Origin of the sequence: Variovorax monticola (assembly GCF_051216855.1) — a bacterium.
Classification (GTDB): Bacteria; Pseudomonadota; Gammaproteobacteria; order Burkholderiales; family Burkholderiaceae_C; genus Variovorax.
On the sequence record NZ_JBPJZP010000004.1, the window covers coordinates 167,286 to 223,294 of the forward strand.

Here is a 56,009-nt window from a genome sequence, read left to right on the forward strand (position 1 = left end):
CGTCCGACGGCCGGACGCCGGCGGCCCGCGTGAAGCCCGGCGGCAGCGCACGCCACACCTGGCCACCCGCGTCCGGGTTCTCGTCGACCAGCAGCACGTCGAGGCCGCAGGCTTGCGCGCGCAAGGCAGCGCGCGCACCGGCCGGACCTGCACCGATCACCAGCAGGTCGACGGGCGAAGGGAGCGCTTCAGCCAAGGCGCTGCTCCCGGAAGCCGAGGGATTCGATGGCCAGGCCCGCCGCCACCGGCACCTGGCAGGCCGGCAGCTTGCGTTCGCCGACCCACACCAGGCATTCCTGGCAGGAGCCCATGAGGCAGAACATGCCGCGCGGCGCACCGTTGCGCGGGCTGCGCCGCAGTTCGCGCCGCCCCGCAGCCAGCAGCGCCGCCGCGACGCTTTCGCCTTCGAAGGCGTCGACCAAGCAGCCGTCGGCCATGAAGTGCACCGCGGGCCCGCGCCGCACCGCCCGCTCGTCGCGCAGCGAGGGCATTGCAGAAGTTGAGCTTTTCGTCATGAAAGGAAGTGGCCGGATGAACAGGCGAACCCGAAGCGAAAACCCGGACTGGACCGATGGAATTTTATTGTATACATTCAATATATAAATCTTATATTTTTTGCAGACAACACGCCATCTGGCATTCGTCTTGCATCCGTCCACCCGGCAATACGGAGCGCTTCGGCGGCTCCGGATCAACCTTCAACCTCTAGGAGTCTTTCTCGATGAAGCAAACAAGGAACGCCGTTCGCCGCACCTTCCTGGTGGCCGGTTCGCTCGCGCTGGGGTCGGCCCTGATGGGCCTGCCGATGGCCAGTTCGGCCCGCACGCTCGATGAAATCGTGGCCAGCAAGAAACTGGTGGTCGGCGTCAATCCGACCCTTCCGCCGCTGGGCATCTTCAACGACAAGAACGAGATCGACGGCTTCGACGTCGACATCGCGCGCAAGCTCGGCGAGCTGCTGGGCGTCAAGACCGAAATCGTGCAGGTCGGCTCGCCCGACCGCATTCCCTTCGTGAGCAGCGGCAAGATCGACGCCGTGCTCGGCGCCATGACCATCACGGCCGAGCGTCAGAAGGTGATCGACTTCACCGTGCCGCTGCACACCGAGGTGCTGGGCGTGCTGACCACCAAGGCCAAGCCCTACAAGGACTGGATGGAGCTCAACGATCCGGCGGTCAGGCTGGTCGAGGTGCGCGGCGCCACGCCCGTGAAGCTGGTGCAGGAAAAGCTGCCCAAGGCGCAGTTGCTGCTGCTGGACAACTACCCCGACGCGGTGCGTGCCATCGCCCAGGGCCGCGCCGACGCGATGATCGACGTGATGGACTTCATGACCGAGCACACCGCCAGGCACAAGATCGACTGGCGCATCGTGGACGCACCCATCGAGGTCTACTTCTGCGGCATCGGCGTGCAGAAGGGCAACGACGCGCTGCGCGAGAAGCTCACCGGCGCCATCAAGGAAATGCACAAGAGCGGCTATGTGGACGAACGCTGGAAGAAGTGGTTCGGCGGCCCGATGCTGCACGACCCGCGCACCGCGCCAAGCTACAAGTAAGGACGCAGGGGGCGCATGCAGTTCGACTATTCATCGGTGCTGGAGCGCCTGCCCTACCTGGTCGGCGGCGCCTGGCTGAGCCTGCAGATCGCGTTCCTCGCGTTCGCGCTCGGCATGCTGATCGGCCTGGGCGGCGCCTCGGTGCGCGCCTACGGCCCGCGATGGGCGCGCCGCATCGTCGGCGCGTACGTGGTGTTCTTCACCAACACGCCGCAGCTCATCCAGATCTTCTTCATCTTCTTCGCGCTGCCCGACGCGGGCATCCTGCTGTCGCCCTACCAGGCGGTGCTGATCGGCATGACGCTCAATGCCGGTGCGTACCTGACCGAAATCCAGCGCGCGGGCTTCGAATCGGTGCGCCTGCCCGAACTGGAGGCCGCCGAGACGCTGGGCTTCTCGCGCATCCAGACCATTCGCTACGTGATCCTGCCGCACATCGTGCGGGTGCTGTTTCCGCCGCTGTCCAACCAGTACATCCTGATGACCCTGGGCACCTCGATGGCGGCCATCTTCGGCGTCGAGGAACTCACGGGGCGGGCCTACAACATCAACGCCGAGACCTTCCGCTCGATCGAGGTGTTCTCCGTGGCGGCGGTGCTCTACCTCGTGATCACGCTGATCGCCACGCTGTCGCTGGCCTTCGTGGGCAAGCGCTTCTTCCGCGCCAAGATGAGGTGGTTCTGATGCTCGACCAGATCCTGCAGGAGCTGCCTCGCTTCTTCAGCTACTACAACCTGCTGTTCTTCGCGAAGGCGCTGGGCGTGACCTTCGCGCTCTCCGCCATCGGCTGCATCGTCGGTTTCTCGCTGGGCTTCGTGCTCGCGGCGGTGCGGCTGGGCGACCGGCCCGCCGGCGTGCCGCTGCGCGTTGCGGCCACGGCCTTCATCGAACTGTTCAGGCGCATTCCGTTCCTGGTCACGCTGATGCTGGTGTTCTTCATCTTCCAGGGCCTGCACGCCGACCTCGCCATGTTCACGGTGGCCCTGATCAGCGTGTGCCTGATCGCCACCGCCTTCATTGCCGAGATCGTGCGCAGCGGGCTCGAGTCGGTGCACCGCAACCAGTGGGACGCGGCGGCGGCCATGAACTTCAGCTACCTGCAGACGCTGCGCCTGGTGATCGTGCCGCAGGCCTGGAAGATCATTCTTCCGCCGGTGTTCGGCTTCTTCGTGCTCTTCATCAAGGACACCGCGCTGGCCTCGCAGATCGGCGTGGTCGAGCTGGCCTTCGCCGGCAAGACGATGAACAACAAGGGCTTCTCGGCCACGCTGGTCTACGGCACGGTGCTGGCGCTTTATTTCATGCTGTCCTACCCGCTGGCCCGGTTCGGCAAATACCTGGAGAAAAAACTTGCCCCAACTCGAAATCGTTGACCTCAAGGCCAACTACGGCGCGCACACCGTACTCGAGCGCATCAACCTGTCGGTGGACAAGGGCGAGATCGTCAGCCTCATCGGGCCGTCGGGCTCGGGCAAGAGCACCTTGCTGCGCGTGCTGATGGGCCTGCTGCCGCCCATCGAGGGCCAGGTGCGCATCGACGGCCAGGCCCTGGACTACAACGACCGCGAGCAGCTGCGCCGCGTGCGCTCGCAGATGGCCATCGTGTTCCAGCAGTACAACCTGTTCCAGAACATGACGGTGCTCGACAACGTGACGGTCGCGCCCATCAAGGTCAAGGGGCGTCCGCGCAAGCAGGTCGAGGACTATGCGGTCCAACTGCTCGAGAAGGTGGGCATGGGGGCCAAGCTGAAGTCCTACCCCGACCAGCTGTCGGGCGGCCAGCAGCAGCGCGTGGCCATCGCGCGCGCGCTGGCGCTGCAGCCGGGCATCCTGCTGCTGGACGAGGTCACGGCCGCGCTCGACCCCGAGTTGGTCAACGAGGTGCTCGACACAGTGCGGCTCCTGGCCGCCGAGGGAATGACGATGTTCATCGTCTCGCACGAGATGGGCTTCGTGCGCGAGGTGTCGAGCAAGGTCGTCTTCATGGCCGACGGGCACGTGGTCGAGGTCGGCGACCCCCGGCAGATCTTCGACGCGCCCCGCGAGGCCCGCACCCGCGATTTCGTCGGCAAGATCCTGCGGCACTGAAAGGGTGGTCGCGTACCGCGCGCGCCCGCGCTGCTAGTGCGGCGGGAAGTCGGTGACCAGCCCGTTGCTGAGCCTCGATAGCGTGTAGCGCGCCAGGTGGCGCAGGTGGGCAACGACCGCCTCTTCGGCCGCTGTCGCATTGCCAGCGATGTAGGCGTCCAGGATGGCCAGGTGCTCGGCCCTGTCGTCCTCGATGCGGTTGAACGGGTCGACCACCTCGAACAGGCGGCACAGCACGCGCAGGTGGGCGATCGTCTCGGCCAGCATGGCATTGCCGGAGGCCCGCGCGAACAGGCCGTGGATCTCGTCGTCGGCGCGCCAGTGGCTCGAGCCCTGCTGGCTCGAATCCAGCGACAGGATGTCGCTGCGCAAGCGCTGCACCAGTTCCGCGGGCACATGCCCCATGGCGAGCGACACGGCCTGCGACTCCAGCCGTTCGCGCACCTGCAGGCACTGGAAATAATGCGACGCGGTGATGCGCCGCACCGCATAGGAGCGCGCGTTGGCACGCACCAGCAGGCCTTCGCCCTCGAGCCGGAGCAGGGCCTCGCGCAAGGGCGTGCGCGACATCTGCAGCCGCTCGGCCAGGCGCCCTTCCACCAGCACTTCGCCGCCGGTCAACTCGCGCTGCAGAATGAGCCGCCTCACGACGGCGTAGGCCCGATCGGTCAGGTTCGTCGAGGCTTCACCGGACGCATCGGCCGCATCGGCCGGCGCGGACTCGGCGGGCCCGGCAGGCGTGCGGGGCCCGGTCCTGGCCATGGCCTGCCCGGGCTTGCGGGCGCCCGAGGCCTTGACCGGTGCTGCGGTCTTGCCGGGCTTGGCGCGCGGCGCCGGCTTGGTCGGGGCTTTGGGTTTCATATGATTTGTCTACAAACTGTGTGCAATCGAACGATGCCACAGCATACGTCAGGCATTGCAGCGTCCGCGAGCTTCGGTCGGCCGCAAAAAAAGGCGGGTCCGGCGCCGCGCAACCGGCCCGGGAATGCACCGCCCCGAACCTCCTGCCCTTGAAACGTCACCGAATGCCCTTATCATTAGCACTCGCTGCCGACGAGTGCTAACAGCCACTCGATGCCAGTCGAATGGGCACCCGGGCCTCGTCCGGCGCCCGACCACAAACCCGTTTCTTATCCATATCAGGAGATGCAATGAAACTTCGTCCTTTGGCCGATCGCGTGATCGTCAAGCGTGTTGACAGCGAAACCAAGACCGCCTCCGGCATCGTCATCCCCGACGCAGCCGCCGAAAAGCCCGATCAGGGCGAAGTCCTGGCCGTGGGCCCGGGCAAGCGCACCGACAAGGGCGAACTGACCGCACTGACCGTCAAGGTCGGCGACCGCGTCCTGTTCGGCAAGTACAGCGGCCAGACCGTCAAGGTCGACGGCGACGAACTGCTCGTGATGAAGGAAGACGACCTGTTCGCAGTCGTCGAAGCCAAGTGATTTGCGGGACAGACCAAGCCGACGCGAAGCGCGGATTGCTCTGTCCCCCACTGATTAGATTCAATTTCTGGAGTAAACAAACATGGCAGCAAAAGACGTAGTCTTCGGCGGTGAAGCCCGCGCACGCATGGTCGAGGGTGTGAACATCCTGGCCAACGCAGTCAAGGTCACCCTGGGCCCCAAGGGTCGCAACGTGGTGCTCGAACGCTCGTTCGGCGCCCCCACCGTGACCAAGGACGGTGTGTCCGTGGCCAAGGAAATCGAACTCAAGGACAAGCTCCAGAACATGGGCGCCCAGCTCGTGAAGGAAGTGGCCTCCAAGACTTCGGACAACGCCGGTGACGGCACCACCACCGCGACCGTGCTGGCACAAGCCATCGTTCGCGAAGGTTTCAAGCTGGTGGCTGCCGGCATGAACCCGATGGACCTGAAGCGCGGCATCGACAAGGCTGTCACGGCCCTGGTCGCCGAGCTGAAGAAGGCTTCCAAGCCCACCACCACCTCCAAGGAAATCGCGCAAGTCGGCTCCATCTCGGCCAACAGCGACGAAACCATCGGCAAGCTCATCGCTGACGCGATGGACAAGGTCGGCAAGGAAGGCGTGATCACCGTGGAAGACGGCAAGTCGCTGGACAGCGAACTCGACGTCGTCGAAGGCATGCAGTTCGACCGCGGCTACCTGTCGCCCTACTTCATCAACAACCCCGAGAAGCAATCGGCGCTGTTGGACAACCCCTTCGTGCTGCTGTTCGACAAGAAGATCAGCAACATCCGTGACCTGCTGCCGGTGCTGGAGCAAGTCGCCAAGGCTGGCCGTCCGCTGCTGATCATTGCCGAAGAAGTCGAAGGCGAAGCCCTGGCTACGCTGGTCGTGAACACGATCCGCGGCATCCTGAAGGTCGTGGCTGTCAAGGCTCCTGGCTTCGGCGACCGCCGCAAGGCCATGCTGGAAGACATCGCCATCCTGACGGGCGGCAAGGTCATCGCTGAAGAAGTGGGCCTGACGCTCGAAAAGGTGACGCTGGCCGACCTGGGTCAAGCCAAGCGCATCGAAGTGGGCAAGGAAAACACGATCATCATCGACGGCGCCGGCGCTGCCGGTGACATCGAAGCCCGCGTGAAGCAAGTGCGCGTTCAGATCGAAGAAGCGACCAGCGACTACGACCGTGAAAAGCTGCAAGAGCGCGTGGCCAAGCTGGCCGGCGGCGTTGCAGTGATCAAGGTCGGCGCTGCCACCGAAGTCGAAATGAAGGAAAAGAAGGCCCGCGTCGAAGATGCACTGCACGCCACCCGCGCTGCCGTGGAAGAAGGCGTCGTGGCTGGCGGCGGCGTGGCTCTGCTGCGTGCCAAGCAAGCTGTGGGCGACTCGGTCAAGGGCGACAACGCCGACCAGGAAGCCGGCATCAAGCTGGTGCTCAAGGCCATCGAAGCGCCCCTGCGCGAAATCGTGAACAACGCCGGCGGCGAAGCCTCGGTGGTGGTGAACGCTGTGTTGGCCGGCAAGGGCAACTACGGCTTCAACGCTGCGAACGACACGTACGGCGACATGCTCGAACTGGGCATCCTGGACCCGACGAAGGTCACGCGCACCGCACTGCAGAACGCCGCCTCGGTGTCCTCGCTGCTGCTGACGACCGAAGCCATGATCGCTGACGCACCGAAGGACGAATCGGGTGCCGGCGGCGGCATGCCCGACATGGGCGGCATGGGTGGTATGGGCGGCATGGGAATGTAATTTCCCGGCTGAGCTCTGCTCACCAAGACAAGAAGGGCCGCGCAAGCGGCCCTTTTTTATTGCCCGGCTCAGTCAATGAAACTGGTCTCGCAGCGCCACATAGAGCGCCTGGAAGCGCGCATGCCGCGTCTTGTGCAGATCCACATCGGCGGTCGACGGCACCAGCTGCTGCTTCACAGGCGGCAACGTACACACCTCGGCCACGGGGCCACCATCGGCCAGCCACGCCAGACGCGCCGCGCCCAGCGCTCCGCCCGTCTCGCTGCCCGCATAGAGCGTGAGCGGCACCTGGAAGATGTCGGCCAGCAACTGGCCCCACCACACGCTGCGCGCACCGCCGCCCACCAGCGCCACTTCGCGCAGCGGCATGTCGGGCGGCAGCCGCAGGGTGTCGAAGCCGTCGCGCAGGCCGAAGCTCACGCCCTCGACCACGGCATAGGCAATCTCCGCGGGCCCGTGCGCATGCGTCAGCCCGAACAGCACGCCCTGCGCAGCGGGGTTGTTGTGCGGCGAGCGCTCCCCTGAAAGGTACGGCAGGAACAGCGGACAGTGCACACGCTGCGACACCGGCACCTGCGCCGCAGCCTCCAGCAGCGCGGCCTCGTCGGCGAACCTGAATGTCTTCGCGGCCCAGCTCACCGCGCTTGCGGCCGAGAGCATCACCGACATCTGGTGCCAGCGCTTCGGCAGCGCATGGCAGAAGGCGTGCATGGCCTGCGCGGGGTTCGGCAGGAAGCGGTCGGTCGACACGAACACCACGCCCGACGTACCGAGCGACACGAAGCCCTGCCCCGGCTCCACCAGCCCCATGCCGACCGCGCTCGCGGCGTTGTCGCCGGCACCGCCGGCAATCGGCACGGCGCCACTGCCCACGCCCCAGCGTGCCGCCAGCTCGGGCCTGAGCTGCGCCGACACCTCGCTGCCTTCGACGAGCCGCGGCATGTGCGCGCGCGTGAGCCCCGTGGCCGCCAGCAGCGCGTCGGACCAGTCGCGCGCCCCCACGTCGAGCCACAGCGTGCCCGCCGCATCGGACATCTCGCTGACCGCCTCGCCGCTCAGCATGAAGCGCAGCCAGTCTTTCGGCAGCAGCACACGTGCCGTGCGCGCAAAGATTTCGGGCTCGTGTTCACGCACCCACATCAGCTTGGGCGCGGTGAACCCGGGCATCGCCAGGTTGCCCGCGATCTCGCCCAGGCGTGGCACGGCGCGCGTGAGCGCCTCGCACTGCGCGCCGCTGCGCCCGTCGTTCCACAGGATGGCCGGGCGCAGCACCTCGCCCGCCGCGTCGACCAGCGTGGCGCCGTGCATCTGGCCCGACAGTCCGATGGCGCGCACCGCCGACATCGCCTCGCCATGCGACGCCTTCAACTCCGCCATCACCTGCTCGAGCGCCTGCCACCACTGCTGTGGCGCCTGCTCCGACCACAGCGGTCGCGGCCGTTCGACAGTGAGCGGCGCACGCGCCACGCCCACGATGCGGTGATCGTCGGCGAGCAGCAGCGCCTTGAGCTCGGACGTGCCGAGGTCGAGTCCCAGGTACAAGATGAACTCCCTGCAGTGTTGGGAAGGTGTCAGGAAGCGACGCCGCTGCCGAAGCGCGTGTCGGCCTGTTTCCTGAATTCGCTCGGCGTCATGCCCTTGATTTCAAGAAAACGGCGGTTGAAGTTGGCCACGTTGTTGAAGCCCACCTGGTAGCAGATGTCCGTCACATAGTGGTCGGTCTGCATCAGCAGATGGCAGGCGCTGTTGATGCGCACGCGGTTGACGAAGTCGGTGAAGCTGTTGCCCGTGGAGCGCCGGAAGAAGCGGCTGAAGCGGCTCTCGCTCATGCCCAGTTCGGCGGCCACGTCCGACATGGAGATCGACTCGGCCATGTTGTTGGTGATGCGGTTGACGATGCCGTTGATCTGGTCGACCTGCGCGTCGCCGTCCGCACCCTGCGCGCCCTGCATCTGCACGCTCGACAGCAGCCGGTAGTCGGTGCACTCCGCCAGATCGGCCAGGAACTCGCAGAACAGGCCCAGGCGGCGCACGCCGCGCGCGGCCTTGATGTGGTCCCAGTGCACTTGCGCCTGCGGCGACATGCCGAAGAACTCGATGCCGTGGCGCGCACGCTCCAGCAGCTGCATCACCTCGCGCAACTCAGGGATCTCGCTGGCCGCACGCTCGATGGGCTCGTGGCGAAACTGGATCACCCGGTCGCGCCCCGCTGCGCCGCCTTCGGGCACGTCGAGCGAGATCCAGTTGTGCGGCAGACGCGGACCGCACAGCACCAGGTGCCCGGGCTGGAACGGACCGATCCAGTCGCCGATGAAGGCCTTGCCCGAGGTCTCGGTGATCAGGTGCAGCTCGTAGTCTTCATGGAAGTGCCATCGCACCAGCGGGCTGGGGAAGCCGTGCGCCAGGCAGCGCACCAGGCCGGTTTCTTCGGGCGCCTCGTAGCCCAGCGACGGGGAGCGCGCAAAGTCGCGCTCCAGTTCGGGCTGGCGCTGGCGGGGAATCGAACGCTTGCGTGTGGACGTCGTCATGGCGGCACGGTTCAGGACCGGGAAGCGGCAGCCGTATTTTGTGCCTCCGCGAGCGCGGCGTGAACCGCGGCCAGCGTGGGCGGGTCGGCACCTTCGCGGGCGCAGTTGAGCGCGGCGGCGGTGGCGGCGAAGCCCATCACCTCGCGCCAGGTCTCGTCGCCCAGTTCGCCGAGCTGCGCCGGCTGCTCGACGCCGTGCGCGAGCAGCGAGACCGACAACCCGGCCGTGAAGGTGTCTCCGGCACCGATGGTGTCGACCACCTGCACGCGCGGTGCGGCGACGGCAATAGGCTCGTGCCCCGTGCGCCAGAGGGTTGCGCCGCTCCCGCCGCGCGTGACGATCACCGCGCGCGCGCCGGCTTTCAGGATGTCCGCGGCCAGGGCGTCGACCGGCTGGCCGGGCGCGAGCAGCTCGGCATCTTCGTCGCTGAGCTTGACCAGGTCGGCCAGCGCGAACCAGCCGGTGACGCGCTCGCGGTATGAAGCCATGTCCGCGATCAGGCTGGGCCGCACGTTGGGGTCGAACACGATCACGCAGCGCCCCTTGTTGGCGGCGATCAGGTCGGCGATGCGCGTGGCGGCCGGCTGCTGCAGCAGCGAGATCGAGCCGAAGTGCAGGAAGCGGCATTCCGCCGGCAGCTGAGGCAGCGGCTCGGGCGCCCAGGTGGCATCGGCGCTGCCCTGTGTGTAGAACGCGTAGCGGTTGGTCTGCGGCGTGCGCTCGACGAAGGCCAGCGTCGAAGGCGCATTGCTGCGCAGCACGAAACGCGTGTCCACGCCGTTGCTTTGCAGGAAGCCCATCAGCCGCTCGCCGAACAGGTCGGTCGACAGCTGCGTGAAGAAGCCGGTCGGCTGCCCGAGCCGGGCGCAGGCCACCGCCGTGTTGAGCGGCGAGCCGCCCTCGTGCCCCAGGAAGGCCAGGGTGCCCGCCTGGCTGGCGGTGAAATCGATGAGGGCTTCGCCCGTGAGTGCTATGCGCATGGTGTCTGGATTCTCGATCAGGGCAAGGCGCTCGCATCGGCCAGAAAGCCGCGTTCGGCGGCCAGCGTGGCGGGATGGTCGAGCAGTTCGGCAAACAGACGCGGCGGAATGGTGATCGCACCCACGCCGAGTCCCAGCAACGAAAGATACGCCTCGCGCGAGCGAATGCTGGCCACCAGCAGCCGCGTGCCGGACGAAGGCCGCTGCGCGACGAGCGACTGCATCTGCGCGATCAGCGCCAGCCCGTCGATGCCCGCATCTTCGAGCCGCCCGAGGTACGGCGCCGCGTAGGCCGCGCCCAGTTGCGCCGCGAAGTGCGCCTGCTCGGGCGCATACACGGCCGTCCAGGTGACGGGCACGCCCTGCGCGATGAGCTGCGCGCCGGCGTCCAGGCCCTGGCGCGTGGCGGGAATCTTGACGACGAGCTGGCCGCGGTCGAAGTGCGCAAGCAGCGCGTGGGCGTCTTCGAGCATGCCGTCGACCTCGCTGGAATACACCTGGGCCTGGACCTGACGCGCGCCCAGGTCGATGCAGCGCTTGAGCAGCCCTGGCAATGCAACGCGGCCGATGCCCGCGCGCAGCAGCAGCGTCGGGTTGGTGGTCACGCCGTGCACCACGGGGTGCGGCAGGCAGGCCTGCAACTCGGTCAGGTCGGCGCTGTCGAGGTACAGGTGGAAGTCTTCATTCATGGTTCGGGCCACACACGACAGGATCAGCTCATGACGTTGCCGCCATCGACATTGAGCGTCTGCGCCGTGATGTAGCGCGCCTCGTCGCTGGCAAGAAATACCGCCGCGCCCGCAATGTCGCTCGGCAGGCCCATGCGCCCGAGCGGCACCGCCAGCCCGACCTGCCGCTTCTTCTCTCCAGGCTGCAGTCCTTCGGCCTTGGCGAACAGGCTGTCGACGTGGTCCCACATCGGCGTGTCGACCACGCCCGGGGAAATGCCGTTCACGCGAATGCCGTGCGGCGCCATGGCCAGCGCGGCGCTCTGCGTATAGCTGATGACCGCCGCCTTGGTCGCGCAGTAATGCGACACCAGCGCCTCGCCGCGCCGCCCCGCCTGCGAGGCCATGTTGATGACCGAGGCACCCTGCGTGCCGGCCTCGACCATGTGGCGCAGCACCGCCTGCATCACGAAGAACATGCCCTTCACGTTGACCGCGAAGAGCCGGTCGAACGAGGCCTCGTCGCTGTCGAGCAGCGGCGCCAGGTCGAACACCGCGGCGTTGTTGAACAGCGTGTGGATCGGCCCGAACGCCACCTGCGCCTCGGCCAGCATGTGCGTGATGGCCTGCGTGTCGGTGACGTCGGCGGCGATGTAGGCCAGGCTGTCCGGGTGGCGCTGCTGCAGTTCGCGCACGGCGTCGGGTGCGGCGGTGGCACGGTCGATCACGCTGCAGCGCGCGCCTTCGGCGATGCACGCCTCGGCCACGGCCAAGCCGATGCCGCCGCCCGCGCCGGTCAGCAGAACGTGGCGGTCTTGAAGGCGTTCGCTCATGGCTGGCTTTCGGTCTGGATGAAACGCGCAACACGCTCGCTGGCGCGGCGCACGGCATCGATCAGGCGGGCATCGGCGGCAATGGGACCCCACAGCCCCGCGTCCGAGCACAGCGCGGCGACCGGGTCGGCCGCGCCGCAGATCGCGTGCGCCACCGCTTCGTCCATGCCCTGGTCCTGGTACGCACAAGGCAATGTGCCCTGGTGCCAGCGCTGCAGGAACGCCAGGAACAACGCGGGCAGCATCGCCACGCTGTCGATGCCGTGGACGGCCGCCAGGCGCTCGCGCACGGTCGGCGCAATGAAGCCCGGGATCTTCGAGAAACCGTCCGCCGCCACGCGCTGGTTGGTGTCGCGGATGGCGGGGTTGCCGAAGCGCTCGAGCACCACGTCGCGGTAGGCGGCGAGGTCGATCGGGCTCGGGGTCAGGCAGGGAATGACGTCGTCGGTGACGTAGTCGAACGCCATTCGGCGAATGGCCGCGTTGTGCGTGCCTTCATGGATGAAGCCCAGCCCGACCAGCGTGCCCGCCCAGGCGATGCAGCTGTGCGTGGCGTTGAGGATGCGGATCTTGGCCTCCTCGTAAGGCTGCACCGATTCGACCAGCTCCGCGCCCACGCGACCCCAGTCGGGCCGGCCCGCCGCGAAGTTGTCTTCCACAACCCACTGGATGAAGCTCTCGCCGGTGATGGCGGCGGCATCGTCGCGGCCCGTGGCGGCCTTCACGCGGGCGCGCAGCTCGGGCGGTGGGCGCGGCGTGATGCGGTCGACCATCGCATTGGGGCAGCGCGTGTTCGCGTTCACCCAGGCCAGCAGGTCGGCGTCGCCTGCGAGCGCGATGAACTCCAGCAGGCCCGCGCGAAAGCGCTCGCCGTTGTGGCGCAGGTTGTCGCAGTTCAGCAGCGTGACGGCGCCCGCGTCCGCGGCTTTGCGCGCGCGAAGAATGGCGCACAGCGCGCCGTAGATGGTCACGTTGTCGCCGCCGGCTTCGCCGCGTCGCGCGCGTTCGACGTCGGCCGCGAGTTCGCCGAACGACAGGTCCAGCTTGCCCTTGTCGTCGAGGTAGTACCCGGCTTCGGTGACGGTGAACGACACGATGCGCGTGGAAGGCGCCGCGCCGCGCGCGACGACCGCTGCCAGCGAGCGCTCCCATGGCAGCACCTCGCGGATGGCCTCGATTTCTTCGTAGCGGTACTCGCCCGCCGGCGACACGGTTTCGAGCGTGTAGCGTCCGCCCTGCGCCTGCAGCGCCGCGACGACGTCGGCCATGTCCGGCCGGATGTTGGCGCCCGACAGCGACCAGCGGGTGTCGCCTGCGTCGATCAGCCGCTGCAGGTACACCGCCTGGTGCGCGCGATGGAACGAGCCCAGGCCGAGATGAAGCACCGTGAACTCCGTGGGAGCCGGTGGAATGTGCGCGATGGTCACGGCAATGTCCGTTGAAATGGCGTTGAAGGAATCGGGCTCACGCGCTGACCGAACGGCCTTCGCGGTTGAACAGATGGAGCACCGAGGGGTCGAGCTCCACCGCCACGTCGTCGCCGGCCTGCAGCGGCGTGCGGTCGTTCTGGCGGGCGACGAGCGGCACGCCGCCCACGTCGACGTGAATCAGCGTGTCGGCGCCCAGCGCCTCGATGAGCTCGACGCGGCCCTGCACCTCGGACACCGGCGCGCCCTGTTTCGCGTGCACGCGCAGGCCTTCGGGGCGCACGCCCAGAAAGCCGTCCGCGGGCAACCTGCCGCCGGTGGCGGCCGAGAAGCTGGGAATGGCATTGGCCGCCACCATGTTCATCGACGGCATGCCGATGAACTGCGCCACGAACTGGTTGGCCGGGTGGTCGTACAGCGCCAGCGGCGTGCCGACCTGCTCGATGAGCCCGTCGCGCAGCACCACCACGCGGTCGGCCAGCGTCATGGCCTCGACCTGGTCGTGCGTCACGTAGATGGTGGTCGCGCCCAGCGCGCGGTGCAGCTTGTGGATTTCCACCCGCGTGTTGCCGCGCAGCGCCGCGTCCAGGTTGGACAGCGGCTCGTCGAACAAAAACACCTTCGGCGCGCGCACGATGGCGCGGCCGATGGCCACGCGCTGGCGCTGGCCGCCCGACAGGTCCTTGGGCGTGCGGTCGAGGTACTGCGTGAGGTTGAGCGTGGTGGCCGCATGCTCGACCTTGGTCTTGATCTCGCTCTTCGACACGCCCGCCAGCTTCAGCGCGAACGACATGTTGTCGTACACGCTCATGTGCGGGTAGAGCGCGTAGCTCTGGAACACCATCGCCAGGTCGCGCTTGCCAGACGGCGCCCAGGTGATGTCTTTTCCGTCGAGCATCAAGCTGCCGCTGGTGATGGGCTCCAGCCCGGCAATCAGCCGCAGCAGCGTCGACTTGCCGCAGCCCGAAGGCCCGACGAAGACGATGAACTCGCCCTTCTGGATCTGCAGGTCCACACCCTTGATGATGTCGACTTCGCCGAAGCTTTTCTTGATGTTCTTCAGTTCGAGGTAGGCCATGAGATGTCTCCCTTTCTTTACTTGACGGCGCCGAAGGTCAGGCCCTGGACGAGCTGCTTCTGGCTGAACCAGCCGAACACCACGATGGGCGCGATGGCCATCAACGAGGCGGCCGACAACTTGGCCCAGAACAGGCCCTCGGGGCTGGAGTACGAGGCGATGAGCGTGGCCAGCGTGCCCGCCTTGGCGGACGTGAGGTTCAACGCCCAGAAGGCTTCGTTCCAGCTCAGCACCAGGCACAGCAGGCCGGTCGATGCGAGCCCGCCGACCGACAGCGGCAGCACCACGTGGCGGAACTCGGTCCACAGGCTCGCGCCGTCCATGCGCGCGGCTTCCAGGATTTCGTTCGGAATGTCCTTGTAGGCGCTGTAGAGCATCCACACCATGATCGGCAGGTTCGACAGCGTGAACACGATGGTCAGCGCGGTGAGCGAGTCCAGCATGCCCGCGGTCTGCGCGAGCACGTAGATGGGTACCAGCGCACCCACGGCCGGCATCATCTTGGTGGAGAGCATCCACATGAGGATGTCGCGCGTTCGCTTCGTGCGAAAGAAGGCCATCGAGTAAGCCGCCGGCGCCGCGATCAACAGGCCCAGGATGGTCGAGCCCAGGCTGGTGATCAGCGAGTTGCGCGCATACAGCAGGTAGTCGCTGCGGCGCTGCACTTCGCCGAAGTTGTCGAGCGTGGGCTCGAAGATGAACAGCGGCGGCACATGGATGGCCTGCAGTTCGGTCTTGAACGCCGTGAGGAACAGCCAGCCGAGCGGAAAGAACAGGAGCAGCGCCACGGCCCACGCACCGACGGTGCGCAGCAGCTGGGGAAGGAAGTTGCTGGGTTGCATGGTCGCTCCTTCAGTCGAGGTTCTTGCCGATGATGCGAATGAGGAACACGGCCACGATGTTGGCCAGCACCACCGCGAACAGCGCACCGGCGGAGGCCACGCCCACGTCGAAGTTCATGAGCGACTGCTTGAAGATCAGGTAGGTCATGTTCGTGCTCTCGTTGCCCGGGCCGCCGTTGGTGGTGATGGCGATCTCGGCGAACACGCTGAGCAGGAAGATCATCTCGATCATGATCACCACGGCCATCGGGCGGCCCAGGTGCGGAATGGTGAGATAGAAGAAGCGCTGGAAGGAGCTTGCGCCGTCCATGCGCGCGGCTTCCATCTGCTCGCGGTCCAGCGACTGCAGCGATGTGATGAAGATCAGGCAGGCGAAGGGCAGCCACTGCCAGGCCACCATGATGATCACCGAGAGCAGCGGCACGTCGGTGAGCCAGTCCACCGGGGTGGCGCCGAAGAAGCGCCACAGGTCGGCCAGCACGCCGTAGATGGGGTTCATCATCATGTGCTTCCACAGCAGTGCATTGACTGCGGGCATGACGAAGAACGGCGAGATGAGCAGCACGCGCACGATGCCGCGCCCCGGGAAGGGCTCGTTCACCAGCAGCGCGAGCAGCACGCCGAACACCACCGTGATGACGATCACGCTGCCGATCAGCAGCAGCGTGTTCCATGTGGCCGGCCAGAAGTCGGGGTCGGTGACGAAGTAGTGAAAGTTCTCCAGCCCCGCGAAGGTGCGTTCGCCGGGCTGCATGAGGTTGTAGTTGACGAACGAGAAGTACAACGTCATCAGCAGCGGCACGATCATCCAGAGGAAGAGCGTGAGCACCGCGGGCGCCATGAGGGCGCGGGGCAGGAGTCTTTTCATTGTGTGTTCCTCGCTGGGCTGTTGCCCCCTCTCCCGCTTGCGGGAGAGGGTTGGGGTGAGGGCAAGCGACGCCGGCGGTGGGCGCGCTGCTGCCCCCTCACCCTGGCCCTCTCCCCGAGGGGAGAGGGGAAGGGAGCGGCTTACTTGTAGTACCCGGCCTTCTTCATCTCACGCTCCGCCGCCGTCTGCGAGGTCTTCAGCGCCTGGTCGACCGTGACCTTGCCCGACAGCGCCGCGCTCATCTGCTGGCCCACCGCCACGCCGATGGCCTGGAACTCGGGAATGGCCGCGTACTGCACGCCGACGTACGGCGACTTGGGCAGCGTGCTGTCGGTGAGGTTGGCCGAGTCGATGGCCTTCTTCTCGGCCTCGGCGAACTTGGCGACCTTCTGGAACTCGGGGTTCGCGTAGGTCGACTTGCGCGTGCCGGTCGGCACCGAGGCCCAGCCGGTTTCCTTGGCCACGAGGTTGATGTAGTCCTTGGACGTGGCCCACTTGATGAACTTCTGCGCGGCCTCGTCCTTGCTCGAGCTGGCCGGAATGGCGAGGTTCCACGACCACAGCCAGTTGGCGCCCTTGGGCGTGGTGGCGGTCGGTGCCTGCGTGAACGCGACCTTGTCGGCCACCTTCGACTGCTTCGGATCGCTGACGAACGAGGCCGCGATGGTCGCGTCCACCCAGGCCGCGCACTTGCCTTCGTTGAAGAGCGCGAGGTTCTCGTTGAAGCTGTTGGCCGACGCGCCCGGGGGACCGTCCTTCTTCATCATGTCGACGTAGAAGGTGATCGCGTCCTTCCAGGCCTTGGTGTCGATCTGCGGCTTCCATTGCATGTCGAACCACTGGCCGCCGTTGGTGTTGACCAGCGTGGTCAGAAAGGCCATGTTGTCGCCCCAGCCCGGCTTGCCGCGCAGGCACATGCCATAGACGCCGCCCTTCGGGTCGTTGGCCTTGTCGGCGAATTCCTTGACCTGGGTCCAGGTGGGCTGGTCGGGGAGCTTGATGCCCAGCTTGTCGGCCAGGTCCTTGCGGTACATGAGCATCGAGCTCTCGCCGTAGAACGGCGCCGCATACAGCTTGCCGTCGGTCGACAGGCCGCTGCGGATGGCGGGCAGCAGGTCGTCGATGTCGTAGGCGGCATCGGTGGCGATGGGCTTGAGCCAGCCCTTCTTCGACCAGATCGGGGTTTCGTACAGGCCGATGGTCATCACGTCGAACTGGCCACCCTTGGTGGCGATGTCGGTGGTCACGCGCTGGCGCAGCGTGCCTTCTTCGAGCGTGACCCACTTCAGCTTGATGTCGGGGTTGGCCTTCTCGAAGAAGGGGGTGAGCTTCTGCATCTCGATCATGTGGCCGTTGTTCACGGTCGCGATCACGAGTTCGGTGGCGGCCTGGGACACGACGCCCGTGCCGATGAGTGCGAGGACGAGGCCCGCTTTCAGAAAACGCTTCATGTTGTCTCCTAGAGGTGAGCGACGCCCTCTTCTTGTCGGGTCGCCGTGGGGTGGATTCTGGGGAAACGCCGTTGCGGCTTTGGTACTTCGATTGCCAGCGATGGTACTTTCATGCATTATTTGGCTAGTGGATTCCCTAGTCGATGCAATACAGCATGCACATCCTCAGCCCAAAGGCCTCAAAACGCATCAGGGGTTCGTTGCCTGGGAGTTGGCGAGGAACTGTGCAGTGCCGTCGATGTACGTCAGCGCAGAAATCGACGCCGACGGATGGTGGGAACCGCTCGCGTGCGCCCCTCCAGGCTCGCTCAAACCCCGATGGCTGCACCCGTGCCACGGCCTCGGTGCACCTGATGGATGCGCGCTTCACGCTGCTCCGCGTCTGGCAACAGCCGGAAATTCCAGCCCTGACAGCACATCTGCTCAATCATTTGCGGGATGGCCGAGTCATCGATGAGCAGCATCGATGGCAATGCAGTGGCCAAAAATTTATGGACGATGCAAGCACTTGGGAAGTTCTTGGTCCCGAACTCATCGAAAACGCAAGGGGCGGCACAGTTTCTATCTTTCCACCGCACACTCTTTTGCCAATGCATTCATGACTTTATTTTTCAGCAGTGCCACTTCTACCTGAACATCGTACCCACTCCAAGTTCCGTCAAACGGCACAAGCTGCTCCAACCTTTCACCCACCGCGTTAATTTCGCTGGAAACTGAATTCGCGGCCTGCCCGCAACGCCCGACACTCAATTTCTTAGCCATCGCCTCCGTGGACGATGAAACTACATTGAGTTTCCTTTGGTAGCATGCTGCAGCGACATTTCCACATCCGCCGAAGCTGCACTGCCGCCTTTGCATTTCTGTTTCTTTCATGCATGCATTGAATTCTTTTCTTGCCTCCATGTTCACGTCGCTTGCGAACACAGGAAGAGCAAAATTCAAAAAAATTACGAAAAATCCAAATTTCAACTTCATGGCCGTTGTGCTTGATAGTTAATCAACGTATTGACGGTCGCTTTACCATAAGAAATCTGAACTTGAACTTCATCGAAACGGGGCAGAACTTCACTCAAATACTGAATTACAAAGAGCGCGTATCCTTGCCTCTCGAAGTACCCATAGCCGCCCCCGTTCACTAGCACGGACGCCCGCCCGATTGCCGCAGAAGTAACGCCTTGATCGCAAACTCGATTGATATTGAGTTGCTGATTACCAACGGCTTTTGAAATCCAATACCAACCCGCGGAGTCGCAGGCGTTGTAGGGATCACTTGCAATGATATCTGGATCGTACCGCGGAAACCAACTATTCTGAACCCCTCCATCACGGGGATTTACCCAATAGTGCGTCGATGTTGCAGTTATTCTTCCCCATTGATCCGCATAGACCCCGGTTGAATCAGGGAGTGAAGCAGAAGTTCTAAAACTTCGATATCCGTCGAAATTTGCCGGCCAAGTCAGTTGCATCATGCCTCGTCCGAAAAAAACGGTATAGAACTCCATGGCAGGCGCCGGCCAATTTCCGCTCGAGTTTTTTCGCCCTTGCCCGATTTCCCTCATCGTCCTCACGATGTCAGTTTCGATGAATATCTGTCCCAAAAAATGAGCGAGTCTGGGACCAATATTTATTCCGTATTTTCTGATTACCCTGTTAAATTCATTTGAATAAGCCGAAACTCGTTGCAAAGCTGTTGTCCAGTCCACGCTCACCGGGTCAGCCCTGTATGGCGTACGCTGATATTTGTAGGATCGGCGAGGCAACAATTGCGCGAATTCCGCTTTCGCCAGCCACCCGCACATCCTGAAGTGCCTGATGAATTCCCTGGGGTGAAAGTGCCAGTGCTTGATCGTCAGGCGGCTTTTGTCTTCAGCAGGCAGGTCCTCCCAGAAACACAACTTCTGCGCGAAGTCCGCCATCTCCGTGAAGTCGGTTTCGTCTTCCAGCGGATACGGCATCGCTGGGTTGCCGGTCTCCCTCGTCCAGGCCCAGCGCTTGCGCACTTCATCCTTGGCCCATTCGGTCGGAAACTTGCAAATGGTCTTGGCCAGTTTCTCCTGCACATCGGACTTGCACAGGTTCTGCATGCGATCAGCGGCCTTCTGCGCTGACGTGAGGACCGTCGTGGCGCCGGGTTGAGGCGGCGAGGTCAGCATCGCGTTGATCACGGCCGAGTCGCAGCGACTGTTGTCGTCGGTCACGTCATCGTCAATCAGCTTCCAGCCTGCCCACTGCGGGAAATCGGCGTCGCTGAATTTGCTGGTGTTGCCGGCATTCAGATTGATCCAGACGCCGCCTGGCTGGCCCGGCACGACGACTTTGCGCCAGTGGGCAGCATTTGCGGGCAAGGGGTCGGTGCCCAGATTGCGACCGAAGCGCAGCAACTCGTACCAGCCACTGGGGCTGCTTTGAAGCTGGTCGGCTGCACTCAGTCGGCCATGGCGCGCGTTCGCCTCGGTGTAGAGGTTGTATTCGGCATCGGTTTCTCGCAGCGCCGCTCCGACGATCTCGCCATTGAGCTTGTAGGTCGTGAGAGTGGCGCTACCCGCTTCATACCGGATGCCAACGATCAAGTCGTCGTTGCCACTGTCGCCAGCAGCCGTGGCCCCCGGGGCGCCGGATGGCTGTGCGCTGGAGCACGGGCTCTTGGCGGGCACCAGCACATACATCTGGCCGTAGACCGCATCGATACGACCATTGCCACTCACAGCCAACTCACCGGTGTTGCGCCCGACCAGTTTGAGGGTGTCGGCATCGCCCGCGACGATTTCCAGATGGATGCGGTCGCTCTCGCCGTGGATGGTGCCAGCCAGTCCGAGCTTGTCCTTGCGATAGATGGCCCTGCCGACAGCGGGCAGGTCGCGATCCAGTTGCCGGAGATGTTGGGTGATGGAGTAGTAGGTGACGGTGACCGGCGCGCTGCCTTGCGCGCCGATCTCGGTCACGTGGCGGATCACGACGCAACCCGTCGAGTGGTCCTCGTTGTCGTACCGCGCGTTGCCTGCTTCGCGCCTGAAAACCACGGTGCCGTCGGCAATGGCGCGCACGGGCTCCACGTTTGTCGGCGCGTGGATGTGAAGTCCGCCGTGCCAGGCCATGGCCTGACTGATCGGGTAGGCACCGCTGCCGACAACGCCACCGAGCATGACGGTCTTGACGCACTGGCCGTCGTAGACGGGGATGTCGCCGAGCGAGAGAAAGGGAGGGCTGATGATCATGTCGGTCGAGCTCAGAGAGAGAAGCGAAATTTGCCGTCTGTCTTCGGCAGCACCTGGGGCAAGTCCAGGGAAGCAATGACCACTGGCTGGCTGTCCGGCCCCGCGAAGCTGTGCGTGGCCGCATGCTCCCGCCACACGCCGGTGGTGCCGTGCACGATGCCCGAGGCATCCCACCGGGTGTAGCTGCTGCCCCCGTTGATCAGGATCTCCTCCTTCGCGGTGATGCTGATCCGGTGGGCCTCCAGCCTGATGTCGAGCTTGGCCATGAGCTTGATGCTGTGCTGCAGCGCCACGATGTCGATGCCTGCGGTGGCGGCCGTCAGGCGAATGGCCTTGTAGGCGAAGAGACGCACAGCCTCCTTCACGCTCACCAGAAAGCTCTTGCGCGCACTGATGCTGGTATGCCCGCCGCTGGTCAACGCGTTGTGCTCGGCGCTTGCAATGTGCGTCGACATGCCCGCGATGCTGTGAATGCCCGCCGCGCCGGCCAGCACCAGATGGGGTTCGTCGAGTTCCGGGAAATGACCGTTTTGGCTGTTGCCGCCCTTGCCCTTGATCGCGTCGTTGTGTTCCTTCAGACCCTTCGTGACAGCATCCTGATCGCCGGGCTGGTGCGCCTTGGCCTGCTGCGCCAACTCGCTCATCCCCTCGTGCAGATCGCGCGCCTGCGTGAGCCGGACGATGGTTTCTCCCATGTCGGTGATATGCGCCTGCGCGTGGGGCCTGGCCTGCGTGGTGACCAGCAAACCCTTGGCGGCGCGGATGGCGCCATGCCCGTCAGTACGCAACTCGACCCCCTGACCACGGTCGTCCTTGCGGCCCATCGTGTCCTCGATGCGCCCGATGTGTCCCAGGCTCAAGCTGCTGCTTTGGTGATCGCTCTTGAGCTGCGCCTGGATCTTTCCGGGCTGGTCGTCGAGTTCGAGATGGTTGCCTCGTGCCCCCGGGCTGCTGCCGTCCGCGCTCAGTTCGCGGCTGCGAAAACCCGAGAGGTTCTTCTGCCCGGGCAATTGCCTGGGCGGCATGTTCAGCCGGTTGTAGACGCGCCCGGTGACGATGGGGCGATCCGGGTCGCCGTTCTCGAAGTCGACGATCACCTCCTGCCCGATGCGTGGCACGTGCATGCCGCCGAAGTTGTTGCCCGCCCAGGGGGAGGCCACGCGGATCCAGCAGGAAGAGTTTTCGTCCTTGGTGCAGTAGCGGTTCCAGTGGAAGCTGACCTTGACGCGACCGTATTCGTCGGTCCAGATGTCCTGCCCGGCCGGGCCGGTGACGATGGCCGTCTGCGGCCCCGTGGTGCTGGGTTTGGGTTGCGTCTGCGGTGAGCGAAAGATCTTGTGGGCGGGCTGGACCTCGAAGTCGGCGTAGCACACGTAGCCGTCCCGGCCGCTGGCATGCGCGCTTTCGTGCAGGCGCAGGGTGCTGGCGATGACCAGGTACGCGAGGTTCGCCGCGTCCTGCGGGAAGTTGATCAGCGTGAAGGTGCAACCCGTGACGACCGCGCGCAGGTTGCCGCTTCCCCGCCCGCGGCTGCCGGGGGCACCGGTCGCTTCCATGCGGGTGCGAGCCAAGTCGCGGCCTTCATCGGGGTCGCTGTAGTCACCCGGCCACTTGTACAGCTCCTGTGAGTTGTTGCCGGTGTTGCGCGGCATTCGTGAGAGCTGCCGAAGCCGGGCACGCGGCTGGGTGAAGTCGAAGTCGTCGGTGACCCATTGGCCTGACTCGAGGTTCTCGCTGCTGCAGAACTCGCTGCAGTGCTCTTCGTCGACCTGGTGCCCTGGCGGGTAGTAGCTGATGGTCTGGTAGGCCTGGCTCTCGAACGCCTTGTGGGCCCCGACGTCGTCCACCAGCACAAGCCTGTGAGCACCCTCCTTGTGCTCGAAGAAATAGTAGATGCCGAACTCCTGCATCAGCCGCGTGACGAACTCGAAGTCCGTCTCGCCGTACTGCACCTGGAACACGCGCTGCGGGTAGCGATGGGTGACGCGCTTTTCAGTCGGGAAGCTGTAGTCGGCCAGCACCTCCTCGACGATCTCCAGCGGGGTCTTGTTCTGGAAGATCCTGTAGTCGCTGGTGTGTGTGGCCAGGATCAACCAGGGGCGCAGGACGATCTCGTAGATGCCTCGCCGGTCTTCGGATCGCAGGAACCGCGCGCTGGTGACGATGCCGTTGATCTCGCGTATCCCCGCCCCCGTGCGGGCCGCCACACCGAAGCCCTTGCCGTCGAGTTCGATGCAGATGCCGAACTCCTTGCCGATCAGCTGCTTGACCGGCACGTTGGCCGTGACGACCTCGGTGAGCATCGGGCCGTCGGGCGTCTGCAGCCGGACGGTGTATTCGAAGAGTTCGCCCAACGCTTCGTGGCCGTCGAGGGACTTGAATTCCAGCGCGGGGTGGCCCAGCAGGGTGGGCATCGCAACGCTGTTTACAGAGACGGTTCGTGAACTGCTGAAGAGGGAAGAAGACACACACAGACCTTGACGAGTGATCGTTCAAGAAGTCTCAAGGGTGTGTGCCCAGCACCATTGCAAACAATGGTCGCCCAACCTCCATCGCCGCACAAAGGCAAAAAGACTGAGAAGTAATTTGCAGAATCAATCGCACTGCAGCGCGGGCAGGCCGCCTTGCTCGCTCAGGTTCTGCGCGGTGTGCCGGCGTCGGCGCCCGCTGCAAATCGCTACCGCGAGCTCAGGCGCTGCAGCAGCCCCGCCGTCGAGGCGTCGAGCCCCGCGATATCGCCCGAGGCGAGGCGCGGCTCGATGTCCCGGGCGAGCACCTTGCCCAGCTCCACGCCCCACTGGTCGAAGCTGTTGATGCCCCACAGCGCACCGCTGGTGAACACGCGGTGCTCGTACAGCGCGAGGAAGGCGCCCAGCGTCTCGGGCGTGAGCTTCTCGAACACGAAGAAGGTGCTCGGCCGGTTGCCCGGAAAGTTCTTGTGGCCGCCTTCGTCGAGCTTGCCCACCATCAGCGCCTGCGCCTGCGCGAGCGCATTGGCCAGCAGCTTGGGGTGGTGGCCTTCGAGGTCGTGGGCCGCGTCGCGCACCGCCACGAATTCGAGCGGGATCACGTCCGTGCCCTGGTGCAGCATCTGGAAGTAGGCGTGCTGGCCATTGGTGCCGGGCTCGCCCCACAGCACCGGCGACGTGCCGAACGCCACGGGCTTGCCGCTCGCATCGACCTGCTTGCCGTTGCTTTCCATTTCCAGCTGCTGCAAATAGGCCGGCACGCGCTTCAGCGCGCTGTGGTACGGCGCGATGCTGCGGCTCGTGAACTTGTGGAAGTTGCGGTACCAGACGTCGAGCAGCCCCAGGCGCACCGGCAGGTTGTGCGCGAGCGGCGCGGTGCGAAAGTGTTCGTCCATCGCATGCGCGCCGGCCAGCATCCGGCGAAAACCGTCGGCGCCGATGGCCAGCGCGATCGGCAGGCCGATGGCCGACCACAGCGAATAGCGCCCGCCCACCCAGTCCCAGAAACCGAAGGTGGTGGCTATGCCGAACTTGTTCGCGGCTTCCACGTTGGTGGTGAGCGCCGCGAAGTGCCCCGCGATGTCCGTGCCGCCCGATTGCGCGTACCAGCGCCTGGCCGACTGCGCGTTCGTCATCGTCTCGGTGGTGGTGAAGGTCTTGGAGGCGATAAGGAACAGCGTGTGCTCGGGCGCCAGACCCTTGAGCACGCCGGCCAGCTCATGGCCGTCGACGTTCGAGACGAAGTGGAAGCGCTTGCCCGGCGCAGCGAACTCGGCCAGCGCCAGCACCGCCATCTGCGGGCCGAGGTCGGAGCCGCCGATGCCGATGTTGACCACGTCGGTGATCGTGTGGTCGCCGCGCACCTTCTCGGCATAGGCCAGCATGGCGTCGAGCGTGGCGTGCACCTCGCGCAGCTCGTTCGCCGTCTTGGGGCCGGTCGGCGCATCGGCCGGCGCACGTAGGAGCGTGTGCAGCACGGCGCGGTCTTCGGTGTGGTTGATGTGCTCGCCCGCGAACATGGCGTCGCGGTGCGCCTCGAGGCCGCATTCGCGCGCCAGCGTGAGCAGCAACGCTTCGATGCGCGCGTCGATCAGGTTCTTCGACAGGTCGGCGAAGACATAGGGCGCCTCCTGGCTGAAGCGCGCGAAGCGGCCGGCGTCGTCGACGAAGGCGTGGCGCACGTCGAACTGGCGGCCTGCCGTGTCGAAGGCGGCCTGCAGTTGCGCCCAGGCCGGCGCGCGGTCGCAGCGTTGGGTCATGGCCATGGTTACTTGCCGCTTTCCTGCATGAGCTTCTCGAGCTTCACGGCATCGGCCGCGAACGCGCGAATGCCTTCGGCCAGCTTTTCCGTGGCCATGGCGTCTTCGTTGAGCGCGAAGCGGAAGCCCGCCTCGTCGTAGCTCACCTTCTTCGCATCGCCCTTGGCTGCGGCCTTGGCGTCGAGCGCGTGTTCCAGCGGCTCGTTGCTCGCGGCCAGCTCGGCCAGCAGCTCGGGGCTGATGGTCAGCAGGTCGCAGCCGGCCAGCGCCTGGATCTGGCCCAGGTTGCGAAAGCTCGCGCCCATGACTTCGGTCTTGATGCCGTGCTGCTTGTAGTAGTTGAAGATTTCGCGCACCGACTTCACGCCGGGGTCGTTGGCACCCGCGCTGGCGGCCTCGTCCCACTTGGCGCCGGCCGACTTCTTGTACCAGTCGTAGATGCGGCCCACGAAGGGCGAAATGAGCTGCACGCCGGCCGCGCCGCAGGCCACGGCCTGCGCGAACGAGAACAGCAGCGTGAGGTTGGTGTGGATGCCGCGCTTTTGCAGTTCGCGCGCCGCCTCGATGCCTTCCCAGGTGGAGGCCACCTTGATGAGCAGGCGCTTCTCGGTGTCGATGCCTTCGGCCTTGTAGAGCGCCACGATGCGCTCGCCGCGGGCGATGGTGGCGGCGGTGTCGAAGGACAGGCGGGCGTCGACTTCGGTGGACACGCGGCCCGGAATGATCTGCAAAATTTCGGTGCCGAAATTCACCAGCAGGCGGTCGATGACCTCGTCCAGCGGCTTGCCGGCATGCTTCTTCACGGTCTCGTCGAGCAGGGGCCGGTATTCGGGCTTCTGCACGGCCTTCAGGATGAGCGACGGGTTGGTGGTCGCGTCCTGCGGCTTGGAAACGCTGAGCTGCTTGAAGTCACCGGTGTCTGCGACGACGGTGGTCCACTGGCGGAGGGCATCGAGTTGGTTCATGAAATCATTATCCTGTGCGGGTGGTGACAAGTCCTGCACGCAGTTGCGCGTTGGCCGATGTTTTCATGCGCACCGTAGCACGGGTTTTCGCGCGGCTCCATCAGCCTGATGGCTGTGGGGTTGTATGCCCGCGCACTGTTCGTTTCCAGCCTTTTGGCCCTACACCGGCTGTGGTCCGTGACTGACGGCGAGTAGCCCCACCTTGGGGCTACCCTTCGGGGCAAGCCGAACGTTTTCATCCCCTTCAGGAGTGCCCCCATGACCCAACGCCCTCGCCCCGCCACGCCCGCCGTCCTGCCTTTCGACGACCGCCGCACCAGCCATGCGATCGGTGTCATGGCCACGGCCTTCGTCGTGGGCGGCGTGGCCACCTGGCTGGCGCTGGGCGCGGCACGCACCGCGCACGCCCAGCCCGCCGGCCCGGCCGACGGCGCGCCGCTGATGCGGGCGCCCCTGCAAGTGGTGGCTCCGGTCGACCTGCAGCGCTACGCGGGCATCTGGCACGAGCAGGCCCGCCTGCCCAACAGGTTTCAGAAGCAATGCACCGGCCCGGTCACGGCCGAGTACACGCCGCAGCCCGATGGCACCGTGCAGGTGCTCAACCGCTGCGTGCGGCAGGACGGCAATTTAGACGAAGCCGTCGGCTCCGCCCGCGTGGTGCCGGTGCCGGGCCAGCCCGGGGCGGGCCGTCTGGAGGTGCGCTTCGCCCCTTCATGGCTCAGCTGGCTGCCGCTGGTGTGGGGCGACTACTGGATCCTGAAGCTCGACCGCGACTACCAGGTCTCGCTGGTCGGCACGCCCAACCGCGAGTACCTGTGGGTGCTGTCGCGCGCGCCGCGCCTGGACGCCGCAGTGCTCGAAGCCGAGCTGGACTACGCCCGCAGCCTGGGGTTCGACACCGACAAGGTGGTGTTGACCGGCAGGTAACGCTGCAGTTGCGCCGGCAGCATGGCCGGCGAAGTGCAATGGATGGCGTGCCAACCGAAGGCGCGCGCCATCTCGACGTTGGCGGCCGAATCGTCGATGAACACGGTCTGTTCTGCATCGAGCCCATGGCGCATCGCCAGCACCTCGTAGATCTCGCGCTCGGGCTTCAGAAACTTGACGTCCCCCGAGAACACACCGCCGTCGAATCGCCGCATGAAGGCGTGCCGGCGTTCGATTGCGCGGGCATAGGGCGCGGGCATGTTCGACAGGTAGTACAGCCGCAGCGGCTGGCCCGCTTCCCGGTGGCCAATCAGCTCTTCGAGCATTTCGACCGTGACGCCGATGGGCTCCAGCCGCTCGCCCAGCCCGTCAAGCATCGCGTGCAACGGTGCGGACGGCAGTGACAGCCGGGCCGACATGCGGGCGATGGTGTCGTCCAGCGTGCGGGTGCCGCAGTCGAAGCTGGTCCAGTCGTCGTGATGGAAAAGCGCCCGCCCCAACGCGGCCGCGGCGGCCTCAGTGGATGCGTGTTGCGGGAGATGGGCCTGTACCAGGCGCGTGGGCTCCCATGCGAACAGCACGGCACCCAGATCGAAAACCACGTTCATGGCGCCATTGTTTCATGCGCCGGGCACCACGCTCACGCCGTGGGCTCCAAGGGACAGCGTGGTCTGCGCGCCTGCAGCCAACGGGCGGCCCAGGTCGCTCGACACCACGAAGACCGGCCCCAGGGGCGTGTCGAAGCCGTACTCGTAGAAGCTGCCGAGGTACGCCGCCTTGCGCAGCGTGGCCGGCAAGCCACCTTTCACGTCACCCTCGGCGCCGATCTGCCAGGCCTCCGGACGCACTGCCACCTTCACCGCACCAGGCGCTACCGCGTGGCGCGGTTGCAGGCGCAGCGGGCCCAGCACCACGCTGCCGTCGGCTTGCGCCGTGGCGGGAAACACCGACGCCTCGCCCATGAACCCGGCGACGAACTCGCTCTCGGGCCGCCCGTAGAGCTGCTCGGGCGTGCCGCGCTGGGCGATCACGCCGTGGTCCATCACGATGATCTGGTCGCTCACGGCCAGCGCCTCGCTCTGGTCGTGCGTGACGTAGGCCACCGTGAGCTTCAGCCGCTGCTGCAGCATGCGGATTTCTTCCCGCATTTCGCGCCGCAGCCGGGCGTCCAGGTTGGACAGCGGCTCGTCGAACAACAGCACCGCCGGCTCCAGCACCAGCGCGCGTGCCAGAGCCACGCGCTGCTGCTGGCCGCCCGACAGCTCGCTGGGCAGCCGCTCGTCGAAGCCGACCAGGCCCACGCCGCGCAGCGCCTCGCGGGCACGGGCGGTGGCCTCGTCCTTCTTCACGCTGCTCATGCGCAGGCCGTAGCTCACGTTCTCGATCACGTTCATGTGCGGAAACAGCGCATAGCTCTGGAACATCATGCTGACGTTGCGCTCTGCCGGGCCGAGCGTGGTGACGTCGCGCCCGCCCATGAAGATCGAGCCCGAGGTGGGGGATTCGAGCCCCGCGATCATGCGCAGCGTGGTCGTCTTGCCGCAACCTGAAGGCCCGAGGATGGTGGTGAGCGTGCCCACGGGCACCTCGAAGCTGATGCCCTTGACGGCCAGCGGCGCGTTCCTGTCGGTGCCGTAGCGCTTGGTGACGTTGCGAAATTCGATGCCGTTCATGGTGTCGCCAGGCTTTCCATTTTGTGATGTCCCTGATGCGGTGGCATGGCCCCTCGCCGCCCCAGCTTGCGCTCCCCCACCACGAACTGCACCAGCGCGATCGCCAGCGACATCAGCACCATGAGCACCGTGCAGTACGCCAGCGCAATGCCATAGTCGCCGTTGCCCACGCGCCCGATGATGTAGGTGGTGGCCAGTTCGTTCTCCGCCGTGACCAGGAAGATCACCGCGCTCACCGTCGTCATGGCGCGCACGAAGCTGTAGACCAGCGCGGCCACCAGCGCCGGCTTGAGCAGCGGCAGCACCACCTTGAACAGCGTCTGCGAGGTCGATGCGCGCAGCATCAGCGAGGCCTCGTCGAGCGAGCGGTCCAGCTGCTTGAAGGCGGCCGTGCCGGCCCGCACACCCACCGGCAAATTGCGGAACATGAAGCACAGCACGATGATCAGCCCCGTGCCCGTGAGCTCGAACGGCGGCACGTTGAAAGCCAGGATGTAGCTCACGCCCAGCACCGTGCCCGGAATCGCAAACGCCAGCAGCGCGCCGAACTCGAAGAAGCCCTGCCCCTTGAACTCGTTGCGCGCCAGCAGCCACGCGATCAGCAGGCCCAGCGCCGCAGTGATGGGGGCCGAGATGCCCGCCAGCTTGAGCGTGGTGATCAGCGAGTTCCATGCGGTGCCGGCCCACACCAGCCCGAACTGTCCCCACTCGAGCGCGAAGGCGCTCTTGAAGTGGTTCAGCGTGAAGGTGTAGTCGCGCCCCCAGGTCTGCACGAAGCCGCCCGCGAAGGCAAACAGGTAGACCACGGCGGTGAAGGCGATCCACGGCAGCGCCACGCAGTGGATGGTGCGGCGCACGCCGTCGGGCAGCACCATCGCGATGCCCGCGTCGCCCTTGCCGCTCACGGTGGTGTAGTTCTGCTTGCCCAGCAGGCCGCGCTGCAGCGCGAACACGCCGAGCGCGAACAGCGTGAGCACCCAGGCCAGCGAGGCTGCGCGGCCCTGGTCGTACTGCGCGCCGACGATGGCGAAGAAGATGTCGGTCGACAGCACCGAGAACTGCCCGCCCACCACCACCGGGTTGCCGAAGTCGGCAATGCTCTCGATGAAGCCGACCAGGAAGGCGTTGGCCAGCCCGGGCTTGAGCAGCGGCAGCGTGATGGTGAAGAAGGTGCGGCGCCGGTCGGCGCGCAGCATCTGCGCGGCCTCCTCCAGGCTGGGCGCAATGCCCTGCACCACGCCGCGCATGATCATGAAGGCGATGGGCGTGAAGGCGAACAGCTGCGCCACCAGCACGCCCGGCATGCCGTAGAACCAGCGCGTGGGCTCGATGCCGAACATGTGCTCCAGCGCCTGGTTGACGATGCCGGCGCGGCCGAACAACAGGATGAGGCCCAGGCCCACCACGAAGGGCGGCGTGATGATCGGCAGCAGCGCCAGCACGCGCAACGCGCCCTGCCCGCGCTTGCTGCCGCGCTCGGCCATCAGCGCCATCAGCGTGCCGAGGAAGGTGGTGCCCGCGGCCGTGAGCAGCGCCAGCACCAGCGTGTTCCAGGCCACCCCGCAGCGCACGCCGCCGGCCAGGCAACCCACGCCCCAGATGCGCTCGGTGAACACGCGCGCGACGAAGGCGGCGATCGACCACTGCCCGTCTTCGTTGAAGAAGGCGCCCGACAGCGCCTTGCTCACCGGGTAGGCGATGAACAGCGCCATCAGCACGCCGCAGCCGATGACGGCGGCAGACACGAACAGGTCGCCCTTGAAAAGCCCCAGCCGCGCCATGCCGAAGGCCGCCAGCAGCACCAGCGCGGTGAGCGCCACGAAGCCGCCCGCGCCGATGCCGAACTGGTTGACGGCCAGCTCGCCGAACTGCGTGTTCAGTGCCGCGAAGCGCCAGCCCTTGGCGCCGATGGTGAAACCCGCAACGGCCAGCCCGATGAAGCCGATGGCGCCGCCGGCCAGCAGCCAGCGCCCTTGCGCCTTGCCCGCCGGCAGCCTTGCCCCCACGGCGCACAACGCCAGCCCCGCCAGCCCGATGAACAGCCAGCCTCGCCCCTGCGTGACCGCCTGCATCAGGCCGTTGGCGCCTTCGGCCCGGCCGAAGACCTGCGGAACGGCCTCGTACCAGGTGGCGTCCTGGATCGCATACCAGGGCAGCAGCAGGTAGGCCGCAAAGCCCAGCGCCACCCATGCCCAGATCCAGCGCTGCGAACGCCGGGCCGCCGCCTCGGACGCCGGGTTCACCGGGTTGCCCGGCGCAGCGTCGATGGAACGCGCGTCCACTTAGCGGGGCAGCGAGTTGACGTCTTTTTCCCAGCGCGCGATCAGGCGGCGGCGCTCGGCGCTGGCGCCGTACTTGGCGTAGTCGTAGTTGATGAACTTGATGGTCTTGAAGTCCGGAATGCGCGGATCGAGCTTGGCGTTCACGTTGCTCGGCAGCTGGAACTGCTTATTGGCGGCACCCAGTTCCTGCGCGCTGGGCGTGAGCGCCCATTCGTAGAACTTCTTGGCGGCGTCGAGGTTGCGCGCGCCCTTGATGATGCTCATGGAGCCGATCTCGGCGCCGGTGCCGTCGCTGGGCGTGATGGTCTCGACCGGAAAGCCCTGCATCTTCTCGCCCGGGCCGTCGTGCACGAAGCTGATGGAGATCGCAGTTTCGCCGCGCGCCACGGCTTTGATGGGGCCGGTGCCCGAGCGGGTGTACTGGCCCACGTTCCTGTGCAGCGCCTTGAGGTATTCGAAGGCCTTGTCCTCGCCCATCATCTGCACGAGCGTGGCGATCATGGTGTAGGCCGTGCCGCTGGACGCGGGGTTGGCCACCTGGATGTCGCCCTTGTACTCGGGCTTGAGCAGGTCGGCCCAGGTCTTGGGCACGGGCAACTTCTTCTTGGCGAGCAGCTCGGGGTTGTAGCCGAAGCCCAGCGGGCCCGAATAGATGCCGACCGTCTTGTAGCCCGACTGCCTGGCCTGCTGCTGCGCCCAGGGGTGCAATTGCGAGAGCGTGGGCGACTTGTACTCGAGCGTGAGGCCCTGCTCGGCCGCCTGCAGGTGCGGGTCGCCGGTGCCGCCGAACCACACGTCGGTCTTGGGGTTGTCCTTCTCGGCGATCAACTGCGCCAGCGCCTCGCCCGAACCCTTGAGCGCCATGTTGATGCGAACACCCGTGGTGCGCGCATAGACGGTGGAGATCACGTTGCACCATTCGGCCTGCACCGAACAGATCACGTTCACGGTCTGGGCCGAGGCCGCCGCCGACAGGCCCAGCAGCACGGCTGCGGTAAAAATCTTGCTCTTCATTGGGAATCTGCGCCTCTTCAACAAAAAAAGGCCTTGCGGCCGCAGGTCAGCATAGCTTTAGTACAGGTCTCGAAAATCGGTACAAGTACCATCGCGACTGCACCCCCGGGCCAGCGGCCTGCTCGGCATCCAGACAAAGGAAAGTTTTTTCATGAGCTTCGATCTCGTTCTGTTCGGCGGTACCGGCGACCTCGCGTGGCGCAAGTTGATGCCCGCGCTGTTCCAGGCATTCCGGCACGGCAGCCTTCCGCAGGACGGCCGCATCATCGGCGTGGCGCGGGACGATCACTCCGACGACCAGTACCGCGAACTGATCCAGTCGCGCTTCAGCGCGGTCGAGGGCTCCAAGCGCCCGTCGCCCGAAGAGTTCAAGAAGTTCGCGTCGATGCTGCACTACCTGCGCATGGACCTGTCCAAGCCCGACGACTATGCACGGCTCGCAGAGTTGCTCAAGCAGCGCAATGCAGACACGGTCGTGATGTACGTCGCCACCGCGCCCGCGCTCTTCACGCAGGTGGTCGAGCAGATTGCCGCGGCGGGCCTGAACGGGCCGAGCACGCGCATCGTGCTGGAGAAGCCGCTGGGCCACGACCTGGCGTCCAACCGCGCCATCAACGCGGCGGTGAGCAAGGTGCTGGAAGAAAAACAGGTCTTTCGCATCGACCACTACCTGGGCAAGCCCTCGGTGCAGAACCTGTTCGCCATGCGCTTCGGCAATGCGCTGTTCGAGCCCATCTGGCGGCGCGAGCACATCGCCAACATCCAGATCACCATCGCCGAAGACCTGGGCGTGGAAAAGCGCGGCGCCTTCTACGACCAGACCGGCGCGCTGCGCGACATGGTGCAGAACCATGCGCTGCAGCTGCTGTGCGCGGTGGCCATGGAGCCACCGATCAACGCGCATGCGGATGCCATCCGCGACGAGAAGCTCAAGGTGCTGCGCGCGCTGAAACCCTGGACGGCAGAGAGCCTGAACCTGCACGCAGTGCGCGGCCAGTACACCGCCGGCACGGCCTACGGCGAGCGGGTGCAGGGCTACCGCGACGAACCCGGCGTGCCGCCCGACAGCCGCACCGAGACCTTCGTGGCGCTGCGCACCGAAATCGCCAACTGGCGCTGGGCCGGCGTGCCCTTCTACATCCGCACCGGCAAGCGCTTGGGCTCGCGCGACGCCCGCATCGAGGTCAACTTCAGGCCCACGCCGCACGCCATCTACCGCGCACCGGCCGGCAACGTCAACAAGCTGGTGATCAACCTGCAGCCCAAGGACGGGCTCGAACTGCACATGCTCGCGCAGGCACAGGACAACCGCCAGCGCAGCAGCGGAGCGAACGCTGCCGCCACGCAGCTGGCGCCGGTGCAGCTCGACCTGGACTTCGACAAGCGCTTCGGCTCCGAGCGCGTGGGCGCCTACGAGCGCCTGCTGCTCGACGTGATCGACGGGCGCCTGAACCTGTTCGTGCGCAGCGACGAGCAGGAAGAAGCGTGGCGCTGGGTCGAGCCGCTGATCGACAGCTGGGAATCGGACGGCGGCCCGCGTCCCTATGCGGCCGGCACCTGGGGCCCGAGCGCGTCGAGCGCGATGATTGCGCGCGACGGCTTCGCCTGGGGCGAAGAGCAGTAACTCTGCCCTTCCGGCCGCGCGCTCGGCCTCAGCCGAACTGCAGGCACCGCATGCTGAGCGTGCCCGACTGGAAGCCCTCGTAGACCGTCTTCGCTCGTTCGCTGCTCCCGGCGGCACCGAGGGCGTAGAGGAAGGGGTAGTAATGGTCGGGCGTCGCCACCGCGGTCGATGCTCCTTCCAGTTTTTCGTAGCCGACCAGCGCACGGTCGTCGCGCCCCGCCAACGCGGACTTCACCGCATCGTCGAAGGACTGCGCCCACGGACGGCTCGCGCTGGGCCCGTCGGGCGTGCCGCGGTCGGTGGCGCGCAGGTTGTGCACCACGTTGCCGCTGCCCATCACCAGCACGCCCTTGTCGCGCAAGGCCGCGAGGTCGCGCCCCACGGCGTAGTGGAAGGCGGCCGGCTTGTCGTAGTCGATGCTGAGCTGGAACACGGGCACGTCGGCCTTGGGGTACAGGTGCTTCAGTACCGACCACGTGCCATGGTCGAGGCCCCACTGGTCGGTGGCGATCACAGCCGACTGCTTCACCACGCCCACGGTTTCGCGGGCCAGCGCCGGGTGGCCCGGCGCGGGGTATTGAACATCGAACAATGCCTGCGGAAAGCCGCCGAAATCGTGGATCGTCTTGGGGTTGGCCTGCACGCCGACACCGGTGGCGCCGCGGCTGAGCCAGTGCGCCGACACGCTGAGGATGGCCGAGGGCCGCGGCAGTTCGCGGCCCCATGCCGACAGCCGGCGCGTGAAGGCGTTGTCGGCAATGGCGTTCATGGGCGTGCCGTGGCCGATGAACACGACCGGCATGCGCCGCGACGGCGCACCGGCGGCCTGCACACTGCAGGCCAGAGAGGCGAGCACCGCGGTCGCGCCCAGGGCGGAGCCCATCAGGAAGCCGCGGCGGCCCAGTTCGGATGTGGCAAGCGTCGTGGTCATTGGCATGCCGCACTCTGCAACGGCGTTCAGTGAAAGGCTGTGCCTTTGCGCACACCTTTTCGAAAGTGCTAGATGCGCCCTTCCTCGGCCGCGTGGCAGGCCACCTGCACGCCCTTGATGCTCAGCAACCTGGGCCGCTCCGCCGAGCAACGCGCATTGGCATGCGGGCAGCGCGGATGAAAGGCGCAGCCCGTGGGCGGGTTCAGCGGGTTGGGCACCTCGCCCCGCACCGGCGTGCGCTGGCGCCCGGTGTGCTTCATCTGCGGAATGGCGTCGAGCAGCATGCGGGTGTACGGATGCTGGGGCGCCGCAAACAGCGTGTGCTTGTCCGCCACCTCGACCAGCCGGCCGAGGTACATCACACCGACCTGGTCGGCCACGTGCCGCACCACCGCGAGGTTGTGCGAGATGAAGAGGTAGGTCAGGCCCTGCTCGCGCTGCAGGTCCTTCATGATGTTGAGCACCTGCGCCTGCACGCTCACGTCGAGCGCCGAGGTGGGCTCGTCGCACACCAGGAACTCGGGCTGCGTGGCGAGAGCGCGCGCAATCGAGATGCGCTGGCGCTGGCCGCCGGAGAACTGGTGCGGGTACTTGCTCATGTCCAGCGGCGAGAGGCCGACCGACTTCAGCAGCTCGCCCACGCGCTCGCGCAGCGCGGCCTTGTCCGTGATGATGTCGTGCTCGCGCAGCGGCTCTCCGATGATGTCTTCCACGATCCAGCGCGGGTTCAGGCTCGCGTAGGGGTCTTGAAAAATCATCTGGATGCGGCGGCGCAGCTTGCGGCCTTCGGGTGTCTTGAACGCGGCGTGCGCGTCCTGCCCGTCGAACTGCAGGCCGCCGCGCGTGGGCGCGTACAGGCCCACCAGCAGGCGCGCCACGGTGCTCTTGCCGCAGCCCGACTCGCCCACCAGCGCCAGCGTCTTGCCGCGCTCGATGGAAAAGCTCACACCGTCCACCGCATGCAGCAGCACGCGCGGCTTGCGTTCGAGCACGCGGTTGAGCCAGGGCGGCGACACGTCGAAGGTGCGCGCGAGGTCGTGCGCGACCACCAGCGGTTCACCGGTGGCGGCCGCGGTCGTGGTGGCAAGGGGTTCGGTCATTGCGTTCATCGCGTCACCTCCACGAGAGGTTCGGACGCCTCGGGCGCGGCGCGTTCGCCGGCCGCGAGCGCGTCATGGTGCTTCGCGGCGATCTCGGCCTGCCCCGCATGCGGGTCGGCGCCGTCGTGCAGCCAGCAGGCCGCGCGCGTGGCACCGGCGTGCATGAGCTCGGGCCGCTCGGTCAGGCAGCGTGCAAAGGTGCGCGGGCAGCGCGGGTTGTAGGCACAGCCGGTGGGAATGGCGTTGAGCCGCGGCATGGCGCCGTCGATCTGGTTGAGCCGCTCGCGGTCGCTCGTCATGTCGGGAATCGAGGCCATCAGGCCCGAGGTGTAGGGGTGCGAGGGCTGGTGGATCACCTCGTGCACCGGGCCGATTTCCGCGATGCGGCCCGCATACATCACGGCCACGCGGTCGCAGGTTTCGGCGATCACGCCCATGTCGTGCGTGATGAGCATCACCGCCGCGCCGCGCTCCTTGCAGATGCGCTTGAGCAACTGGATGATCTGCGCCTGGATCGACACGTCGAGCGCGGTGGTCGGCTCGTCGGCCACGATGAGCTTGGGCTCGGCGGCGAGCGCCAGCGCAATCACCACGCGCTGGCGCATGCCGCCGGAGAACTGGTGCGGAAAGTGGTCGATGCGCTGTTCGGCGGCGGGAATGCCAGTGTCCTGCAGCAGGCCGATGGCGCGCTTGCGCGCCTCGGATTCGGTCACGGGCAGGTGAGCGCGGATGGTTTCGACCAGCTGCCGGCCCACGCTGTACAGCGGGTTCAGCGAGGTGAGCGGGTCTTGAAAAATCGCGCCGATCTTGCGCCCGCGAATGGGCCGCATGGCATCGAAACCGAGGTTGTCGATGCGCTGGCCTTCGAGCAGGATCTCCCCGCCGGCCACACGGCCGGGCGGCTCGAGCAGGCCGATGATGGCAGCGCCCGTGAGCGACTTGCCCGCGCCCGACTCGCCCACCACGCCCAGGATTTCCCCAGGTGCGATGTCGAACGAAATGCGGTCGATGGCGCGCAGCGTGCCGCGGCGGTGCGGAAATTCGACGACGAGGTCTTTGACCTGGAGCAGCGTCATGGTGGCGTTGTCCTTTTTCTGTTCAGCGCAGGCGCGGGTTGAGCGCGTCGCGCAGCCAGTCGCCCAGCAGGTTCACGCTGAGCGCGATCAGCACCAGCATCAGGCCCGGGAACACCGTGATCCACCATTCGCCCGAGAACAGATACTGGTTGCCGATGCTGATGAGCGTGCCCAGCGAGGGGGAGGTCGGCGGCACGCCCACGCCCAGGAACGACAGCGTGGCCTCGGTGATGATCGCCGTGGCCACCTGGATCGTGGCCAGCACCATCACCGGCCCCATCACGTTGGGCAGCACGTGGCGCAGCATGATGCGCACGGGGGCCACGCCGGTGACGCGCGCGGCCTGCACGTATTCCTTGTTGCGCTCCACCAGTGTGGAGCCGCGCACCGTGCGCGCGTACTGAACCCAGCCGGTCAGCGAGATGGAGATGATCAGCACGCCGAACGCGAGCGACTCGTGCGCGCCGGGAAAGAGCGCGCGGCCCACGCCAGAGATGAGCAGCGCCACCAGGATGGGCGGGAACGACAGCATCACGTCGCACACGCGCATGAGGAACGAATCGAGCCAGCCGCCGAAGAAACCGGCCAGCAGGCCGAGCACCACGCCCACCACGAGCGACAGCGCCACCGACACCAGGCCGACGATCAGCGAGATGCGTGCGCCGTAGATCACGGCCGAGAGAATGTCGCGGCCCTGGTCGTCGGTGCCGAGCAGGTACTTGGCCGAGCCTTCGGCGGTCCACGCCGGCGGCAGCCGTGCGTCGTTGAGTTCGAGGACGGCAAGGTCGAAGGGGTTGTGCGGCGAGACCCATCCGGCGAACAACGCGCAGATGACGCAGACCAGCGCAATGAGCGCCGCCGCGATCGCCACCGGCGAGGTGCGGAAGCTGTAGCCGACATCGCTGTCGAGCCAACGGGCTAGTGTTTTTTTCATCGTGGGGCAAAAAGGAATGGGCCCGCAAGAAGCGGGCCCATGGTCGGGCCGCTCAGAGAGCGGCCCAGGGGATCACGGCTTGATGCTCATCCACTTGAACGGCATGTAGTTGTCGGCCATCTGCGTGAGCGACACCTTCTTGCTGACGCCCCAGGCCAGCGTCTGCTGGTGCAGCGGCAGGTGGCCGATGTCGGCGGTGTGCAGGTCGAAGGCTTCCTTGATCATCGCGTCGCGCTTGGGCTTGTCGGTTTCCGACTGGATCTTCTTGGTCAGCTCGTCGACCTTCGGATTGCAGTACGCGCCCAGGTTGAACTGGCCGGCGCCGGTCTTGTCGTCCGGGCAGGCCAGCAGCGCGGTCAGCGCGTTGTGCGAGTCGTAGGTGGTCGGGGTCCAGCCCAGCATGTAGAAGCTGGTGTCGCGGCGAAGCACCTTGGGGAAGTAGGTGCCCTTGGTCTCGGCGACGAGGTTGATCTTCACGCCGATCTTCGCGAGGTTGGAGGCCACGCTCTGGCAGATCTGGCCGTCGTTCACGTAGCGGTCGTTCGGGCAGTTCAGCGACACCTCGAAGCCGTTGGGGTAGCCGGCGTCGGCCAGCAGCTTCTTGGCGCCTTCGATGTCGAGCGGCAGGCGCTTGTCCTGCGCTTCGGTCCAGCCGTTGATGCCGGGGCCGACCATCAGGCCGGTCGGGCGCGAGGCGCCGCGCATCACGGTGCGCTGGATGCCGACGATATCGATGGCCTGGTAGAAGGCCTGGCGCACACGCTTGTCCTTGAACGGGTTCTTGCCCTTCACGCTCGAGTAGAGCAGCTCGTCGCGCTTCTGGTCCATGCCCAGGAAGATGGTGCGCAGTTCGGGGCCGGAGATGACGCGGGCGGTCGGGCTGGCGTTGACGCGCGCGATGTCCTGCACGGGCACCGGCTCCATCACGTCGACTTCGCCGGAGATGAGGGCGGCGACGCGCGTGGCCGGGTTGGCGATGGGCGTGAAAATGATCTCCTGCGCGTTGCCTTCGATCTTTCCCCAGTAGGTCGCGTTGCGCGTGAACACCGTGCGCACGTTCGGCTGGCGCTCGCGCACGCGGTACGGGCCGGTGCCGTTGGCCTTGAACGAGGCGGTGTTTTCGATGCCCTTGCGGCGGTCCACGGGCGTGACGGCCTTGTTCTCTTCGCACCACTTCTTGCTCATGATCATGAGCTGCGTGATGACGTCGGGCAGGATCGGGAACGGACCCTTGGTCTCGATCTCGATGGTGTAGGGGTCGACCTTGCGGACTTCCTTGATGTCGGTGGTGTTGGACTTCATGTCCGAACCGTCGCCCGAGGCGCGCGCGAAGCTGAAGATCACGTCGTCGGCGTTGAACGGCGTGCCGTCGTGGAACTGCACGTTCTTGCGCAGTTCGAAGCGCCACACCGTGGGCGAAGTCTGTTTCCAGCTGGTGGCCAGCAGCGGCGCGACGCTCAGGTCCTTGTTGCGCCCGACCAGGGTTTCATACACGTTGGCCGTGGTGCTGAGTTGCAGCGACTCGTTGAGCGAGTGCGGGTCGAGCGACAGGGCGTCGCCCTGGTTCGCAACGCGGATGGTCTGCGCGCCGGCAGCCATGCTGAGCACGCCCAGGGCGCACAAAACGGCGGCCGCAGCCACATTCTTCTTGAAACTCATGGGATCACTCCTCGGGTTGAAATCGAACACATCACGTCGCCGCGGTAGCGGCTGCTTTCGCTGGCTGCGCACCGCGGGTAGCGGCAAGCGGCATGCCCTGCTCGACCAGGCCGGCATGCAGCGCGGCGCCGAGCGGCAGGATCTCGTCATTGAAGTCGTAGCGGCTGTTGTGCAGGTAGGCGCCTTCGCGCACGTTCTGGCCGATGCGCAAATAGGCGCCGGCTTTCTTCTGCAGCATGAAGGAGAAGTCTTCGGCGCCCATGCTGGGCTCCATGTTGCGGTCGACGTTCTTCGCGCCCACCAGCGACTCGGCCACGTCGGCCGCGAACATGGCCTCGGGCGCGGTGTTGATGGTGGCGGGGTAGATGCGCTCGTACCGGATGCTGGCGCTCGCGCCGAAGCCGGAGGCGATGGCCGTGCACAGCTCGCTCAGCCGCTGCTCCACCTGCGCCTGCACGCGGGCGCTGAAAGTGCGTACCGTGCCGACCAGCGTGGCCTCGCCCGGTATCACGCTCATGGCGCCGAGGTCGCCGGCCTGCATGGCGCAGATGCTGAGCACCGCGGCGTCGATGGGGCGCACGTTGCGCGAGACGATGCTCTGGGCCGCCGTGATGATGTGCGCCGCGACGATTACCGGGTCGACGGTCTGGTACGCGTGCGCGCCATGGCCGCCCTTGCCCTTGATGTGAATGGTGACGCGGTCGGCCGCGGCCATCATGGCGCCGCGGTTGATGCCCACGGTACCGGCCGGCATGGCGGGCCAGTTGTGCATGGCGTAGACGGCGTTGACCGGGAAGCGCTCGAACAGGCCGTCCTCGATCATCACGCGCGCGCCGGCGAAACCTTCTTCGCCAGGCTGGAAGATCAGCACGGCCGTGCCGTCGAAGTCGCGCGTCTCGGCCAGGTAGCGCGCGGCGCCGACGAGCATGGCGGTGTGGCCGTCGTGGCCGCAGCCGTGCATGAGGCCTTCGGTGGCGGAGCGCCAGCCGAAGTCGTTGTCCTCGCGCATGGGCAGCGCGTCCATGTCGGCGCGCAGGCCGACCATGCGGCCGCTGGCCGTGGAGCGGCCGCGGATGACGCCCACCACGCCGGTCTTGCCGATGCCTTCATGGATCTCGTCGACACCGCAGGCGCGCAGGGCCTCGCGCACGCGGCCCGAGGTGTAGACCTCTTCGAAGCCGAGCTCGGGGTGCGCGTGCAGGTCACGGCGAAAGGCCGTGATCTCGGGATAGAAGCTGGCGATGTGCGCGAACGCACGTCCGGACGCCCGCAGGCGCGGCTCCTCGGCTGTCGCTGCCGTCGTCATGTCAGTGCCCTCCCGCCTTGCCGACGCGCAGTCGCGGATCGACCACGAAATACAGCAGGTCGACCACCAGATTGATCACCACGAAGATCAATGCAATGAGGCAGAGGTAGGCCGCCATCACCGGGATGTCGGCGAAGGTCACGGCCTGGATGAACAGCAGGCCCATGCCCGGCCACTGGAACACCGACTCGGTGATGATGGCGAACGCGATCAGGCCGCCGAGTTGCAGGCCGGTGATGGTCATCACCGGCACCAGCGTGTTCTTGAGCGCGTGGCCGAAGTGGATGGCGCGGTTCGACAGGCCGCGCGCGCGCGCGAACTTGATGTAGTCGGTGCGCAGCACTTCGAGCATCTCGGCGCGCACCAGCCGCATGATGAGCGTGAGCTGGAAGATCGCCAGTGTCACGGCCGGCAGCACGATGTGGTGCCAGCCGTCGGCGCGAAAAAGGCCGCTGGTCCACCAACCGAAGCTCACCGTCTCGCCGCGTCCGAAGCTGGGGAACCAGCCGAGCGTGACCGCGAACACGAGGATCAGCAGGATACCGATCAGGAACGTGGGCAGCGACACGCCCAGCAGCGACACGGTCATGAACACCTGGCTCATGAAGGTGCCGCGGCGCAGCGCGGTGTACACGCCCATCGGGATGCCGATGAACAGCGCCAGCACGGCGGCCACGAGCGCGAGCTCGAGCGTGGCGGGGAAGCGTTCGCCGATCAGGCGCGAGACTTTCGCGCCCTGGCGCAGGCTGAGTCCGAACTCGCCTTGTGCGGCATTCACGAGGAAGTGCCAGAACTGCACGAAGAAGGGTTGGTCGAGCCCCAATGAGGCGCGCAATTCGCGGATCTGGTCAGGCTTGGCGTCTTGTCCCAGCAGGAACACGACGGGGTCGCCGACATATTGGAACAAAAGGAAGGCAATGAACGCGACCGCGATCATCACGATCACGGCCTGGATCAGGCGGCGCAGTACGAAGGCAATCATTCAGCTACAAAAGTTAACGGGCATGCTAGCAGTGCAAGGTGCGTGCCCGCACGGGGGTTCCCCGGGGGTGCACGCACTTGGTGCTCTTTGCCAACACTGTTCATGGCGTCTGCGCCAGAACGAAAAAAGCCACTCGACTTTCGTCGAGTGGCTTCTTGAGCTTTTGATTCGAAGCTGGCTTACGCCAGCGTCAAATTAGAAAGCGTGACGGATACCGAAGTCGTAGCCGGTGGAGCTCTTCGGGGTGAAGGTCGTGCCAGCAACGCTGTTGTAGAAAGCCGGGCCGCCGTTCGTCAGAGCAGCGCCGTTCTTGTTGCTGATGCGAGCGATCGTTGCGTACAGAGCCGTGCGCTTCGACAGGTTGTGCACGTAGCCCAGAGCGATCTGGTTAGCCTTCGGATCCGGCGTGTTCACGACGAACGGGTTGGTGTTGATCGTGTTGTTGTCGTACTTGACATGCGACCACGAAGCACGGATCAAGCCAGCACCGACCGGCACGGTCACGCCGAGCAGGTAACCGGTCAGATCGACGTCAGGACGGCCACCCAGGACAGGCGTCACTTCGTAGTCGATCTTGTTCTTGGCCTTCGACAGTTCACCGAACAGCTTCACGGGACCGAAGTCGTACGAAGCGCCCAGGTTCAGCGTGTTGACCTTGTTGGTCGTGCCAGCGTAGTACTGGTCACCCACGGTGCTGCTGCCATAAGCCAGCGCAACGTCCAGAGGACCGTTGGCGTAACCGAAGCGACCACCGACGTAACGGCCAGCGCGCGAGTTGTTCGCTGCGTTAGGCGTGTAGATGCCGTTGTCGTACTTGGTTTGCTCGTTGAAAGCGTACATCACCTGGCCGTAGAAACCACCCAGGTTCGGCGGCAGGAAGTAGCCGACGCTGTTGCTGGCGCGAACGTAGTTCGAACCGCCAACGTTGGTGGGCTGAACGCGGTTCACCAGGGGGGTTTGTGCAGCGCCGAAGCCGTTGAACGCGCCGAAGCTGGTGTTTGCGGTCGAGATCAGGTTGGTGCCAACGCCGTTGGTGCCGAACGGATCGAACACGGTGTCGTTCCAGAAGGTCGGGGTGTAGTCACGGCCGAGGCGGACTTCACCGAAACCACCGGACAGGCTCACGGTCGAACGACGTGCGAACGTCGCGATACCTTGCTGGCCGTCGTCGTTGGAGATCGGGGCTTCGAGCCAGAAGCTGGCAGCCAGGCCACCACCGAGGTCTTCCGTGCCGCGGAAGCCCAGGCGGCTCGAGTTGTAACCCGAGTTAGCCAGAGCCGTGCGGCTGGTCTTGACCGAACCTTGGTTCAGGTACACGGGGATGCCGAATTGGTTGGGGAACACGGTCGCGCGGTTGTCGCGGGCGGTGTTCGAGTAGCCGCTGATCGACGCGTCGACCACACCGAACAGAGTGACGGACGACTGAGCCGAGGCAACACCGGCAACAGCCAGGGCAGCCAGAGCAACTAGAGATTTTTTCATTGCAAGTTTCTCCAAGGTTAAACATAGGGCTCCGGTGCGAAGGGCTCACCGTGACTGGCACTTTGTGCTCCCACCGGACCCCGGGCCAACCTCCTTTTGGGAAGTTGTAGCTATTGCACCAGAGCCGCCGCGACAGGGCAAAGCAATTCGCCCGAAAAGTTGGCTGGTACGCGCGTTTCGTTGCATGCCTGCAACAACAGACTCAGGCCACTCTTTTTACCACCATGTGAAATATGACGGCGATCAAGCGGGTCATTTCGCATGTGGGTTCAAATGGATCCATGACGCCCCTGTTAGATCCTGTTTTGACTGCGGCGGACGCGGCACTTCGCACGCTTTTTGCCCGTCCCCACGCCACCCGGGCGATGCCCGCCCCTTCCCAGGCGCCGGGTGAGCTGAGCCCGCATGAACGCCGTGAGGCCGGCGCCCTGATGCGTGTGAACCATGTCGGCGAGGTCTGCGCACAAGCGCTCTACACCGCGCAGGCCGCCGTGACACGTGACCCTTCCTTGCGCGCCCAATTCATCGAGGCAGCGCATGAGGAAACCGATCATCTGGCCTGGACACGCCAGCGCCTGGATGAACTCGGCGCCAGGCCTTCGATGCTGAATCCGCTCTGGTACGCCGGCGCTTTCGGCCTCGGCCTCGTTGCCGGGCGCCTGGGAGATCCGTTGAGCTTGGGATTCGTCGCGGAAACAGAACGGCAAGTGGAAGCCCATCTCGACAGCCACCTGGACCGCCTTCCGCCCGCCGACAGCGCCTCCAGGGCCGTCGTCGAGCAGATGAAGCTCGACGAGGCGCGCCATGCAGCGCAAGCCATCGACGCCGGAGCTGAGGAACTGCCGGCCCCCGCCAAGGCCCTGATGCGCGTGGCATCCCGCGTCATGACAACGTTGGCACACCGCATCTGAGCCGGTACGGTCCGGCCCTCAGGTTTCGATCAGATCGAAACTGGTGGTGATTTCGGCCGTCTTCGCCAGCATGATGCTCGCGGAGCAGTAGGTTTCGTGGCTGAGCGCAACTGCGCGCTCCACGGCCGAGGCCGGGATGCCTTTGCCCGCCACCGTGAAATGCATGTGGATCTTGGTGAACACCTTGGGATCCTTTTCGGCGCGCTCGCTGGTCAGCTTGACGCTGCAGCGCTCGACGCGATGGCGCCCGCGCTTCAAGATGAGGACAACGTCATAGGCCGTGCAGCCGCCGGTGCCCGCGAGCACCGTCTCCATGGGCCGTGCCGCAAGGTTCTGGCCACCGTTCTCGGGCTTGGTGGCGTCAGGTGCGCCGTCCATCATCAGGACATGGCCGCTGCCGGTCTCGGCAACGAAGCCCATGGCCGATCGGGTGCCGGCGTCACCGGTCCAACTTACTGTGCATTCCATGGTTGTTCGGGGTTCCAGTGAGGGATGTCAGGCACAAATGCGCATCGACATCCGTTTATGTGTGGGAAAAGCGTCACTTGCTTGTTGCATCGCAGCAAACAGCCGATATACTTTATTTCATTGCGCGCCTTGCTGTGCGCACCCAGTTGTCTCCTCCACCCTACCAATTGGTGGATTTAGCCCCGAGCTGCAAAGCTCGGGGCTTTTTTCTTTGCCGCGCGCCGGCCAGGAGTCCTGAGCCACTCTAGTGCGCGCGTCTGAAAGGGCAGTTGCTCTGGCTGCCCTGGCTGTTGCCGGTGTTGCCTCGGCTCAGTCGTCCGTCACTCTGTTCGGTGTGGTCGACGCGTCGATCAGCAGTTATTCGTCCAGTTCGCGGGACCTGAAGCCCACCGTCCTGCGCAACGACTTCCGCATTCCCACCTACACGAACCAGGGCAGCGTCAAGGTCAGCCGTACCGCTCTGGCGAACTCGGGCTACAACTCCAGCCGTCTGGGCTTCCGTGGCACGGAAGACCTGGGTGGCGGTCTGGCAGCCAGCTTCTGGCTCGAAGCCCCGATCACCAATGACGACGGCGCAACCGGTGTCTCGACGTTCGCACGTCGTTCGACCGTGAGCCTGTCCGGTGGTTTCGGTGAAGTCCGCCTCGGCCGTGACTACACCCCGACCTTCTGGAACGACACCGTGTTCGATCCGTTCGGCACCAACGGCGTGGGCACCAACCTGATCTCGACGGCCAGCGGGTTCAACACCGCTGGCGGCTCGGGCGGCTTCGCCGGCAATGCGAACTACGTTCGCGCCAGCAACTCGATCGGCTACTTCCTGCCGCCGAACCTGGGCGGCTTCTACGGCCAGCTGATGTACGCGTTCCACGAGAACGACAAGTACAAGAACGGCGACTTCACGCCCACCGCGGGTACCGGCTTCGTGCTGAACCCGAAGACCGGCGCCATCGAGCAAGCCAGCGCCGCCAAGAGCCGCACGGGTCGCTATGTCGGCGGTCGCTTCGGCTACGCCAACGGTCCTCTGGACGTCGCAGTTGCTTATGGCAACAGCACCGTGGGTGACCAGTACTACGTCGGCACCACCGACGCAGTGAAGACCTTCAACCTCGGTGCTTCGTACGACTTCGGTCCCGCGAAGCTCTTCGGTGAAGTTTCGCGCACCAAGAACTCGCGTGACTACGAAGTCACCCCCCTCGGCGGAGGTCGTCCCGACGTGAACCTGAAGGGCTATCTGCTCGGCGTGACCGTGCCGGTCGGTGCTGGCCTGATCCGCGCTGCTTACTCGTCGGTCAAGTACGACCTGAACACCGTTCAGACCGCGTTCGCCCTGCCGATCCGCGATCCGAAGGCCAACAAGCTGGCACTCGGCTACGTGCACAACCTGTCGAAGCGCACGGCCCTGTACGCCACGGTGGCTCGCGTGAGCAACAAGAACGGCGCGGCACTGACTGTGGGCGGCCCGGCCTTCTACAACAGCACGGCTGGAGTCTTCACGCCGAAGAATTCGACAGGCTACGACTTCGGTATCCGTCACGCGTTCTGATCTTCGTTTGATCCCGATGCTGGCTCCCGCCAGTTCGATTCGGCAAAGCCTCAAGTCGCCCGGTGAAAGCCGGGCGGCTTTTTGTCCTTTCCCTTTTCTTTCAAGTCACCCGGCCCCGCCTGCTCTGCAGCAGCCCCACATTCATTTCTCCGTTCAACACCGATGCGTAGAAACGCTCGACCATGTTGACGCTCGTGCGTGCGTTGCGCGCCAAGGTCAGCATGTCGATGCCCTGTCCGTACAAGAGCCGCAATGTGATCGCCGTGTGACGCAGGCAGTACAGCGTCCTGGCCTGACCCAACGGCCCCTTCGCGAGCCCCGTCTTCTCGAGCACCCAGTGGAAAAAGAAGTTGAGCACCGCCAACGCGTGTTCACGGTTCTTCAGGTGCGGCATGAAGATGTAGTCTTCCGCGCCGCCAAATCCATGCTCGCCGCGATGAGCGAGCAAGCATTCATAAACACGCACGGCGGGACGAAGGCTCACGATGGGCTGGCTGTGCCGCTTGGTCTCCGGCAGGTTCATGCGCAGGTAGACATGCTTGCCGCGCACCACATCGATGTGCTTGTGCTTCATGAGCTTGATGTCGCTCGGCCGCACGAAGGTGTTCACCATCCAGCGAATCAGCCACGGCAACTCCTCCGGCATGACGAGCAGTTCCCTCGCGATCCAGAAGCGCTCGCCAGCCGACAGTTGATCGAGCACCGGGTGCGAGTGCCCGCGCAAGTCGCGCGCGGCGCCGATGATCGTTCGGTACTCCGCCACGCTGAAGCTGCCGCGCGGTTGGCTGCGCACTTTGACTTTCGGAAATGCCGGCGCATCGCGCAGCACGCCGGTGTGCACGCCATGCATCACCACCTTGCGCAACAGCACCAGGTACTGCGCGATCGTCGTGCTGGTGAAGCCCTGAGCGCCGAGGTGGTCGATGAGGCGCTGCGCGTCGGCGGTAACGAACGACTGTGCCTGCACATCACCCAGCAACGGAACGATGTGCGCTCGCAATCTGTTGCCCATGACCTGCCACGTGGGCCGGCCAATTTCTTTTCGCTGAACGCGCGCAGCCTCTGCCTGCATCAGCCCTTTGGAAAGGTCACTGACAGAAATTGATAACAAATTTTGCTCAATCGTAATTTGATTGGCAGGCGTGTGAACTGCGGAATAGGTGCGTCCAAAAAATCCGCAATCATTGGCCGCGGGGGTACTTTGAAATAGGTTTATGACATTTGTGTCCATGTCATACCCGCATGCAATCCCGATGCCTCTTATCATCGACAGTTAGCAAATGAAAACTCCCTTGGAAAAAATTGTGCGCAATGCACCTGTTACTCCGGCGCTGACGCCCGCCGACTATCTCAGAAAAATTCTCAACGCCCGCGTGTACGACGTGGCCGTCGAGTCCGCGTTGGAAAAGGCGAACGCGCTCAGCGCGCGGCTAGGCAACACGGTTTTGCTCAAACGCGAGGACCAACAACCGGTATTCAGCTTCAAGCTGCGCGGTGCCTATAACAAGATGGCGCACCTGAGCGCGACGCAATTGGCGAGCGGCGTGATTTGCGCATCGGCCGGCAATCACGCACAAGGCGTTGCATTGGGCGCGCGCAAGCTCGGCACCCGCGCCGTCATCGTGATGCCGGTGACCACGCCCCGCTTGAAGATCGACGCGGTGCGCGGATTCGGCGGCGAAATCGTGCTGCACGGCGAAAGCTATTCGGACGCCTATCTGCACGCGCTCGAATTGCAGGCGCAGCAAGACCTGACCTTCGTCCATCCCTTCGACGACCCCGACGTCATTGCAGGCCAGGGCACCATCGCTATGGAAATCCTGCGCCAGCACCAGGGCCCGCTCGATGCCGTGTTCGTGGCGATCGGCGGCGGCGGGCTGATCTCCGGCGTGGCCAACTACATCAAGGCCGTGCGTCCCGAGATCAAGGTCATCGGCGTGCAGATGAACGACTCCGACGCGATGATGCAGTCGGTCGCAGCGCACCGGCGGGTGAGCCTGCCCGACGTCGGGCTGTTCTCGGACGGCACCGCGGTCAAGCTGGTCGGCGAAGAAACCTTCCGCATCGCCAGCGACCTGGTGGACGACTACATCGCCGTCGACACCGACGCCGTGTGCGCCGCCATCAAGGACATCTTTGTGGACACGCGCGGCATCGTCGAGCCGGCGGGTGCGCTGGCGGTGGCGGCCATCAAGCAGTACGTGGCAGGGCACGGCCGACAGGGCGAGACCTACGCGGCGATCCTGTGCGGCGCCAACATGAACTTCGACCGGCTGCGCTTCGTCGCCGAACGCGCCGAGGTCGGCGAAGAGCGCGAAGCATTGTTCGCAGTCACGATCCCCGAAGAGCGCGGCAGTTTCCGCCGTTTCTGCGAGCTGGTGAGCGAACTGCCCGCGCGCGACGCCGAGGCCGGCGGTGCGCCGCGCAACGTGACGGAGTTCAACTACCGCATCAGCGACGCGGCCAAGGCACACGTGTTCGTCGGCCTCACGACCTCGGAGCGCGGAGAGTCGGCCACGATCGCGCGCAGCTTCAACGAGCACGGCTTCGAGGCGCTCGACCTCACGCACGACGAACTGGCCAAGGAGCATCTGCGCCACCTCGTGGGCGGGCGCACCGGGCTCGCCCACGACGAACGACTGCTGCGCTTCGTGTTCCCCGAACGCCCGGGCGCGCTGCTCAAGTTCCTGAGCCTGATGAAGCCCAACTGGAACATCAGCCTGTTCCACTACCGCAACCAGGGCGCCGACTACGGCCGCATCCTGGTCGGGCTGCAGGTGCCGGCCGGTGAATCCGCCGCGTTCGATGCCTTCCTCGAAACGCTGGGCTATCCCTGCGTCGAGGAAACGGCCAACCCGGCGTACCGCATGTTCCTGCAGGCCTGAAAAAACAGAAGCCGGCGCAAGGCCGGCTTCTGTCGCTGAATCGTTTCGCTGCGCCCTGTTGCGCCTTGTTGGTCGCTACTGCGCCTGTCCTTGGGGAGCCTGCTGCGGAGGCGGCGCCACCACGGCCGGCATCATCGCCGGCGGCACTCCGGCTGGCGGTGGCGCTGTCATGGGCGTCGTCGGCAATGCACCCGGCACGCTCGACACGCTGATCGGTGCGCGCACCGGCAGTTGCAGCGTGAACGCCGCGGGTCCGTCGGCCTGCGCGCCCAGCGTGGCCGAGCGCAGCCCCACCGACTGCAGCACGTAGTTGTCGCCGACCCTCGACCCCACGCGGAACGGCCGCGGCGGCTTGCCGTCGATGGCGATCAGCGCGGCGCCCTGCCTGGACGGGTCGGCCACGACGCCCGACAGTGCGAAGCGGCTGGCCGCCTCGGGCGCCACCGGTGCCGTGCTCGACGAGGGCAGCACGCCCAGCAGCCGCGCCACCGCATCCGAGTCGGCCGACACCGAAGGCCGGGGCATGGTCGCCGCCGCCGCGACGATGTCCGCCGGCGAGGCCAGGCGCAGGGCCCAGAACACGGCGGCGCCGGCTGCCAGCGCCCAAAGCCCCGTGGTTGCAAGTGGGGCATGCCAGCGGGCAGCGGAGTAAGGACTTGTCATGGGCGCGGATTATCATGCAGCGCGCTTTCCGAATCATGTCCGCCGAACCCATGAAAAAAATCCTTCGTACCGCCACCCGCACCGCCCAACGCGCCTTCACGCTGATCGAGCTGATGGTCGTGCTGGTCATCATCGGCGTGCTCGCGGCGCTGATCGTGCCGAACGTGATCGAACGCGCCGACGACGCCCGCGTGACGGCCGCGCGCACCGACATCAACAACCTGATGCAGGCGCTCAAGCTCTACCGCCTGGACAACCAGCGCTACCCCACCGCCGAGCAGGGCCTGCAGGCGCTGCTCACCCGCCCGACCTCGGGCCCGGCCGCGCCCAACTGGAAGCCCTACGTCGAGAAGATGCCCAACGACCCCTGGGGCCATCCGTACCAGTACATGAACCCGGGCATCAAGGGCGAGATCGACGTGCTCTCGTTCGGCGCCGACGGCCAGAGCGGCGGCGAGGGCAAGAATGCCGACATCGGCAGCTGGCAGTAGCGGCCCGGGCGCGCCGCGCCGCAACCCGCATCCACGCCCTCCCCACGCCAACCGTCCGGCTGCCGGCTTCACCCTGCTGGAGCTGATCGTGGTGATTGCGATCATCGCGATCGCCACCGCCGCCGTGAGCTTCGCGATGCGCGACACCGACGCCGCCAAGCTCGACCGCGAGGGCGACCGCCTGGCCGCCCTGCTCGAATCGGCCCGTGCCCAGTCGCGCGCCAGCGGCGTGGTGGTGCGCTGGCGCCTGGTGGAAGGCGGCTTCGTGTTCGACGGCCTGCCGGCCGGTGCGCTGCCCAGCGGCTGGGCCGCCGAAGGCATCACCGCCCAGGCATCGCTCGCCAGCGGCGCGCCGGTTCCGGGCCTGCAGCTGGGGCCCGACCCGATCATTGCGCCGCAGCAGGTCATGCTCTATTCGGCCGGCCCGCCGGCCCGCGCGTTGCGCATTTCCACCGACGGGCTGCGCCCCTTCACCGTGTCGGCCGTGCAATGAGCGCGCGCGGCCCTGCTTCTGCTTCACGTGTGTCGCGCAGCCGCGGCTTCACGCTGATCGAAGTGCTGATCGCCCTGGGCATCGTCGCCCTGGCGCTGGCCGCCGGCTCGCAGGCCACGATGTCGCTCACACGCAATGCACAGCGCCAGTCCGACCTGGTGCTGGCCGAGCTGTGCGCGGAAAACGAACTCGCCAAGGCGCGGCTCTCGCGGCAGATGCCGGCCGTGGGGGACTCGGGTTCGATCTGCCCGCAGGCGGGCGTGTCGTTCAACGTGACGACCTCGACCTTTCCCACGCTGAACCCGAACTTCCGCCGCGTCGACGTGCAGGTGCGCGACGAGGGCGATGCGCCCATCCTGCGCATCTCGACCGTGGTGGGGCGCTACTGATGCGGCGCGCCACCCCTGCAACACCCGCCGCCCCGCGCGGCTTCACGCTGATCGAGCTGCTCGTCGCCATCTCGGTGATGGCGCTGCTGTCGCTCGTGAGCTGGCGCGGGCTGGAGAGCATGTCGCGCGCCACCACGCAAAACCAGCAGCGCGCCGACGCCGTGTTGACGCTGCAGACCACGCTCGCGCAGTGGGGCGCAGACCTCGACGCCGTGACCACGCTGGCGCAGACCCGCCCGATCGACTGGGACGGCCGCGTGCTGCGGCTCACGCGGCGCGGCAGCGACGCCAGCGCGCCTTCCGTGCTGGTGGTGGCCTGGACACTCAAGCAGGGCCCCGACGGCATGCGCTGGCGGCGCTGGCAGTCGCTGCCCTTCAGCACGCGCGGCGAGTGGCAGCAGGCCTGGAACATGGCCGCCGCCTGGTCGCAGGACGCCGGCGCCGGCGCCTCAGGCGGCTACAGCGACGTCACGCTGGTGCCCGCGAGCAGCTGGCAGCTCTACTTCTTTCGCGACAACGTCTGGGTGCCCGCGAGCCAGCTGCCCACCGTCGCGGCCACCCCCAGCGCGCCCACGGGCCCGGTCGTGGCCATGCCGGACGGGCTGCGCCTCGTGATCACGCTGCCGCCAGGCGACGGGCTCTCGGGCACCCTCACGCGCGACTGGGTCCGCCCCACCGTCGGCGCGCCCCGAAGCTCATGACGAACATCGCCAAGCGCCAGTCCGGCGCCGCCCTGCTCGCCGCGATGCTCACGGTGATGCTGGTGGCCACCTTCTCCGCCGCGGCGCTCTGGCAGCAATGGCGCGCCGCCGAGGTCGAAGGCGCCGAGCGCGCCCGCGTGCAGGCCGCCTGGGTGCTGGTCGGCGCGCTCGACTGGTCGCGCCTGATCCTGGGCGAGGACGGCCGCGCCGGCGGCTCCGACAACCTCACCGAACCCTGGGCCGTGCCGCTCGAGGAGGCGCGGCTCACCACCTTCCTGGCGGCCGAGAAGAACGTGGCCAGCGACAGCGTCGAAGGCCTGCCCGATGCGTTTCTCTCGGGCCGCATCGTCGACGCGCAGTCCAAGCTCAACGTGCTGTCGCTGGTCGACGCCGGCCAGCCCATACCCACCAGCGTCGCCACCTTCACCCGGCTGTTCAACACGCTGGGCCTGCCGGTGGCCGAGCTGGAGCGCATGACCACGGCCCTGGTGAGCGCGCTCGCCACGGGCGCCGACGGCGATGCCGGCGGCGCCCCGCTGATGCCGCAGGAAGTCTCGCAACTGGTGTGGCTCGGCCTGTCGCCCTCGACCGCGGCGGCGCTCGAGCCCTACGTGACGATCCTGCCGGTGCGCACCACACTCAACCTGAACACCGCCAGCGCCGAGGCCATCAGCGCCAGCATGGAATCGCTCAACATCGCCAGCGCGCGCCAGCTGGTGGAGCGCCGCACGCGCACCTTCTTCAAGGACATCGCCGCCGCCAACGCAGCGCTGCCCAGCGGCAGCGCGCCCTTCAACGCGGCGCAGCATGGCGTGGGCACCAATTACTTCGAAGTCTACGGCCGGCTGCGGCTGGACCGCACCTACGTCGAGGAACACTCGCTCCTGCAGCGCAACGGTGTCACGGTGACGACGATCTGGCGCACCCGCGGCGCCGGCGCAACGAACACTCCGGTCAAACCCTGATTTCGTCGCACTATTTGTAAACAAAAAGTCCCCTAACGCACGTCTGACCTGCGCAGTACGCTATCGAAAGAAGAGCGCGCCGCTGTCAGACAGACACCTACAATCCACCGGTTTTTCCTACATCGACATGACCCCCCTGCTGCTCCTTGCCCCCCTCCCTCCGGCCGACGCCGCGGGCGAGTTCGACTGGGCCCAGGCAGGCGACGACGGCATTGCGTTGCGCAACCAAGGCCGCGCGCTGCTGGCGCTCCTGCCCTCGGGCAGCGAAGTCATGCTCGGCATTCCTTCCTCCGCCCTCTCGTGGCACCGCGTCACGCTGCCCAAGGGCAGCATGGGCAGCGCCTCCAGGCTGCGCGCGGTGCTCGACGGCCTGCTCGAAGAACACCTGCTCGACGAGCCCGAGAGCCTGCACTTCGCGCTCGAACCCGACGCCAAGGCCGGTGTGCCGGTGTGGGTCGCGGCCTGCAACCGCATCTGGCTGCGCAGCACGGTGCAGGCGCTCGAAGCGGCCGGCCGGCGCGTGGTGCGCATCGTTCCGGAGTTCGCGCCCCAGCCGGCCGATGCGCCGCCGCTGCTGCTGGTCACGGGCGAGCCCGACGCGCCGCGGCTCACCGTCTGCGACGCCGACGGCGTGGTCTCGCTGCCGCTGGCGGGCGCGGGGCTGGCGCTGTCGAGCGGGCTGCCGCTGGACACCGCCGTCATCACCACCGAACCCGCCGTGGCCGAAGCCGCCGAGCACCTGCTGGAGCGCCGCGTGCCCATCGTGCAGACGCCGCAGCGCTGGCTGCAGGCCGCGCGCACGCCCTGGGAGCTGGCGCAGTTCGACCTGGCCGTGACCGGCCGCGCGCGCGCCGGCAAGAAGTTTGCCTCCGTGTTGCAGACCCTGCGCTATGCCCCCGAATGGCGTGCCGCGCGCTGGGGCGTGGTGGCGCTGCTGCTGACCCAGCTCATCGGCCTGAACGCCTGGGCCTGGAAGGAGCGCAACGCGCTCGACGCCAAGCGCCAGGCCGCCAAGACCATGCTGACCCAGACATTCCCCTCGGTGAAGATCGTGATCGACGCGCCGCTGCAGATGCAGCGCGAGGTTTCGGCGCTGCAGCAAGCCGTGGGCGACGTGGCCGACAGCGACTTCGAACCCATGGTCGGCGCGCTTGCCGCCAACCTGCCGCCGGGCAAGGTGCCCAGCGCCGTCGACTACAGCGCCGGCCAACTGCGCCTGCGCGGCCTGGGGCTGCAGCCGTCCGAGGTGTCGCAGATCACCGGCGCCATGGCGCCGCGCGGCTACGGTGTGCGCACCGAAGGCGACCTGCTGCTGGTGCAGGCACAGGCCGTGGCCACCCGATGAACTTCAGCGAACAACTCAAGGCCCGCTGGGCCGCCCTCGATGCGCGCGAGCGCCGCCTGGTCGCCGGGGCCGTCACGCTGGTGGCACTGGCCTTGCTGTGGTGGATTGCGCTCGCACCCGCGTTGCGCACGCTGGCCGCGGCCCCGGCCGAACACGCACAGCTCGACGCCCAACTGCAGCAGATGGCCACCTTGCAAAACCGCGCGAAGGCGCTGCAATCGCAGCCGCGGCTGAACCGCGACGACGCGCTGCGCGCCCTCGAGACCTCGGTGCGCGACGGCCTCGGCACCAACAACGCGCAACTCATGACGGCCGGCGGCGACGGTGCCGCCACGGTGTCGCTGCGCGCAGCGCCCGCGCCCACGCTCGCTCAATGGCTCGCACAGGCTCGCGGCAATGCCCATGCGGTGCCGCGCGAAGTGCACCTGACCCGCGCACCCGCTTCCACGCCCGCACCGTTGCCAGGCGGCAAGGACGCCGCCAGACCGCCGCCGGTCCGCTGGGACGGCACCGTCGTCATGGCACTGCCCGCGGCGCGATGAGCAGCACCGCATGGTGACCCGGCCCTCTCCCTCCGTCTTCCAGCCCAGGCCGCGCCGCGGCTGGCGCTGGGCCTTGCTCGGCGTCGGCCTCGGCGTGCTGGCGGCGGTGCTGCTGTTCGCGCCGGCGCGCTGGCTGTCGGCCGCGCTGTCGAGCTGGAGCGACGGCCGCCTCGTGCTGGCCAACCCGCGCGGCACCGTGTGGAACGGTACTGCCGCCGTGGTGTTCGCCAGCGGCGCAGGCGGCGCGCAGGCCGTGTCGCTGCCCGGTGTGCTGCACTGGCGCATGCGCCCCGGCTGGGGCGGCATTGCAGCCAGCCTCGACCTGGCCTGCTGCGCCGCGCAGCCGCTCGAACTCAAGGCCAGCCCGCGCGCCGGCGGCCTGTTGCTCACCTGGCAGGACAGCCGTTCGCGCTGGCCGGCCAGCATGCTCGCCGGCCTGGGCGCACCGTGGAACACGCTCAAGCTCGAAGGCGCGCTCGACCTGTCCACCAAGGCCTTCGCGATGCAGTGGGACGGCCCCGTGCTGCGCATCACAGGCCAGGCCACGCTCGACGCCACCGATGTTTCTTCCAGCCTGTCGACCCTGCGGCCGATGGGCAGCTACCGCCTCACGCTCGACGGCGGCACCCGCCCCACGCTGCTGCTGAGCACGCGCGAGGGCAGCCTCGAGCTGAACGGCAGCGGCAGCTGGAACGGCACCTCGTTCCGCTTCAACGGCGAAGCCAGTGCGGCGCCCGGCCGCGAAGACGCACTTTCCAATTTGTTGAACATCATCGGGCGCCGCGACAACGCGCGTTCGATCATCACCCTGGGTTGATCCTCATGATGAAGCCACTGTTTTCGACCGGCACCGTCGCCCTTGCGGTGCGCGTGCTGATCGCCGCCACCTTCCTGCAGGGCGCGGGGGCCGCGTTTGCGCAGGCCGGCGACGCGCCGCGCCGCGGCGAGCCGATCACGCTGAACTTCGCCAACGCCGACATCGAGGCCGTGGCACGCACCATGGCCGTGGTCACCGGGCGCGACGTGGTGGTCGACCCGCGCGTGAAGGGCACCATGAACCTGGTCACCGACCGCGCCATCCAGCCGGGCGCCGCGTTCAACCAGTTCGCCTCGGCGCTGCGGCTGCAGGGCTTCGCGGTGGTGGAGGCCGACGGCCTGTACAAGGTGGTGCCCGAGGCCGACGCCAAGCTGCAGAGCAGCACCGTCAACACCTCGATCGGCGCGGTCTCCTCCGGCGGCAGCAACCAGATCGTCACGCAGATCTTCCGGCTCAACTACGAGTCGCCCAACAGCCTGCTGCCGGTGCTGCGCCCGCTGATTCCGCCCAACAACACCATCAACGTGAACCCGGGCAACAACTCGCTCGTGATCACCGACTACGCCGACAACATGCGCCGGCTGGCGCGCATCATCGCGTCGCTCGACGTGCCGAACGCGTCCGACATCGAGGTCATCCAGCTCAAGCACTCCATCGCCACCGACATGGTGCCGCTGGTGCAGCGCCTCATCGACGGCGGCGGCTCGGGCGCACCGGGCGCGGCGGCTGCGCCCGGTGCGGCCGATGCGTCGTTCCGCACCACGCTGATGGCCGACCCGCGCAGCAACTCGCTGATTCTTCGCGCGGCCAACCCGGCGCGCGTGAGCCTGGTGCGCTCGCTGGTCGACAAGCTCGACCGGCCCGCCGCCGAAAGCAGCAACGGCGCGGCCGGCAACA

At 66.3% G+C, this 56,009-nt stretch carries 54 protein-coding genes (2 of these 54 cut by a window edge); 20 read left to right on the plus strand and 34 right to left on the minus strand.

Features of this window, described 5'->3' with window-relative positions; translation table 11 throughout:
- Together ACSFA5_RS15430 and ACSFA5_RS15435 are read right to left on the minus strand one after the other, a co-directional pair.
- Positions 1-196: the start of an FAD/NAD(P)-dependent oxidoreductase gene (locus tag ACSFA5_RS15430; RefSeq protein WP_435444921.1), read on the minus strand. Its footprint begins 1,253 nt before the window's first position; 196 of the gene's 1,449 nt are visible here — the first part of the coding sequence; it begins with the start codon at positions 194-196; its stop codon lies beyond the left edge, outside the window.
- Positions 189-515: a (2Fe-2S)-binding protein gene (locus ACSFA5_RS15435; RefSeq protein ID WP_435444922.1), complete on the minus strand. Its 327-nt coding sequence runs from the start codon at positions 513-515 to the stop codon at positions 189-191. Before ACSFA5_RS15435 ends, ACSFA5_RS15430 begins: the two co-directional genes overlap by 8 nt.
- A 206-nt stretch (positions 516-721) precedes the next feature.
- Between ACSFA5_RS15435 and ACSFA5_RS15440 the strand changes: the two genes are divergently transcribed.
- The 4 genes from ACSFA5_RS15440 to ACSFA5_RS15455 are packed head-to-tail and all read left to right on the plus strand — an operon-like array spanning position 722 to position 3,643.
- Positions 722-1,555 (plus strand): transporter substrate-binding domain-containing protein, encoded by an 834-nt coding sequence (locus tag ACSFA5_RS15440; RefSeq protein ID WP_435444923.1) that lies wholly within the window; start codon positions 722-724, stop codon positions 1,553-1,555.
- A gap of 15 nt (positions 1,556-1,570) precedes the next feature.
- Entirely contained in the window at positions 1,571-2,239 is a 669-nt protein-coding gene (locus tag ACSFA5_RS15445; RefSeq protein ID WP_435444924.1) for an amino acid ABC transporter permease, read from the plus strand.
- On the plus strand, positions 2,239-2,928 hold the full coding sequence (locus ACSFA5_RS15450; RefSeq protein ID WP_435444925.1) for an amino acid ABC transporter permease: 690 nt from the start codon (positions 2,239-2,241) through the stop codon (positions 2,926-2,928). The genes ACSFA5_RS15445 and ACSFA5_RS15450 overlap by 1 nt, the downstream gene beginning before the upstream one ends.
- A complete protein-coding gene (locus ACSFA5_RS15455) occupies positions 2,906-3,643 on the plus strand; it encodes an amino acid ABC transporter ATP-binding protein (RefSeq protein WP_435444926.1) in 738 nt (245 codons plus the stop codon). The genes ACSFA5_RS15450 and ACSFA5_RS15455 overlap by 23 nt, the downstream gene beginning before the upstream one ends.
- Positions 3,644-3,676: 33 nt before the next feature.
- Here the strand turns inward: ACSFA5_RS15455 and ACSFA5_RS15460 are convergent, their stop codons facing one another.
- Positions 3,677-4,504, minus strand: coding sequence for a GntR family transcriptional regulator (locus ACSFA5_RS15460; RefSeq protein ID WP_435444927.1), 828 nt, complete (start codon positions 4,502-4,504; stop codon positions 3,677-3,679).
- 290 nt (positions 4,505-4,794) lie between these two features.
- Here ACSFA5_RS15460 and groES point away from each other — a divergent pair, with 290 nt between their 5' ends.
- The gene (gene groES, locus ACSFA5_RS15465) at positions 4,795-5,088 is read left to right on the plus strand and encodes a co-chaperone GroES (protein ID WP_286606682.1); all 294 of its coding nucleotides are present in this window, start codon (positions 4,795-4,797) and stop codon (positions 5,086-5,088) included.
- Positions 5,089-5,170: 82 nt separating this feature from the next.
- Positions 5,171-6,823 carry a chaperonin GroEL gene (gene groL / locus ACSFA5_RS15470; protein ID WP_099795250.1) on the plus strand — a complete coding sequence of 551 codons (1,653 nt, stop codon included), beginning with the start codon at positions 5,171-5,173 and terminating at the stop codon, positions 6,821-6,823.
- 72 nt (positions 6,824-6,895) lie between these two features.
- On the opposite strand, the gene xylB is transcribed toward groL, so the two are convergent.
- The 16 genes from xylB to tal all read right to left on the minus strand — a co-directional run bounded on the left by xylB (position 6,896) and on the right by tal (position 25,906).
- Positions 6,896-8,365, minus strand: a complete 1,470-nt coding sequence (gene xylB, locus ACSFA5_RS15475; protein ID WP_435444928.1) for a xylulokinase — start codon at positions 8,363-8,365, stop codon at positions 6,896-6,898.
- 29 nt (positions 8,366-8,394) lie between these two features.
- The gene (locus ACSFA5_RS15480; RefSeq protein ID WP_435444929.1) at positions 8,395-9,351 is read right to left on the minus strand and encodes an AraC family transcriptional regulator; all 957 of its coding nucleotides are present in this window, start codon (positions 9,349-9,351) and stop codon (positions 8,395-8,397) included.
- Between the two features lie 11 nt (positions 9,352-9,362).
- Positions 9,363-10,331, minus strand: a complete 969-nt coding sequence (locus tag ACSFA5_RS15485; protein WP_435444930.1) for a carbohydrate kinase family protein — start codon at positions 10,329-10,331, stop codon at positions 9,363-9,365.
- 17 nt (positions 10,332-10,348) lie between these two features.
- Complete coding sequence (locus ACSFA5_RS15490) at positions 10,349-11,020, minus strand: transaldolase family protein (RefSeq protein ID WP_435444931.1); 672 nt, start codon at positions 11,018-11,020, stop codon at positions 10,349-10,351.
- Between the two features lie 23 nt (positions 11,021-11,043).
- Positions 11,044-11,832, minus strand: coding sequence for an L-iditol 2-dehydrogenase (locus ACSFA5_RS15495; RefSeq protein WP_435444932.1), 789 nt, complete (start codon positions 11,830-11,832; stop codon positions 11,044-11,046).
- Entirely contained in the window at positions 11,829-13,217 is a 1,389-nt protein-coding gene (dalD, locus tag ACSFA5_RS15500) for a D-arabinitol 4-dehydrogenase (RefSeq protein ID WP_435445351.1), read from the minus strand. The genes ACSFA5_RS15495 and dalD overlap by 4 nt, the downstream gene beginning before the upstream one ends.
- Positions 13,218-13,296: 79 nt before the next feature.
- A complete protein-coding gene (locus ACSFA5_RS15505) occupies positions 13,297-14,337 on the minus strand; it encodes an ABC transporter ATP-binding protein (RefSeq protein WP_435444933.1) in 1,041 nt (346 codons plus the stop codon).
- 17 nt (positions 14,338-14,354) lie between these two features.
- Positions 14,355-15,179, minus strand: a complete 825-nt coding sequence (locus tag ACSFA5_RS15510; protein ID WP_435441686.1) for a carbohydrate ABC transporter permease — start codon at positions 15,177-15,179, stop codon at positions 14,355-14,357.
- Positions 15,180-15,189: 10 nt separating this feature from the next.
- Entirely contained in the window at positions 15,190-16,047 is an 858-nt protein-coding gene (locus ACSFA5_RS15515) for a carbohydrate ABC transporter permease (RefSeq protein WP_435444934.1), read from the minus strand.
- A gap of 140 nt (positions 16,048-16,187) precedes the next feature.
- Entirely contained in the window at positions 16,188-17,498 is a 1,311-nt protein-coding gene (locus tag ACSFA5_RS15520; RefSeq protein ID WP_435444935.1) for an ABC transporter substrate-binding protein, read from the minus strand.
- A gap of 308 nt (positions 17,499-17,806) precedes the next feature.
- Entirely contained in the window at positions 17,807-17,962 is a 156-nt protein-coding gene (locus ACSFA5_RS15525) for a hypothetical protein (RefSeq protein WP_435444936.1), read from the minus strand.
- Positions 17,963-18,059: 97 nt separating this feature from the next.
- Positions 18,060-18,473: a hypothetical protein gene (locus ACSFA5_RS15530; RefSeq protein ID WP_435444937.1), complete on the minus strand. Its 414-nt coding sequence runs from the start codon at positions 18,471-18,473 to the stop codon at positions 18,060-18,062.
- Positions 18,470-20,713 (minus strand): hypothetical protein, encoded by a 2,244-nt coding sequence (locus tag ACSFA5_RS15535; RefSeq protein ID WP_435444938.1) that lies wholly within the window; start codon positions 20,711-20,713, stop codon positions 18,470-18,472. Before ACSFA5_RS15535 ends, ACSFA5_RS15530 begins: the two co-directional genes overlap by 4 nt.
- A gap of 11 nt (positions 20,714-20,724) precedes the next feature.
- Positions 20,725-23,127 carry a type VI secretion system Vgr family protein gene (locus tag ACSFA5_RS15540; RefSeq protein WP_435444939.1) on the minus strand — a complete coding sequence of 801 codons (2,403 nt, stop codon included), beginning with the start codon at positions 23,125-23,127 and terminating at the stop codon, positions 20,725-20,727.
- Positions 23,128-23,390: 263 nt separating this feature from the next.
- A complete protein-coding gene (gene pgi, locus ACSFA5_RS15545; protein WP_435444940.1) occupies positions 23,391-24,947 on the minus strand; it encodes a glucose-6-phosphate isomerase in 1,557 nt (518 codons plus the stop codon).
- A gap of 2 nt (positions 24,948-24,949) precedes the next feature.
- Entirely contained in the window at positions 24,950-25,906 is a 957-nt protein-coding gene (gene tal / locus ACSFA5_RS15550; RefSeq protein ID WP_435444941.1) for a transaldolase, read from the minus strand.
- Between the two features lie 258 nt (positions 25,907-26,164).
- On the opposite strand from tal, the gene ACSFA5_RS15555 reads away from it, so the two are divergent.
- Positions 26,165-26,833: a lipocalin family protein gene (locus ACSFA5_RS15555; RefSeq protein ID WP_435444942.1), complete on the plus strand. Its 669-nt coding sequence runs from the start codon at positions 26,165-26,167 to the stop codon at positions 26,831-26,833.
- Here ACSFA5_RS15555 and ACSFA5_RS15560 read toward each other — a convergent pair.
- Genes ACSFA5_RS15560 through ACSFA5_RS15575 form a run of 4 tightly spaced genes read right to left on the minus strand, consistent with a single transcriptional unit; the run spans position 26,779 to position 31,802 of the window.
- Positions 26,779-27,441 (minus strand): HAD family hydrolase, encoded by a 663-nt coding sequence (locus tag ACSFA5_RS15560; RefSeq protein WP_435444943.1) that lies wholly within the window; start codon positions 27,439-27,441, stop codon positions 26,779-26,781. The genes ACSFA5_RS15555 and ACSFA5_RS15560 overlap by 55 nt on opposite strands.
- A 12-nt stretch (positions 27,442-27,453) precedes the next feature.
- Complete coding sequence (locus tag ACSFA5_RS15565; protein WP_435444944.1) at positions 27,454-28,506, minus strand: ABC transporter ATP-binding protein; 1,053 nt, start codon at positions 28,504-28,506, stop codon at positions 27,454-27,456.
- Complete coding sequence (locus ACSFA5_RS15570) at positions 28,503-30,788, minus strand: ABC transporter permease (RefSeq protein ID WP_435444945.1); 2,286 nt, start codon at positions 30,786-30,788, stop codon at positions 28,503-28,505. The genes ACSFA5_RS15565 and ACSFA5_RS15570 overlap by 4 nt, the downstream gene beginning before the upstream one ends.
- Positions 30,789-31,802, minus strand: coding sequence for an ABC transporter substrate-binding protein (locus ACSFA5_RS15575; RefSeq protein WP_435444946.1), 1,014 nt, complete (start codon positions 31,800-31,802; stop codon positions 30,789-30,791). It abuts the gene before it with no gap.
- A 151-nt stretch (positions 31,803-31,953) separates the two neighbouring features.
- On the opposite strand from ACSFA5_RS15575, the gene zwf reads away from it, so the two are divergent.
- Positions 31,954-33,426 carry a glucose-6-phosphate dehydrogenase gene (zwf, locus tag ACSFA5_RS15580; RefSeq protein ID WP_435444947.1) on the plus strand — a complete coding sequence of 491 codons (1,473 nt, stop codon included), beginning with the start codon at positions 31,954-31,956 and terminating at the stop codon, positions 33,424-33,426.
- Between the two features lie 28 nt (positions 33,427-33,454).
- On the opposite strand, the gene ygiD is transcribed toward zwf, so the two are convergent.
- The 8 genes from ygiD to ACSFA5_RS15620 all read right to left on the minus strand — a co-directional run bounded on the left by ygiD (position 33,455) and on the right by ACSFA5_RS15620 (position 42,896).
- Positions 33,455-34,357, minus strand: a complete 903-nt coding sequence (ygiD, locus tag ACSFA5_RS15585) for a 4,5-DOPA-extradiol-dioxygenase (protein ID WP_435444948.1) — start codon at positions 34,355-34,357, stop codon at positions 33,455-33,457.
- A gap of 68 nt (positions 34,358-34,425) precedes the next feature.
- Entirely contained in the window at positions 34,426-35,466 is a 1,041-nt protein-coding gene (locus tag ACSFA5_RS15590; protein WP_435444949.1) for an ABC transporter ATP-binding protein, read from the minus strand.
- Positions 35,463-36,533, minus strand: coding sequence for an ABC transporter ATP-binding protein (locus ACSFA5_RS15595; protein WP_435444950.1), 1,071 nt, complete (start codon positions 36,531-36,533; stop codon positions 35,463-35,465). The genes ACSFA5_RS15590 and ACSFA5_RS15595 overlap by 4 nt, the downstream gene beginning before the upstream one ends.
- Positions 36,534-36,555: 22 nt before the next feature.
- A complete protein-coding gene (locus ACSFA5_RS15600; protein WP_435444951.1) occupies positions 36,556-37,467 on the minus strand; it encodes an ABC transporter permease in 912 nt (303 codons plus the stop codon).
- A gap of 72 nt (positions 37,468-37,539) precedes the next feature.
- Complete coding sequence (locus tag ACSFA5_RS15605; protein WP_435444952.1) at positions 37,540-39,126, minus strand: ABC transporter substrate-binding protein; 1,587 nt, start codon at positions 39,124-39,126, stop codon at positions 37,540-37,542.
- A gap of 31 nt (positions 39,127-39,157) precedes the next feature.
- Complete coding sequence (locus ACSFA5_RS15610) at positions 39,158-40,432, minus strand: M20 aminoacylase family protein (protein ID WP_435444953.1); 1,275 nt, start codon at positions 40,430-40,432, stop codon at positions 39,158-39,160.
- A 1-nt stretch (position 40,433) separates the two neighbouring features.
- Positions 40,434-41,414: an ABC transporter permease gene (locus tag ACSFA5_RS15615; protein ID WP_435441666.1), complete on the minus strand. Its 981-nt coding sequence runs from the start codon at positions 41,412-41,414 to the stop codon at positions 40,434-40,436.
- Between the two features lie 195 nt (positions 41,415-41,609).
- Positions 41,610-42,896 (minus strand): porin, encoded by a 1,287-nt coding sequence (locus ACSFA5_RS15620; protein ID WP_435444954.1) that lies wholly within the window; start codon positions 42,894-42,896, stop codon positions 41,610-41,612.
- Between the two features lie 281 nt (positions 42,897-43,177).
- Here ACSFA5_RS15620 and coq7 point away from each other — a divergent pair, with 281 nt between their 5' ends.
- On the plus strand, positions 43,178-43,807 hold the full coding sequence (gene coq7 / locus ACSFA5_RS15625; protein ID WP_435445352.1) for a 2-polyprenyl-3-methyl-6-methoxy-1,4-benzoquinone monooxygenase: 630 nt from the start codon (positions 43,178-43,180) through the stop codon (positions 43,805-43,807).
- An 18-nt stretch (positions 43,808-43,825) separates the two neighbouring features.
- Here the strand turns inward: coq7 and ACSFA5_RS15630 are convergent, their stop codons facing one another.
- Positions 43,826-44,275, minus strand: coding sequence for an OsmC family protein (locus ACSFA5_RS15630; protein ID WP_435444955.1), 450 nt, complete (start codon positions 44,273-44,275; stop codon positions 43,826-43,828).
- A gap of 274 nt (positions 44,276-44,549) precedes the next feature.
- On the opposite strand from ACSFA5_RS15630, the gene ACSFA5_RS15635 reads away from it, so the two are divergent.
- Positions 44,550-45,821, plus strand: coding sequence for a porin (locus tag ACSFA5_RS15635; protein WP_435445353.1), 1,272 nt, complete (start codon positions 44,550-44,552; stop codon positions 45,819-45,821).
- A 100-nt stretch (positions 45,822-45,921) separates the two neighbouring features.
- Here ACSFA5_RS15635 and ACSFA5_RS15640 read toward each other — a convergent pair whose 3' ends face one another.
- Positions 45,922-47,052 (minus strand): hypothetical protein, encoded by a 1,131-nt coding sequence (locus tag ACSFA5_RS15640; protein WP_435444956.1) that lies wholly within the window; start codon positions 47,050-47,052, stop codon positions 45,922-45,924.
- Positions 47,053-47,101: 49 nt separating this feature from the next.
- On the opposite strand from ACSFA5_RS15640, the gene ilvA reads away from it, so the two are divergent.
- Positions 47,102-48,706 (plus strand): threonine ammonia-lyase, biosynthetic, encoded by a 1,605-nt coding sequence (gene ilvA, locus ACSFA5_RS15645; RefSeq protein WP_435444957.1) that lies wholly within the window; start codon positions 47,102-47,104, stop codon positions 48,704-48,706.
- 75 nt (positions 48,707-48,781) lie between these two features.
- Here the strand turns inward: ilvA and ACSFA5_RS15650 are convergent, their stop codons facing one another.
- Positions 48,782-49,369 carry a type II secretion system protein N gene (locus tag ACSFA5_RS15650; RefSeq protein ID WP_435444958.1) on the minus strand — a complete coding sequence of 196 codons (588 nt, stop codon included), beginning with the start codon at positions 49,367-49,369 and terminating at the stop codon, positions 48,782-48,784.
- 50 nt (positions 49,370-49,419) lie between these two features.
- Here ACSFA5_RS15650 and gspG point away from each other — a divergent pair, with 50 nt between their 5' ends.
- From gspG to gspD, 9 genes are all read left to right on the plus strand, one after another.
- Complete coding sequence (gene gspG, locus ACSFA5_RS15655; protein ID WP_435444959.1) at positions 49,420-49,860, plus strand: type II secretion system major pseudopilin GspG; 441 nt, start codon at positions 49,420-49,422, stop codon at positions 49,858-49,860.
- Positions 49,835-50,353, plus strand: a complete 519-nt coding sequence (locus ACSFA5_RS15660) for a prepilin-type N-terminal cleavage/methylation domain-containing protein (RefSeq protein ID WP_435444960.1) — start codon at positions 49,835-49,837, stop codon at positions 50,351-50,353. The genes gspG and ACSFA5_RS15660 overlap by 26 nt, the downstream gene beginning before the upstream one ends.
- Entirely contained in the window at positions 50,350-50,742 is a 393-nt protein-coding gene (gene gspI, locus ACSFA5_RS15665; protein ID WP_435444961.1) for a type II secretion system minor pseudopilin GspI, read from the plus strand. Before ACSFA5_RS15660 ends, gspI begins: the two co-directional genes overlap by 4 nt.
- Positions 50,742-51,443 carry a PulJ/GspJ family protein gene (locus ACSFA5_RS15670; protein WP_435444962.1) on the plus strand — a complete coding sequence of 234 codons (702 nt, stop codon included), beginning with the start codon at positions 50,742-50,744 and terminating at the stop codon, positions 51,441-51,443. The genes gspI and ACSFA5_RS15670 overlap by 1 nt, the downstream gene beginning before the upstream one ends.
- Complete coding sequence (gene gspK / locus ACSFA5_RS15675) at positions 51,440-52,408, plus strand: type II secretion system minor pseudopilin GspK (RefSeq protein ID WP_435444963.1); 969 nt, start codon at positions 51,440-51,442, stop codon at positions 52,406-52,408. Before ACSFA5_RS15670 ends, gspK begins: the two co-directional genes overlap by 4 nt.
- 127 nt (positions 52,409-52,535) lie before the next feature.
- On the plus strand, positions 52,536-53,753 hold the full coding sequence (gspL, locus tag ACSFA5_RS15680) for a type II secretion system protein GspL (RefSeq protein ID WP_435444964.1): 1,218 nt from the start codon (positions 52,536-52,538) through the stop codon (positions 53,751-53,753).
- Positions 53,750-54,295 carry a type II secretion system protein GspM gene (gspM, locus tag ACSFA5_RS15685; RefSeq protein WP_435444965.1) on the plus strand — a complete coding sequence of 182 codons (546 nt, stop codon included), beginning with the start codon at positions 53,750-53,752 and terminating at the stop codon, positions 54,293-54,295. Before gspL ends, gspM begins: the two co-directional genes overlap by 4 nt.
- Before the next feature lie 10 nt (positions 54,296-54,305).
- Positions 54,306-55,112 (plus strand): type II secretion system protein N, encoded by an 807-nt coding sequence (gspN, locus tag ACSFA5_RS15690; protein ID WP_435444966.1) that lies wholly within the window; start codon positions 54,306-54,308, stop codon positions 55,110-55,112.
- A 5-nt stretch (positions 55,113-55,117) separates the two neighbouring features.
- Positions 55,118-56,009, plus strand: partial view of a type II secretion system secretin GspD gene (gene gspD / locus ACSFA5_RS15695; RefSeq protein WP_435444967.1) — the beginning only. It continues 1,409 nt past the right edge of the window; the window shows 892 of its 2,301 coding nt (coding positions 1-892); the start codon lies at positions 55,118-55,120; its stop codon lies off the right edge, out of view.

Bases quoted from the DNA above. Each gene is read 5' to 3' on its own strand.
- ACSFA5_RS15435 (WP_435444922.1), bottom strand. From the start codon at position 515: ATGACGAAAAGCTCAACTTCTGCAATGCCCTCGCTGCGCGACGAGCGG.
- ACSFA5_RS15440 (WP_435444923.1), top strand. From the start codon at position 722: ATGAAGCAAACAAGGAACGCCGTTCGCCGCACCTTCCTGGTGGCCGGT.
- ACSFA5_RS15445 (WP_435444924.1), top strand. From the start codon at position 1,571: ATGCAGTTCGACTATTCATCGGTGCTGGAGCGCCTGCCCTACCTGGTC.
- ACSFA5_RS15450 (WP_435444925.1), top strand. From the start codon at position 2,239: ATGCTCGACCAGATCCTGCAGGAGCTGCCTCGCTTCTTCAGCTACTAC.
- ACSFA5_RS15460 (WP_435444927.1), bottom strand. From the start codon at position 4,504: ATGAAACCCAAAGCCCCGACCAAGCCGGCGCCGCGCGCCAAGCCCGGC.
- groES (WP_286606682.1), top strand. From the start codon at position 4,795: ATGAAACTTCGTCCTTTGGCCGATCGCGTGATCGTCAAGCGTGTTGAC.
- groL (WP_099795250.1), top strand. From the start codon at position 5,171: ATGGCAGCAAAAGACGTAGTCTTCGGCGGTGAAGCCCGCGCACGCATG.
- ACSFA5_RS15480 (WP_435444929.1), bottom strand. From the start codon at position 9,351: ATGACGACGTCCACACGCAAGCGTTCGATTCCCCGCCAGCGCCAGCCC.
- ACSFA5_RS15485 (WP_435444930.1), bottom strand. From the start codon at position 10,331: ATGCGCATAGCACTCACGGGCGAAGCCCTCATCGATTTCACCGCCAGC.
- ACSFA5_RS15490 (WP_435444931.1), bottom strand. From the start codon at position 11,020: ATGAATGAAGACTTCCACCTGTACCTCGACAGCGCCGACCTGACCGAG.
- ACSFA5_RS15495 (WP_435444932.1), bottom strand. From the start codon at position 11,832: ATGAGCGAACGCCTTCAAGACCGCCACGTTCTGCTGACCGGCGCGGGC.
- ACSFA5_RS15505 (WP_435444933.1), bottom strand. From the start codon at position 14,337: ATGGCCTACCTCGAACTGAAGAACATCAAGAAAAGCTTCGGCGAAGTC.
- ACSFA5_RS15510 (WP_435441686.1), bottom strand. From the start codon at position 15,179: ATGCAACCCAGCAACTTCCTTCCCCAGCTGCTGCGCACCGTCGGTGCG.
- ACSFA5_RS15515 (WP_435444934.1), bottom strand. From the start codon at position 16,047: ATGAAAAGACTCCTGCCCCGCGCCCTCATGGCGCCCGCGGTGCTCACG.
- ACSFA5_RS15520 (WP_435444935.1), bottom strand. From the start codon at position 17,498: ATGAAGCGTTTTCTGAAAGCGGGCCTCGTCCTCGCACTCATCGGCACG.
- ACSFA5_RS15525 (WP_435444936.1), bottom strand. From the start codon at position 17,962: ATGCTGCTCATCGATGACTCGGCCATCCCGCAAATGATTGAGCAGATG.
- ACSFA5_RS15530 (WP_435444937.1), bottom strand. From the start codon at position 18,473: ATGAAGTTGAAATTTGGATTTTTCGTAATTTTTTTGAATTTTGCTCTT.
- ACSFA5_RS15535 (WP_435444938.1), bottom strand. From the start codon at position 20,713: ATGATCATCAGCCCTCCCTTTCTCTCGCTCGGCGACATCCCCGTCTAC.
- ACSFA5_RS15540 (WP_435444939.1), bottom strand. From the start codon at position 23,127: ATGCCCACCCTGCTGGGCCACCCCGCGCTGGAATTCAAGTCCCTCGAC.
- pgi (WP_435444940.1), bottom strand. From the start codon at position 24,947: ATGGCCATGACCCAACGCTGCGACCGCGCGCCGGCCTGGGCGCAACTG.
- tal (WP_435444941.1), bottom strand. From the start codon at position 25,906: ATGAACCAACTCGATGCCCTCCGCCAGTGGACCACCGTCGTCGCAGAC.
- ACSFA5_RS15555 (WP_435444942.1), top strand. From the start codon at position 26,165: ATGACCCAACGCCCTCGCCCCGCCACGCCCGCCGTCCTGCCTTTCGAC.
- ACSFA5_RS15560 (WP_435444943.1), bottom strand. From the start codon at position 27,441: ATGAACGTGGTTTTCGATCTGGGTGCCGTGCTGTTCGCATGGGAGCCC.
- ACSFA5_RS15565 (WP_435444944.1), bottom strand. From the start codon at position 28,506: ATGAACGGCATCGAATTTCGCAACGTCACCAAGCGCTACGGCACCGAC.
- ACSFA5_RS15575 (WP_435444946.1), bottom strand. From the start codon at position 31,802: ATGAAGAGCAAGATTTTTACCGCAGCCGTGCTGCTGGGCCTGTCGGCG.
- zwf (WP_435444947.1), top strand. From the start codon at position 31,954: ATGAGCTTCGATCTCGTTCTGTTCGGCGGTACCGGCGACCTCGCGTGG.
- ygiD (WP_435444948.1), bottom strand. From the start codon at position 34,357: ATGACCACGACGCTTGCCACATCCGAACTGGGCCGCCGCGGCTTCCTG.
- ACSFA5_RS15590 (WP_435444949.1), bottom strand. From the start codon at position 35,466: ATGAACGCAATGACCGAACCCCTTGCCACCACGACCGCGGCCGCCACC.
- ACSFA5_RS15595 (WP_435444950.1), bottom strand. From the start codon at position 36,533: ATGACGCTGCTCCAGGTCAAAGACCTCGTCGTCGAATTTCCGCACCGC.
- ACSFA5_RS15600 (WP_435444951.1), bottom strand. From the start codon at position 37,467: ATGAAAAAAACACTAGCCCGTTGGCTCGACAGCGATGTCGGCTACAGC.
- ACSFA5_RS15605 (WP_435444952.1), bottom strand. From the start codon at position 39,126: ATGAGTTTCAAGAAGAATGTGGCTGCGGCCGCCGTTTTGTGCGCCCTG.
- ACSFA5_RS15610 (WP_435444953.1), bottom strand. From the start codon at position 40,432: ATGACGACGGCAGCGACAGCCGAGGAGCCGCGCCTGCGGGCGTCCGGA.
- ACSFA5_RS15615 (WP_435441666.1), bottom strand. From the start codon at position 41,414: ATGATTGCCTTCGTACTGCGCCGCCTGATCCAGGCCGTGATCGTGATG.
- ACSFA5_RS15620 (WP_435444954.1), bottom strand. From the start codon at position 42,896: ATGAAAAAATCTCTAGTTGCTCTGGCTGCCCTGGCTGTTGCCGGTGTT.
- coq7 (WP_435445352.1), top strand. From the start codon at position 43,178: ATGACGCCCCTGTTAGATCCTGTTTTGACTGCGGCGGACGCGGCACTT.
- ACSFA5_RS15630 (WP_435444955.1), bottom strand. From the start codon at position 44,275: ATGGAATGCACAGTAAGTTGGACCGGTGACGCCGGCACCCGATCGGCC.
- ACSFA5_RS15640 (WP_435444956.1), bottom strand. From the start codon at position 47,052: ATGGACACAAATGTCATAAACCTATTTCAAAGTACCCCCGCGGCCAAT.
- ilvA (WP_435444957.1), top strand. From the start codon at position 47,102: ATGAAAACTCCCTTGGAAAAAATTGTGCGCAATGCACCTGTTACTCCG.
- ACSFA5_RS15650 (WP_435444958.1), bottom strand. From the start codon at position 49,369: ATGACAAGTCCTTACTCCGCTGCCCGCTGGCATGCCCCACTTGCAACC.
- gspG (WP_435444959.1), top strand. From the start codon at position 49,420: ATGAAAAAAATCCTTCGTACCGCCACCCGCACCGCCCAACGCGCCTTC.
- ACSFA5_RS15660 (WP_435444960.1), top strand. From the start codon at position 49,835: ATGCCGACATCGGCAGCTGGCAGTAGCGGCCCGGGCGCGCCGCGCCGC.
- gspI (WP_435444961.1), top strand. From the start codon at position 50,350: ATGAGCGCGCGCGGCCCTGCTTCTGCTTCACGTGTGTCGCGCAGCCGC.
- ACSFA5_RS15670 (WP_435444962.1), top strand. From the start codon at position 50,742: ATGCGGCGCGCCACCCCTGCAACACCCGCCGCCCCGCGCGGCTTCACG.
- gspK (WP_435444963.1), top strand. From the start codon at position 51,440: ATGACGAACATCGCCAAGCGCCAGTCCGGCGCCGCCCTGCTCGCCGCG.
- gspL (WP_435444964.1), top strand. From the start codon at position 52,536: ATGACCCCCCTGCTGCTCCTTGCCCCCCTCCCTCCGGCCGACGCCGCG.
- gspM (WP_435444965.1), top strand. From the start codon at position 53,750: ATGAACTTCAGCGAACAACTCAAGGCCCGCTGGGCCGCCCTCGATGCG.
- gspN (WP_435444966.1), top strand. From the start codon at position 54,306: ATGGTGACCCGGCCCTCTCCCTCCGTCTTCCAGCCCAGGCCGCGCCGC.